This is a genomic window from Pseudomonas sp. Pme6b (assembly GCF_058129925.1).
In genome coordinates this window covers 3,767,501-3,825,171 of record NZ_CM176704.1, presented here as the reverse complement: position 1 = coordinate 3,825,171, position 57,671 = coordinate 3,767,501, and the positions used below count along the sequence as shown (strand labels likewise).

General features: G+C 58.9%; 50 protein-coding genes (1 of these 50 cut by a window edge). 20 read left to right on the top strand and 30 right to left on the bottom strand.

The genetic code is table 11. From position 1 onward, the window contains the following. The first annotated feature begins 323 nt into the window (after positions 1–323). The 6 genes from AC4ANE_RS17275 (at position 324) to AC4ANE_RS17250 (ending at position 8,238) form a co-directional block, all read left to right on the top strand. A complete protein-coding gene (locus AC4ANE_RS17275) occupies positions 324–1,265 on the top strand; it encodes a sugar ABC transporter substrate-binding protein (protein WP_004665734.1) in 942 nt (313 codons plus the stop codon). A gap of 63 nt (positions 1,266–1,328) precedes the next feature. Beyond that, entirely contained in the window at positions 1,329–2,906 is a 1,578-nt protein-coding gene (locus AC4ANE_RS17270; RefSeq protein WP_002554080.1) for a sugar ABC transporter ATP-binding protein, read from the top strand. A gap of 47 nt (positions 2,907–2,953) precedes the next feature. Continuing rightward, entirely contained in the window at positions 2,954–3,979 is a 1,026-nt protein-coding gene (locus tag AC4ANE_RS17265) for an ABC transporter permease (protein WP_002554079.1), read from the top strand. A 305-nt stretch (positions 3,980–4,284) separates the two neighbouring features. After that, positions 4,285–4,689, top strand: a complete 405-nt coding sequence (locus AC4ANE_RS17260; protein WP_002554078.1) for a TraR/DksA family transcriptional regulator — start codon at positions 4,285–4,287, stop codon at positions 4,687–4,689. 176 nt (positions 4,690–4,865) lie between these two features. Beyond that, complete coding sequence (locus AC4ANE_RS17255) at positions 4,866–6,470, top strand: methyl-accepting chemotaxis protein (protein ID WP_010197581.1); 1,605 nt, start codon at positions 4,866–4,868, stop codon at positions 6,468–6,470. Positions 6,471–6,753: 283 nt separating this feature from the next. Then, complete coding sequence (locus AC4ANE_RS17250; RefSeq protein ID WP_002554075.1) at positions 6,754–8,238, top strand: T6SS phospholipase effector Tle1-like catalytic domain-containing protein; 1,485 nt, start codon at positions 6,754–6,756, stop codon at positions 8,236–8,238. 19 nt (positions 8,239–8,257) lie between these two features. Here AC4ANE_RS17250 and AC4ANE_RS17245 read toward each other — a convergent pair whose 3' ends face one another. After that, entirely contained in the window at positions 8,258–8,497 is a 240-nt protein-coding gene (locus AC4ANE_RS17245) for a DUF2789 domain-containing protein (RefSeq protein WP_002554074.1), read from the bottom strand. Between the two features lie 445 nt (positions 8,498–8,942). Here AC4ANE_RS17245 and AC4ANE_RS17240 point away from each other — a divergent pair, with 445 nt between their 5' ends. Further along, positions 8,943–9,410 (top strand): hypothetical protein, encoded by a 468-nt coding sequence (locus tag AC4ANE_RS17240; protein ID WP_002554073.1) that lies wholly within the window; start codon positions 8,943–8,945, stop codon positions 9,408–9,410. Positions 9,411–9,429: 19 nt separating this feature from the next. Here the strand turns inward: AC4ANE_RS17240 and AC4ANE_RS17235 are convergent, their stop codons facing one another. The 7 genes from AC4ANE_RS17235 to AC4ANE_RS17205 all read right to left on the bottom strand — a co-directional run bounded on the left by AC4ANE_RS17235 (position 9,430) and on the right by AC4ANE_RS17205 (position 16,595). Then, complete coding sequence (locus tag AC4ANE_RS17235) at positions 9,430–9,810, bottom strand: Na+/H+ antiporter subunit G (RefSeq protein ID WP_002554072.1); 381 nt, start codon at positions 9,808–9,810, stop codon at positions 9,430–9,432. Then, positions 9,807–10,085, bottom strand: coding sequence for a K+/H+ antiporter subunit F (locus tag AC4ANE_RS17230; protein WP_002554071.1), 279 nt, complete (start codon positions 10,083–10,085; stop codon positions 9,807–9,809). The genes AC4ANE_RS17235 and AC4ANE_RS17230 overlap by 4 nt, the downstream gene beginning before the upstream one ends. Then, positions 10,082–10,570: a Na+/H+ antiporter subunit E gene (locus AC4ANE_RS17225; protein WP_002554070.1), complete on the bottom strand. Its 489-nt coding sequence runs from the start codon at positions 10,568–10,570 to the stop codon at positions 10,082–10,084. Before AC4ANE_RS17225 ends, AC4ANE_RS17230 begins: the two co-directional genes overlap by 4 nt. Further along, positions 10,567–12,252, bottom strand: coding sequence for a monovalent cation/H+ antiporter subunit D (locus AC4ANE_RS17220; RefSeq protein WP_002554069.1), 1,686 nt, complete (start codon positions 12,250–12,252; stop codon positions 10,567–10,569). Before AC4ANE_RS17220 ends, AC4ANE_RS17225 begins: the two co-directional genes overlap by 4 nt. Continuing rightward, the gene (locus AC4ANE_RS17215) at positions 12,249–12,593 is read right to left on the bottom strand and encodes a Na+/H+ antiporter subunit C (RefSeq protein WP_002554068.1); all 345 of its coding nucleotides are present in this window, start codon (positions 12,591–12,593) and stop codon (positions 12,249–12,251) included. Before AC4ANE_RS17215 ends, AC4ANE_RS17220 begins: the two co-directional genes overlap by 4 nt. Beyond that, the gene (locus tag AC4ANE_RS17210) at positions 12,593–15,511 is read right to left on the bottom strand and encodes a monovalent cation/H+ antiporter subunit A (protein ID WP_057442989.1); all 2,919 of its coding nucleotides are present in this window, start codon (positions 15,509–15,511) and stop codon (positions 12,593–12,595) included. The genes AC4ANE_RS17215 and AC4ANE_RS17210 overlap by 1 nt, the downstream gene beginning before the upstream one ends. Before the next feature lie 160 nt (positions 15,512–15,671). Next, positions 15,672–16,595, bottom strand: a complete 924-nt coding sequence (locus AC4ANE_RS17205) for a DMT family transporter (protein WP_002554066.1) — start codon at positions 16,593–16,595, stop codon at positions 15,672–15,674. Between the two features lie 111 nt (positions 16,596–16,706). Between AC4ANE_RS17205 and AC4ANE_RS17200 the strand changes: the two genes are divergently transcribed. Both AC4ANE_RS17200 and AC4ANE_RS17195 read left to right on the top strand, forming a co-directional pair. Next, positions 16,707–17,276, top strand: a complete 570-nt coding sequence (locus AC4ANE_RS17200) for a helix-turn-helix domain-containing protein (RefSeq protein ID WP_002554065.1) — start codon at positions 16,707–16,709, stop codon at positions 17,274–17,276. Positions 17,277–17,318: 42 nt separating this feature from the next. Beyond that, a complete protein-coding gene (locus AC4ANE_RS17195) occupies positions 17,319–18,722 on the top strand; it encodes an FAD/NAD(P)-binding protein (RefSeq protein ID WP_002554064.1) in 1,404 nt (467 codons plus the stop codon). A 152-nt stretch (positions 18,723–18,874) separates the two neighbouring features. Here AC4ANE_RS17195 and AC4ANE_RS17190 read toward each other — a convergent pair whose 3' ends face one another. Both AC4ANE_RS17190 and ssuD read right to left on the bottom strand, forming a co-directional pair. Further along, positions 18,875–19,981, bottom strand: a complete 1,107-nt coding sequence (locus AC4ANE_RS17190; RefSeq protein WP_010203637.1) for a sigma-54 interaction domain-containing protein — start codon at positions 19,979–19,981, stop codon at positions 18,875–18,877. Further along, positions 19,981–21,120 (bottom strand): FMNH2-dependent alkanesulfonate monooxygenase, encoded by a 1,140-nt coding sequence (gene ssuD, locus AC4ANE_RS17185; RefSeq protein WP_460408424.1) that lies wholly within the window; start codon positions 21,118–21,120, stop codon positions 19,981–19,983. Before ssuD ends, AC4ANE_RS17190 begins: the two co-directional genes overlap by 1 nt. Before the next feature lie 389 nt (positions 21,121–21,509). Here ssuD and ku point away from each other — a divergent pair, with 389 nt between their 5' ends. Both ku and ligD read left to right on the top strand, forming a co-directional pair. Then, a complete protein-coding gene (gene ku, locus AC4ANE_RS17180) occupies positions 21,510–22,415 on the top strand; it encodes a non-homologous end joining protein Ku (RefSeq protein ID WP_002554061.1) in 906 nt (301 codons plus the stop codon). 20 nt (positions 22,416–22,435) lie between these two features. Continuing rightward, positions 22,436–25,036, top strand: coding sequence for a DNA ligase D (gene ligD / locus AC4ANE_RS17175; RefSeq protein WP_031594888.1), 2,601 nt, complete (start codon positions 22,436–22,438; stop codon positions 25,034–25,036). A gap of 62 nt (positions 25,037–25,098) precedes the next feature. On the opposite strand, the gene pssA is transcribed toward ligD, so the two are convergent. Next, a complete protein-coding gene (gene pssA, locus AC4ANE_RS17170; protein WP_002554059.1) occupies positions 25,099–26,442 on the bottom strand; it encodes a CDP-diacylglycerol--serine O-phosphatidyltransferase in 1,344 nt (447 codons plus the stop codon). Positions 26,443–26,690: 248 nt separating this feature from the next. On the opposite strand from pssA, the gene AC4ANE_RS17165 reads away from it, so the two are divergent. Then, entirely contained in the window at positions 26,691–28,877 is a 2,187-nt protein-coding gene (locus AC4ANE_RS17165; protein ID WP_002554058.1) for a TonB-dependent receptor, read from the top strand. A 44-nt stretch (positions 28,878–28,921) separates the two neighbouring features. On the opposite strand, the gene AC4ANE_RS17160 is transcribed toward AC4ANE_RS17165, so the two are convergent. Next, positions 28,922–30,079, bottom strand: a complete 1,158-nt coding sequence (locus AC4ANE_RS17160) for a glycerophosphodiester phosphodiesterase (protein WP_002554057.1) — start codon at positions 30,077–30,079, stop codon at positions 28,922–28,924. 258 nt (positions 30,080–30,337) lie between these two features. Here AC4ANE_RS17160 and AC4ANE_RS17155 point away from each other — a divergent pair, with 258 nt between their 5' ends. The 3 genes from AC4ANE_RS17155 to AC4ANE_RS17145 all read left to right on the top strand — a co-directional run bounded on the left by AC4ANE_RS17155 (position 30,338) and on the right by AC4ANE_RS17145 (position 32,437). Continuing rightward, positions 30,338–31,270: a 2-hydroxyacid dehydrogenase gene (locus AC4ANE_RS17155; RefSeq protein WP_002554056.1), complete on the top strand. Its 933-nt coding sequence runs from the start codon at positions 30,338–30,340 to the stop codon at positions 31,268–31,270. Between the two features lie 109 nt (positions 31,271–31,379). Beyond that, positions 31,380–32,114, top strand: coding sequence for a CTP synthase C-terminal region-related (seleno)protein (locus tag AC4ANE_RS17150; protein WP_002554055.1), 735 nt, complete (start codon positions 31,380–31,382; stop codon positions 32,112–32,114). After that, positions 32,111–32,437, top strand: a complete 327-nt coding sequence (locus tag AC4ANE_RS17145) for an antibiotic biosynthesis monooxygenase family protein (protein ID WP_002554054.1) — start codon at positions 32,111–32,113, stop codon at positions 32,435–32,437. The genes AC4ANE_RS17150 and AC4ANE_RS17145 overlap by 4 nt, the downstream gene beginning before the upstream one ends. 3 nt (positions 32,438–32,440) lie before the next feature. On the opposite strand, the gene AC4ANE_RS17140 is transcribed toward AC4ANE_RS17145, so the two are convergent. The 3 genes from AC4ANE_RS17140 to AC4ANE_RS17130 form a co-directional block, all read right to left on the bottom strand. After that, positions 32,441–33,859 carry a short-chain fatty acid transporter gene (locus AC4ANE_RS17140; RefSeq protein ID WP_002554053.1) on the bottom strand — a complete coding sequence of 473 codons (1,419 nt, stop codon included), beginning with the start codon at positions 33,857–33,859 and terminating at the stop codon, positions 32,441–32,443. A gap of 282 nt (positions 33,860–34,141) precedes the next feature. Continuing rightward, positions 34,142–34,798 carry a CoA transferase subunit B gene (locus AC4ANE_RS17135; RefSeq protein WP_002554052.1) on the bottom strand — a complete coding sequence of 219 codons (657 nt, stop codon included), beginning with the start codon at positions 34,796–34,798 and terminating at the stop codon, positions 34,142–34,144. Between the two features lie 41 nt (positions 34,799–34,839). Next, positions 34,840–35,541, bottom strand: a complete 702-nt coding sequence (locus AC4ANE_RS17130) for a CoA transferase subunit A (RefSeq protein ID WP_031594889.1) — start codon at positions 35,539–35,541, stop codon at positions 34,840–34,842. A gap of 129 nt (positions 35,542–35,670) precedes the next feature. Between AC4ANE_RS17130 and AC4ANE_RS17125 the strand changes: the two genes are divergently transcribed. From AC4ANE_RS17125 to AC4ANE_RS17115, 3 genes are all read left to right on the top strand, one after another. Next, a complete protein-coding gene (locus tag AC4ANE_RS17125) occupies positions 35,671–36,561 on the top strand; it encodes a LysR family transcriptional regulator (RefSeq protein WP_002554050.1) in 891 nt (296 codons plus the stop codon). Between the two features lie 89 nt (positions 36,562–36,650). Next, complete coding sequence (locus AC4ANE_RS17120; RefSeq protein ID WP_002554048.1) at positions 36,651–36,932, top strand: hypothetical protein; 282 nt, start codon at positions 36,651–36,653, stop codon at positions 36,930–36,932. A gap of 123 nt (positions 36,933–37,055) precedes the next feature. Further along, positions 37,056–37,664 (top strand): LysE family translocator, encoded by a 609-nt coding sequence (locus AC4ANE_RS17115; protein ID WP_004661013.1) that lies wholly within the window; start codon positions 37,056–37,058, stop codon positions 37,662–37,664. 7 nt (positions 37,665–37,671) lie between these two features. Here AC4ANE_RS17115 and ssuE read toward each other — a convergent pair whose 3' ends face one another. From ssuE to AC4ANE_RS17050, 13 genes are all read right to left on the bottom strand, one after another. Then, positions 37,672–38,253, bottom strand: coding sequence for an NADPH-dependent FMN reductase (gene ssuE / locus AC4ANE_RS17110; protein ID WP_002554046.1), 582 nt, complete (start codon positions 38,251–38,253; stop codon positions 37,672–37,674). Between the two features lie 249 nt (positions 38,254–38,502). Continuing rightward, positions 38,503–39,591 carry a polysaccharide biosynthesis/export family protein gene (locus AC4ANE_RS17105; RefSeq protein WP_002554045.1) on the bottom strand — a complete coding sequence of 363 codons (1,089 nt, stop codon included), beginning with the start codon at positions 39,589–39,591 and terminating at the stop codon, positions 38,503–38,505. An 81-nt stretch (positions 39,592–39,672) separates the two neighbouring features. Then, positions 39,673–41,082 (bottom strand): undecaprenyl-phosphate glucose phosphotransferase, encoded by a 1,410-nt coding sequence (locus tag AC4ANE_RS17100; protein WP_031594891.1) that lies wholly within the window; start codon positions 41,080–41,082, stop codon positions 39,673–39,675. Between the two features lie 13 nt (positions 41,083–41,095). Next, the gene (locus AC4ANE_RS17095) at positions 41,096–42,325 is read right to left on the bottom strand and encodes a glycosyltransferase family 4 protein (RefSeq protein ID WP_002554042.1); all 1,230 of its coding nucleotides are present in this window, start codon (positions 42,323–42,325) and stop codon (positions 41,096–41,098) included. 73 nt (positions 42,326–42,398) lie between these two features. Continuing rightward, positions 42,399–43,514 carry a glycosyltransferase family 4 protein gene (locus AC4ANE_RS17090; protein ID WP_002554041.1) on the bottom strand — a complete coding sequence of 372 codons (1,116 nt, stop codon included), beginning with the start codon at positions 43,512–43,514 and terminating at the stop codon, positions 42,399–42,401. Between the two features lie 83 nt (positions 43,515–43,597). Beyond that, positions 43,598–44,815, bottom strand: coding sequence for a glycosyltransferase family 4 protein (locus AC4ANE_RS17085; protein ID WP_002554040.1), 1,218 nt, complete (start codon positions 44,813–44,815; stop codon positions 43,598–43,600). Next, complete coding sequence (locus tag AC4ANE_RS17080; protein WP_002554039.1) at positions 44,812–45,813, bottom strand: glycosyltransferase; 1,002 nt, start codon at positions 45,811–45,813, stop codon at positions 44,812–44,814. The genes AC4ANE_RS17085 and AC4ANE_RS17080 overlap by 4 nt, the downstream gene beginning before the upstream one ends. Positions 45,814–45,898: 85 nt before the next feature. Continuing rightward, positions 45,899–46,411 (bottom strand): transcription/translation regulatory transformer protein RfaH, encoded by a 513-nt coding sequence (gene rfaH / locus AC4ANE_RS17075; RefSeq protein ID WP_002554038.1) that lies wholly within the window; start codon positions 46,409–46,411, stop codon positions 45,899–45,901. 53 nt (positions 46,412–46,464) lie between these two features. Further along, entirely contained in the window at positions 46,465–48,660 is a 2,196-nt protein-coding gene (locus AC4ANE_RS17070) for a polysaccharide biosynthesis tyrosine autokinase (protein ID WP_460408422.1), read from the bottom strand. After that, positions 48,661–49,113 carry a low molecular weight protein-tyrosine-phosphatase gene (locus AC4ANE_RS17065; protein ID WP_002554036.1) on the bottom strand — a complete coding sequence of 151 codons (453 nt, stop codon included), beginning with the start codon at positions 49,111–49,113 and terminating at the stop codon, positions 48,661–48,663. It lies immediately after the preceding gene. Next, complete coding sequence (locus AC4ANE_RS17060) at positions 49,103–50,038, bottom strand: glycosyltransferase family 2 protein (RefSeq protein WP_002554035.1); 936 nt, start codon at positions 50,036–50,038, stop codon at positions 49,103–49,105. Before AC4ANE_RS17060 ends, AC4ANE_RS17065 begins: the two co-directional genes overlap by 11 nt. Before the next feature lie 3 nt (positions 50,039–50,041). Next, on the bottom strand, positions 50,042–51,574 hold the full coding sequence (locus AC4ANE_RS17055; protein ID WP_002554034.1) for a lipopolysaccharide biosynthesis protein: 1,533 nt from the start codon (positions 51,572–51,574) through the stop codon (positions 50,042–50,044). 5 nt (positions 51,575–51,579) lie between these two features. Continuing rightward, positions 51,580–52,701, bottom strand: coding sequence for a DegT/DnrJ/EryC1/StrS family aminotransferase (locus AC4ANE_RS17050; RefSeq protein ID WP_031594893.1), 1,122 nt, complete (start codon positions 52,699–52,701; stop codon positions 51,580–51,582). A 587-nt stretch (positions 52,702–53,288) separates the two neighbouring features. Here AC4ANE_RS17050 and AC4ANE_RS17045 point away from each other — a divergent pair. Then, positions 53,289–54,482: a cysteine desulfurase family protein gene (locus AC4ANE_RS17045; protein WP_002554033.1), complete on the top strand. Its 1,194-nt coding sequence runs from the start codon at positions 53,289–53,291 to the stop codon at positions 54,480–54,482. 57 nt (positions 54,483–54,539) lie between these two features. Further along, the gene (locus tag AC4ANE_RS17040) at positions 54,540–56,348 is read left to right on the top strand and encodes an aminopeptidase P family protein (RefSeq protein WP_460408420.1); all 1,809 of its coding nucleotides are present in this window, start codon (positions 54,540–54,542) and stop codon (positions 56,346–56,348) included. 25 nt (positions 56,349–56,373) lie between these two features. On the opposite strand, the gene AC4ANE_RS17035 is transcribed toward AC4ANE_RS17040, so the two are convergent. Together AC4ANE_RS17035 and rhtA are read right to left on the bottom strand one after the other, a co-directional pair. Beyond that, positions 56,374–56,688, bottom strand: a complete 315-nt coding sequence (locus tag AC4ANE_RS17035) for a hypothetical protein (protein ID WP_002554031.1) — start codon at positions 56,686–56,688, stop codon at positions 56,374–56,376. 175 nt (positions 56,689–56,863) lie between these two features. Next, positions 56,864–57,671: the 3' portion of a threonine/homoserine exporter RhtA gene (gene rhtA, locus AC4ANE_RS17030; protein ID WP_044423801.1), read on the bottom strand. The gene runs 80 nt beyond the window's last position; the window shows 808 of its 888 coding nt (coding positions 81–888); the start codon falls outside the window, past its right edge — the gene reads right to left on this strand; it ends in the stop codon at positions 56,864–56,866.

The following is a 57,671-nucleotide window of genomic DNA, read 5'->3' as shown; positions in this document are numbered from 1 at the left end:
TCCAATAGAGTCTTTTTCAGGTTACCGACTATCGAATCACTCGGGCTTTGAAGGTATTTCAAGTCACGAGATGCACACCAACAAAAACAAAACAAAAGATAGGTACTGTCGATGAAAACCCCTACCTCTGGCCTCACCGCCAAGCGTTCTGCCACCTCTTCATTCTGGATTCGGACCATGGAGCGATTTCTCACAATCGTTGCCCGTGGCATGTGCGTGCAACACAAGGACGCGCAACTGTTCTGCATTCCTGGAGCGACCGGGATCCGCCTGTCACGCTGATTCGCTGCATCCGAACAACAATAATTTGGAGACAGATCCTCATGAAGACCAAGATTGCTTTGACCTCATTGGCCATGGCGCTGATGTTGGGCAGCGGTGCAGCTTTGGCCGATATCAAGATCGGTGTGGCCATGTCGCAGTTCGATGACACCTGGCTGACCTACCTGCGTGACGACATGAATGCCAAGGCCAAAGCCATGTCCACGACCGAGAAAGTGGACCTGCAGTTCGTCGATGCCCGCGCGGACGTCAACAAACAGCTCGACCAGGTCAAGGACCTGATCAACAAGAAAGTCGACGCCCTGATCGTCAATCCTGTCGACACCGCTGCCACTGCACGGATCACCAAGGACGCGGTCGCCGCCGGCATCCCGCTGGTCTACGTCAACCGCCGCCCTGACGATCCGAAACTGCCAGCAGGCGTCGCCACCGTTACGTCGGATGACATGGAGGCAGGTCGACTTCAGGCGCAATACATCGCCGACAAACTGAAAGGCAAGGGCAGTGTCATGATTCTTCTGGGTGACCTGGCCAACAACTCCACGCAAAACCGCACCAAGGGCATCAAGGAGGTGTTGGCCAAGTACCCGGACATCAAGATAGATCAGGAGCAGACCGGCATCTGGCTACGCCAGAAGGGCATGGACCTGACCAACGACTGGCTTACCCAGGGCCGTAAATTCAACGCGGTGCTGGCCAACAACGATGAAATGGCCATTGGCGCGGCGATGGCGCTGAAGCAGGCAGGCGTGGATGTGGATAAAGGCAGCGTGTTAGTCGCCGGTGTCGACGGTACGCCAGACGGGCTCAGCGCCGTTACCAAGGGCGACCTCGCAGTCTCCGTTTTTCAGGATGCCAAGGGCCAGGCCGACGGGGCGATTGATGCCGCCGTGAAAATGGCGAAAAAGGAAAAGGTCGAGCCCCAGGCGATCATCATCCCTTATCGCCTGATTACGCCTGAAAACGTCGCCACCTTCAAATAACAGCAATCGGCAGGCCAGGGAGGATCGTTCCTCCCGCAGCCTGCCGCTTGAGGAGTTGTGATCATGTTCGGTTCAGCTACTGCCAACCCGCCCGCACAACGCGATCTGCCGTCCAGTGACAGCGATAGCCCGACGCCGGATGCCCAGCCGCCTTATCTGCTTGAAATCAGCCATATCAGCAAGGGCTTCCCCGGTGTCATCGCGCTCAACGACGTCCAACTGCGTGTGCGCCCTGGCAGCGTGCTGGCGCTGATGGGCGAGAACGGTGCCGGAAAGTCAACGCTGATGAAAATCATCGCTGGCATCTACCAGCCGGACTCGGGCGAAATCCGTTTGCGTGGCAAGCCGATTCGCTTCGAGACGCCACTTTCGGCCCTGCAGGCCGGCATTGCGATGATCCATCAGGAGCTGAACCTGATGCCGTTCATGAGCATCGCCGAGAACATCTGGATCGGTCGCGAACAGCTCAACGGTCTGCACATGGTCGATCACCGGGAAATGCACCGCTGCACTGCCGAACTGCTGGAGCGCCTGCGCATCAGGCTCGATCCCGAAGATCTGGTGGGCAACCTGAGTATCGCCGAGCGGCAGATGGTCGAGATCGCCAAAGCTGTGTCATATAACTCGGACGTGCTGATCATGGATGAGCCGACTTCGGCCATCACCGAAACCGAAGTCGCTCACCTGTTTTCGATCATCAACGACCTCCGCGCTCAGGGTAAAGGCATCATCTACATCACCCACAAGATGAACGAAGTCTTCGAGATTGCCGACGAAGTAGCGGTTTTTCGCGACGGCGCCTATATCGGCCTGCAGCGCGCCGAAAGTATGGACGGCGACAGCCTGATCACCATGATGGTGGGGCGTGAGTTGACCCAACTGTTTCCCGAGCGGGAAAAGCCGCCAGGCGAAGTGCTGCTTTCAGTCAGCAACCTGTGCCTGAACGGCATTTTCAAGGACGTGAGTTTCGATTTGCGTGCCGGAGAGATTCTTGGCATTGCCGGATTGATGGGGTCGGGCCGGACCAATGTGGCCGAGACCCTGTTCGGCATAACCCCCAGCGACAGCGGCGAGGTACGCTTTGATGGCGCTTCGGTACACATTGCCGACCCGCATCAGGCCATTGAGCTGGGTTTTGCACTATTGACGGAAGACCGCAAGTTGACTGGGCTGTTTCCATGCCTGTCGGTGATGGAAAACATGGAAATGGCCGTGCTCGCCAACTACGCCGGTAATGGTTTCGTGCAACAGAAGGCACTGCGTGCGCTGTGCGAGGACATGTGCAAAAAACTTCGGGTCAAGACCCCGTCACTGGAGCAGTGCATCGACACCTTGTCGGGCGGTAACCAGCAGAAAGCGTTGCTGGCACGCTGGCTGATGACCAACCCCAGAGTACTGATTCTGGATGAGCCCACCCGCGGCATCGACGTGGGGGCCAAGGCGGAAATCTATCGCCTGATCTCCCTGCTGGCCAGTGAAGGCATGGCCGTCATTATGATCTCTTCAGAGCTGCCGGAAGTCCTCGGTATGAGCGACCGGGTGATGGTCATGCACGAAGGCGAAATGATGGGGATCCTCGATCGAGGCGAAGCGACCCAGGAAAAAGTCATGCATCTGGCCTCCGGCCACAAGGTTCATTGAGTTCGCACTACAGGGCTCGGTAGAAGAAGAACAAAAGGGGAACGAACATGAGCAACGCGATTTCGCAAAACAAACCAGCCTTGGCACCGACCAGGAACAAACGGCGGCTGCCAACCGAGCTGAGTATTTTTCTGGTGCTGATCGGTATCGGTCTGATCTTTGAGCTGTTTGGCTGGATCGTCCGTGATCAGAGCTTTCTGCTCAACTCCCAGCGTCTGGTACTGATGATCCTTCAGGTGTCGATCATCGGCTTGCTGGCCATCGGCGTGACTCAGGTGATCATTACCACAGGCATCGACCTGTCGTCCGGTTCGGTGCTGGCACTGTCAGCGATGATTGCCGCGAGCCTGGCGCAAACCTCGGACTTCTCCCGGGCGGTATTTCCTTCCTTGACCGACCTGCCCGTGTGGATTCCGATCGTGGTCGGGCTCGGAGTCGGGCTGCTGGCGGGTGCCATCAACGGCAGCATCATTGCCATAACCGGTATTCCGCCATTCATTGCCACGCTGGGCATGATGGTCTCCGCGCGTGGCCTGGCGCGCTTCTACACCGAAGGTCAGCCGGTGAGCATGCTCTCTGACTCCTACACGGCTATCGGACAGGGCGCGATGCCGGTGATCATCTTTCTGGTGGTGGCGGTGATCTTCCACATTGCCCTGCGTTATACCAAGTACGGCAAATACACCTACGCCATCGGCGGCAACATGCAGGCTGCGCGTACTTCCGGGATCAACGTCAAGCGCCACCTGGTTATCGTCTATAGCATCGCCGGGCTGCTGGCCGGGCTGGCAGGGGTGGTTGCCTCGGCACGTGCCGCAACCGGGCAGGCCGGAATGGGCATGTCCTATGAACTGGACGCTATCGCTGCCGCAGTCATCGGCGGCACCAGCCTGTCCGGTGGAGTAGGGCGAATCACCGGCACTGTGATCGGTGCGCTGATTCTCGGCGTAATGGCCAGTGGTTTCACCTTTGTCGGCGTAGACGCCTATGTTCAGGACATTATCAAAGGCCTGATCATTGTAGTGGCGGTGGTAATCGATCAATATCGCAACAAGCGCAAGACCAAGCGCTGATATTCAATAATCTGCATCAAAGGGCCTTTTTCAGGCCCTTTTGTGCGTTGAATGTTGCAGGAACCGATTAGCTGTCAGCAGGTCAGAGCCTCATCAAGCAGCATGCTGGCCGGGTCTTTCGCCCGCATTTCAAGGGTTTTACGGCAATTGTTGTACAAAAATCCTTCAATTGTGTTGCCGAGCCCGCTAGCCGGCCTTAGACTGCCGCCCCTCGTAAATTGAGTGCCAGGTGGCGCTTGGAGATTATTGGTTTGCACGGCAACGTCAAGCCGCTCCTCAATGCACGTTTTTTTATAGAGAAATAAATGACAAAGGAAAAGTTGCTGGCCATGCCGGCCGATGACTACATGAACGCCGAGCAGCACGCTTTCTTCGTCGAGCTGTTGCAGGGCATGAAGGTCGAGATCCACGAGCGAATCGAGCAGAGCCGTATTGCGATCGAGAGCCTGGACACGCCTGCCGACCCTGCAGACGCCGCTTCGGTTGAAGAGGAGCGTCACTGGCTGGTCAATGTGATCGACCGCGACCAGCGCATGCTGCCCCAGTTGGAAATGGCACTCTCGCGTATTGCCGACGATACCTTCGGCTGGTGCGATGACAGCGGTGAGCCAATCGGCCTGAAGCGTCTGCTGATCAGCCCGACCACCAAATATTGCATCGAGGCGCAAGAGCGCCACGAGCAGATCGACAAGCATCAGCGCCAGGCCTGATACGCAGGCAGCAGCTGAGTGACCGAACCGGGAGGCAAGCGATTGCCTCCCGGTTTTGTTGTGCCCGGAATTTGTCCAAAACGTATTGCTCGCTACGACCAACGGGGCATGGCATAAGGCCGTTATCTAGCGTTTAATAAACGTAATAATGATAAATACCGACGGGGTGACGCAGCATGGCCGAGAACCTATCCATGGCAGCCGGATTACCACTGGCCGATGCTCGCGGCGCTGCGTCGAAGTGGTGGGTGCCAGCGGTGCAAAGTGTCGTGTTGTGCCTGCTCTTCGCCGCCATGAGCGTTATCGGTTTGTCTCTTTATATCGTCATTCCCGCAGCGCTGCTGGTCGCCTGGCTGCCGCTTTTGTTGCGCAGAAGGCAGCCTGGCTTGCAAGTCGAGGCAAGTGACAGTGATATCGCGCTGCTGACCCGCGACCTGTCGCGCACCACTAGCCACAACGCACTGTCGGCCGCTCAGGTGGCATTTTCTGTCGGGCAACTGGCGGGCAAGGTGCAGTCGCAGTTGGGTGCTGCCGGACAGATAGTCAACAGCGCTGAACAGATGATTGCGACCGAGCAGCAGACTGCCCAGTTGAGTCAACAGGCATTGGTTGCAGCCAGTGAGGCGCGCCAGCGCAGCGAATCGGGAAGCGGCGTTCTGAATGAGTCCATCGAGCGCATGCACCTCTTGAGCAAGCGTGCTGTCGGCAGTCGTGAGTTGATCGAGGCGTTGAGCCAGCGCAGTGAAGAAATCCAGCGTGTGACGCTGGTCATTCAATCCATCGCCAGCCAGACCAACCTGCTGGCGCTCAATGCGGCCATCGAAGCTGCCCGGGCAGGTGAGCACGGGCGCGGTTTTGCGGTGGTCGCTGACGAAGTACGCGGGCTTGCGGGCCGTACTGCCAGTGCTACCGGGGAAGTCGGGCAGATGGTGGCCGATATCCAGCAACGCACCGCACAGGTGGTGGAGCAGATTCGCGAGCTGTCTTCTGATCTCGATGCGGGGGTCGAGCAGGTCGAGCTGACCGGACAGCATCTGGGCAATATCGCCCGGCTTGCGATTGAGGTGGAAAGCCAGGTCAGCGAAATTGCTCAAGGCGCGAGGAGCAACCAGGACCAGTTGGCCAGCCTGTTCGATGCTGTCGAGCACATGCGCAGTGATCTTGCCGTCAGTGATGAACAAACCCGGCAACTGGCCAAAGCCGCAGTACAGATGGAGGGGCAGGCCGAGACCATCAGCCAGCGGCTGGCTCAGGTCGGTCTGGATGACTATCACCAGCGTATCTACGACCTGGCCCGCGAAGGTGCGCGGCTGATCGCGGAAAAATTCGAGGCTGACATTGTGCAGGGGCGCGTCAGCCTGGATGACTTGTTTGATCGCAACTACAAACCCGTCCCCAATACCTCACCCACCCGCTTTACCACGCGTTTTGATCGCTACACCGATCAAGTATTGCCGGCATTGCAAGAACCGTTGCTTTCGCGCCATGAAGGTCTGGTATTCGCCATTGCCTGCACGCAGCAAGGGTATGTGCCGACGCACAACAACGCTTTCAGTCAGCCTTTGACCGGCGATGCGACGGTGGACAATGCGCGTAATCGAAGCAAGCGCAAGTTTGATGATCGTACCGGCATTCGCTGCGGCAGCCATCAACAGCCTGTTCTGCTGCAAACCTACACCCGGGACACCGGCGAACTGATGCACGACCTGTCTGTGCCTATTGTGGTCAACGGGCGACATTGGGGTGGTCTGCGCCTTGGGTACAAACCGCAAAGCCGCTGATTCTTTAAAACAGGCGGCTCAGGTTAGATCAAGTATTAAATAACCTGCCCGGTTGGTTTTTCTGTTTGGTGAAATTGCGGGTTCTGAAACCCGTTTGCACAAACGTGTAGGTGTTTGTTTATAAATAATAAATACCTGACGACAGAAGTTGTAGGAATACTCTGAATACACGCTGCATGACTTGACTGATCACCGTCTTTAAGCAAGCTGTTTAAATCAACGTTATTTACGTTTTGATTTAAGTGCGGCCTTTTCTTGGCCTGCCTCTAAGGATGGAAAAGATATGAACGATAAATGGAGTGCCGAACAAACAGCAGCAATCTCGGATGTGGTAACGCGGCGTGTTACCGCACGGATCGGAATTTTCTTCGACGGCACGGGAAATAATCGCGTCAACAGCCAGATCGGGGCTGACTGTCAGGCATTGATTGAAATGAATGGTGGTCAGCACATTAAAGAGTGTGCGGGTCGTCATGTTCATCCTGGCAGTAGTTATAGTAATGATCTGAGTAATATAGCCAGGCTGGTTGATCTTTATCGGCTGCAACGTGTCGCCGAAAATGACAGTGCAGGCTTGAAGGTGTACTACCCGATCTATGTAAGCGGGGCGGGTACTACCTCCGGCGGGCGTGATTCGGTATGGCCGGGACAGAGTTTCGGCCGTGGCACCACTGGTGTGATATGCAAAGTGGAAAATGCATTCAGAAAGCTTGAAACGGTATTGAAGGCATTTCCACACGACAACCCGGATTGTGTACTGGAAGCGCTTGAACTGGACATATTCGGCTTCAGTCGAGGGGCTGCGTCGGCCAGGCACCTGGCCAACGAAATCCTGAAACAGCGGGCAGGAATGCTTGAGCCGATACTTCAAAGCCGCAAAGTCAGGCTGAGTGAGCATTTCAGCTGGCGCAACGGCAGTGTACAGCTCAAGGTTATCGGCCTGTTCGACACGGTCGCCGCCATCGGCAGTTTCAGGGATATGGGCAATACCCGGGACGCGAGCAACAGGAGGGTCAATCTGCACCTGCCGCCGGGTTGTGCCCAACAGGTGCTGCATCTGGTTGCTCGTGATGAATCACGGCGCAACTTCGCGCTTAACAGCGTCCTGCCGGAATGGCCGAAAGAAATCGTTTTACCCGGTGCCCATTCCGATATCGGCGGTGGTTATCCTCCTCAGATGGAAGAAAGCGTGTTGCTCACGCGTCCGCAAAGCAGCCTGGTCAACCGTGACAGCCCGTGTGAGGCGGCGCCTTGCTGGAAGAACGCCCAGGCCCTGTTAAGTACCATGAGCCGGGATGACTGGATCGACCCGCTGGACAGACAGGCATTTCTGAGGGTTCAGACCTGCGAAAGCAAATGTTACCCGTGCAGAAAAAACCTGAGTGGCATGAAAACGATCGTTGCTGCAGTGGGTATGAACCGCCAGGTCTTTGGTCACTTGTCGAGGGTGTCGTTACAGGTCATGCATGCACTGGCCTGTGATGAGGGGGTACCTTTCGACCCGGTGCCGAACAGCCCTGAATTTCAGCTTCCTCCCGAGCTCGAAGGCATTTCAGCCCGCCTGATCGATTATGCGCGAGGCGGGCCTTACTTACTGGACAGTCATGAAGAGCAGCTATTGCGCTGGCGCTATATCCATCAGTCTGCGCACTGGAACGCAGTGGTGGGCAGAATGGGCACCTTTAGTGACGCTGTTTTTGTGCATGCCCCGCAACCGGGTGGCAGGACATTGCACCCCAATGTCGGCCAGCCCGGTTATCCGCAATAGGAATCAACGCCCGAGTGGTTCACTCGGGCTTTTTGTGAAGGCGCACATTCAGTTCGTCGACCACCATCGCCCATTCGGCATCCTCATGCAGCTGCTCCTTGAGAAAGTCAGCCTGCCGCGGCGTCCAGAAGTCGGCATCAATCAGCTTTACGTCGTCAGGCAGGGGGTGGCTGGCGATGAACGCTTCGATGCTCTCATCGTCCGAATCCAGTGCCAATTGGGCGAACAGGTCGTTGATGGTCGTTGTAGTCTGTTCCATGTCATCTCCTCGCCGGGGGATATCCCCGTCTTCATCAGTTCTTATGGGAGTGGCCGACGCACGCAAGAGTTCGATGCATTTGGCCTTATGAGAAGATGGCCTTTTGTGCTCTGCCTACAAGTGATATGTTTCCAGTATAGCCGAATGCACATCGATCGCCTGGCTGGAACCCGTCCAGCCTTTAAGTCGTGGTCAAGCTGGCCGCCGGTTTCAGGGCTCCAGCGCTTTTGCGACACTGCAGTGTACAAAAGGTATATATCCCGTAGCTGCCATGAGCCGGTAGAATCCGCCACCCGCCTGCACAAGGTTTGCGGTGGCGCTTTCAGCGCTTCCGCGTGCAGCGTGCCGGAAAAAATCCGGTCGCTTGACGCGGTCTATGGATTAACCACTTTCTTGACTGCCCTGACATCAGGCAGCCTCATTTTTATGTTTGAGGGTTTGTACTTTGGCTGTAAGTAATCTGGATACCCATGCCTTGTTCGTGCTCGGCGATCTCCGCGCACAGTTGGTCAAGCAGTTTCAGTCCCGTTTTGTCTACATCACCGAGCAGTCAGCCGAAGGTATTTATATCGCTGAAATCGACACCGAAACCGCTCTGGTCGTCGACGACAAGCCGCGCCTGGAGCTCAAGGTGGGCGATCATTTCCGCGCGTCGGTATTGCCAAGCCGTGAAGGCGGCAAGCTCGAATTGAAATTCCGTGAAATCAAAATGACTGTGTATGGATTGGGCGAATATGCATTCGTCGATATCCCTGAAGGCCACGGAATTGTGTTCAAGGAAGGTCAGGCTGTGGTCATGGTGTTTGCCGCAAAAGAGCAGCTGCAGACCGGTATGAGCAAGGTTCTCAAAGGCGCAGTCGGCAAGGCCGCCAAATGGCGCAAGGGCGAGCTGACCTTCAAGGCCAGCGAGTAACGCTGGCCAGGCTGAAGATTCAGCCGCCTGCCGATTCTCCATTGCCAGTGCCGCTACTGACTTCTGCGGGCACATCGTCACCGGCCATGCGCTTGCGGAACAGCGCCGTACGTGCCAGCAGCAGCGTGGTCACAGGTACGGTGATTGCCAGCAGCACCGGAATCAGCCAGGCGTGAATCACCGGCTCTGCCTTCAGTGCAGAGAAATAGATGATCGACGCCAGCGCAACGCACCAGGCGCCCAGCGTCGACGCGAGGGCTGGCGGGTGCATGCGCTGGAAGAAGTCCTTGAGGCGCAGCAGCCCGAGGGCACCGGTCAAGGCAAACAGACTGCTGGCGATCAGCAGCCCGGCGGTCAGTATCTCAGCCCAGAAGGGCACGGTGTTCGGCAGTCCGGTCATTCGATCACTTCTCCGCGCAGCAGGAATTTGGCCAGAGCGAAGGAGCCGACAAAGCCGAACAGGGCAATCAGCATGGCGGCTTCGAAGTACGTGTCACTGGCGTAACGGATGCCGAGCACCAGCATCATCAGCATGGCAATGATGTACAGGTAGTCCAGCGCCAGCACCCGGTCCTGGGCTGAGGGACCCTTGAGCAGGCGCAGCAGGGTGATCACCATCGCCAGGGCGAAGATCAGCAGGCTGATCAGGATCGCGTTGTCGAGCAATGCACTCATTGAAAGATCTCCATCAACGGTCGCTCATAGGTGGTCTTGAAGTGTTCGATGAATTGCGCTTCATCCTCCAGATCAAAAACATGCATCAGCAGCACACTGCGATCCAGCCCCAGTTCCGACCATACCGTTCCGGGTACGACCGTGGTGACCATCGCCAGCGCGGCGAGGCCATGGGCATCGTGCAGGTCCAGCGGGATACGCACGAAAGCCGAGCGTGGCGGACGACTTTCGAGCCGCCATACGCTCAAACCGACCTGAAGATTGGACACCACCACATCCCACCCGACCAGGCACAGAAACTTCAGGATTGTGCCAGGTTTGCGGATGCGCACCGGCAGCGGGCGCAGTGGTGCCATCAGCAAGGGCGCGAGCAAGCCCAGCACCGCACCCAGTAGCAGGTGGCCGGGGCTGATCGACAGGTTCAGCACCAGCCACAACAGCCACAGTGCCAGAGAAAGCAGAGGAGCCGGAAACAGGCGCTTCATGGCTGCCCCTCCGAACTGATTTCCTGGCTGGTAGGGCCGGGTATCGGACGTGTGGCAAGGACCGACTGCACATACTGCTTGGGCTCATGCAGCGCGGCGGCGGTGTCCTGGGTATAGCGCAACAAGGGCTCGGCCTTGAACGTCAGCGCAACGCAGAGGCCCAGCAGGATAATGATCGGCAAGCATTCATTGCGTCGCAGCAACGGCGAAGGGCGCTCGTGTGGTGTCCAGAAGCGCTGTGTGCCAAGCCTGGAAAAAGCGATCAGCGACGCCAGCCCGGAGAAGATCAGCAGGCCGATCAGCATCCATGCCGGGGTCGAGAGCGCTTCGTCCTGCGCGACGTCCAGCCCCAGCGGGTTCATCAACGCGCTGAGCAGCGTGAGTTTGCCGATGAACCCCGATAGCGGTGGCATGCCGATAATCAGCAACGCGCAGGCGATAAAGCTCAGGCCCAGAAATGCCATGGTCATGGGTATGACCTGACCGACTACGACTTTCTGCTCGTCGTCCAGGTTGGTGCCGGGTGGCGGATGCAGCGACTCAAGGATGCGGGGCAGTTGATCCACGTCGTACTCCAGAGGGATCTCGTTGGCCGAGCGGGAACGCTCGACCAATTCGCCCAGCAGGAACATTGCGCTCAGCGCCAGCGTCGAGCTGACCATGTAGAACAGCGCACCCGAAGTCAGGCTCGGCTGGGCAAAACCGACCGCTGACAGCAGAATGCCCGCTGATACCAGTATGCTCAGGCTGGCGAGGCGCTCCAGGCGCTGGGCAGCGATGATTGCAATAGCAGCGGTGAAAATCGTCGCCATGCCGCCGTAGATCAACCAGTCGCCGCCGAAGAATGCCGAGGCCCCGGCCTGACCGGAAAACAGTAGTGTCCACAGGCGTAGCAGGGTGTAAACGCCCACTTTGGTCATGATCGCAAACATGGCCGCTACCGGCGCGCTGGCTGCCGAATAGGCCGGGACCAGCCAGAAGTTCAGCGGCCACATACCTGCCTTGGCCAGAAATGCCGTGGCCAGAATGGCAGCGCCTGCATGCAGCAGGCCCAGATCGGACTCTGCCACTTGCGGGATCTTGATCGCCAGATCGGCGAAGTTAAGCGTGCCGGTTACGCCGTAGATCAGCGCAGCGCCGATCAGGAACAGCGACGAAGCCAGCAGGTTGATCGAAATGTAATGCAGGCCGGTCGACACCCGCGCCCGGCCGGAGCCATGCAGCATCAAGCCGTATGACGCTGCCAGCAGCACTTCAAAGAATACGAACAGGTTGAACAGGTCGGCGGTCAGGAATGCGCCATATAGCCCCATAAGCTGGATCTGGAACAGTGCGTGGAAACTGGCACCGGCCCGGTCCCAGCGCGCCAGCGCGAACAACAGGGCGCAGACACCGATTATGCCGGTCAGCACCAGCATCAGTGCCGACAGGTGATCTACCACCAGCACGATACCGAACGGCACACCCCAGTTGCCTGGCAGGTAGACACCGATCGAACCACTGCTGCCGCTGTGCTGCACCCAGAGAAACAGCACCACGGAAATGCCCAGCCCGAGGATGCTGGAAAACAGATTGATACGTCCCTTGAGCGGCCGATGCTTTTCGCCCAGCCAGAGCATCAGCCCAGCGGTCAGCAAAGGCAGCAGGATCGGCGCAATGATCAGTTGATTCATCCAGCTCATGCCTTGGGCTCCCGGCCATCTACATGGTCGGTGCCGGTCAGGCCTCTGGAGGCGAGCAATACCACCAGAAACAGCGCGGTCATGGCGAAGCTGATGACAATGGCGGTCAGTACCAGCGCCTGCGGCAATGGATCAGTGTAATTGAGCAGGTCTTGGGGAATGCCGTCCTTGATGATCGGTTCTCTGCCGATGAACAGGCTGCCCATGCTGAAAATGAACAGGTTGACCCCGTAGGACAGCAGGCACAGCCCCATGACCACCTGAAAGGTGCGTGGGCGCAGGATCAGCCAGACGCCCGAGGCGGCCAGCACGCCGATGGCGATTGCAATGACTTCTTCCATCAGAGGATTCCTTGCGGGTTGGCAACGGGCTTGGGCAGTTGCGTCGGACGGTGGCTGCGCACCGACTGGTGAGCCAGTGCGGTGAGGATCAGCAGCGTCGAGCCAACGACCACGGCGTACACGCCGACATCAAAGAACAGCGCACTGGCAATGTGAATATCGCCCAGAACCGGCAAATCGACGTGCGCGGTGTGCGTGGTCATGAACGGATAACCCAGCACCATGGAACCGGCTCCGGTCAGAACCGCGCACAACAGGCCTGTGCCCATCCAGCGTAACGGGCGCAGGCTCATTTGCGCCTCGACCCATTGGGTACCTGCCACCATGTATTGCAGAAGGAACGCCACCGACATCACCAGACCGGCCACAAATCCGCCACCTGGCTGGTTATGACCACGAACGAACAGGTACATCGAGATGATGAAGGCAATCGGCAACAGTAATCGCACCAGCGCTGCCGGAACCATCATGAAACCGAGTGCGGTATCGCTGGCACTGCGCGGGTTAACCAGATCAGTCACCACGTCACGGGCCAGCAGGCGTTGCTGTGTGGGCAGCAGAATGCTTTCCTTCGGCGGGCGGAAGCGTCGCAACAGGGCAAACACTGTCAGCGCTACCGCCGCCAGCACGGTGATTTCGCCAAACGTATCGAAGCCGCGGAAATCCACCAGCATCACGTTGACCACGTTGGTACCACCGCCCTGAGGCAGCGCGCGGCTCAGGTAAAAGGACGAAATAGCGTTGGGTGTCTGACGGGTCAGCATGGCGTAGGACAATATCGCCATACCCAGGCCGACAAGAACCGCCAGCCCGAAGTCGCGTATTCGCCGGGTACGAGCGCGCAGGCGCGCGCTCAATGGGGCGACGTCTTCATTGCGTCGCGGCAGCCAGCGCAGACCGAGCAGGATCAGTACCGTCGTCACTACCTCCACGACCAGTTGAGTCAGCGCCAGATCAGGTGCCGAGAACCAGACGAAGGTGATGCAGGTCATCAGGCCGCAGACGCTGACCATGACCAGTGCCGCCAGACGGTGATACTTGCCTTGCCAGGCTGCACCTATTGCGCAGGCAATTGCGATAAGCCAAAGCGTGACAAACACCCCGGAGCCCGGAATCTTCGGGCGGTCGCCCCAGGTCAGGCCACTGAAATACATCGGGATGAAGCCGCCCAGTACGGCTGCCAGTACCAGCAGAAACAGTTGCGGCTGCAAGCGACGAGTGCTGACCTTGCGCTCGAAACGCCGCGCCCAGTGCATCATCACTACCTGGCTGCGTTCGAAAAAGCGCTTGCCGTTGAGTCTGCCCACCAGCGGCGGGGCAGTAATGCGCTCGTGCTTGAGAGGTTTGCGCAGCAATAGATACAGGATGATACCGCCAGCCATCGCCACCAGGCTCATGACCATCGGCAGGTTCCAGCCGTGCCAGATCGCCAGGCTGTATTCGGGCAATGTTCCGCCGACTACCGGACGCGCAGCGGCGGCGAGCAGGGGAGCGACCGATTGCGCCGGGAAAATCCCCACGATCAGGCACGTCAGCACCAGCAGTTCTACCGGCGCACGCATCCAGCGCGGCGGCTCATGCGGCAAGTGCGGCAGGTCCTTGGCCGCCGGACCGAAAAACACATCGACCGTGAAGCGCAGCGAATAGGCAACACTGAATATCCCGGCGATGGTCGCGATCACTGGCAAGGTAATTTCGACCCAGGCAGTGGCGGAAATGAACACGGTTTCGGCAAAGAACATTTCCTTGGACAGAAACCCGTTGAGCAGCGGCACGCCTGCCATCGATGCACTGGCGACCATCGCCAGTGTTGCGGTGTAGGGGAGCAGCTTCACCAGCCCACTGAGACGCCGGATATCTCGCGTTCCGCTCTCGTGGTCGATAATCCCGGCGGCCATGAACAGCGAGGCCTTGAAGGTAGCGTGGTTGAGAATGTGAAAGACCGCAGCTACCGCAGCCAGCGGGCTGTTGAGGCCCAGCAACAGCGTGATCAGGCCCAGATGACTGATGGTCGAGTAGGCCAGCAGGCCCTTCAGATCATTTTGGAAGATGGCCGCGTAGGCACCCAGAATCAGCGTGCAGGCACCTGCGCCGCTGACGATCCAGAACCATTGTTCAGTGCCGGACAACGCAGGCCACATTCGTGCCATGAGAAACACCCCGGCCTTGACCATGGTCGCCGAGTGCAGATACGCCGACACGGGTGTAGGGGCGGCCATTGCGTGGGGCAGCCAGAAATGGAACGGGAACTGGGCGCTTTTGGTCAGCGCGCCGATCAGAATCAGGGTCAGTAACACCGGGTACAGGGCATGCGCACGAATCGCGTCGCCGGAGGCCAGGACACGGTCCAGGTCGTAACTGCCGGCCACATGGCCGAGGATCATCATGCCGGCCAGCAGCGCCAGCCCCCCCGCGCCGGTGACCATCAGCGCCATGTACGCGCCGCGCCGTGCATCGGCGCGGTGGTGCCAGTAGCCGATCAGCAGGAACGAGAACAGGCTGGTCAGCTCCCAGAAAAACACGATCTGAATCAGATTGCCGGACATCACCAGGCCGAGCATGGCGCCCATGAAAGCCAGGAAAAACGCGAAGAAACGCGGTACCGGATCATCTGGCGACATGTAGTAGCGGGCATAGAGCGAGACCAGCGCACCAATGCCCAGCACCAGCATCGAAAACAGCCAGGCGAAGCCGTCGATACGCAGAACGAAGTTCATCCCCAGGCTCGGCAGCCAGAAGTACTCTTCGCGAATAACGCCGCCGTCGGCGATCTGCGGGAACCACAATGCCATCTGGATAGCGCCGATGAGGGCGACCAGACCGGCCAAAAACGATTCTGCGTTACGCGCGTTGTGCGGCAAAAAGGCCGCCAGACAGCTGCCGATGAAAGGCAGAAGCAGTAGAACTATCAGGGACATAGGCTTCTAATCTGCAGGGGAATGTCAAGCATCATACGTGCCAGACACCCCGATACCAAAGGGACTGTTTCCGAAATTTCCTACAAAAAGTGTCTGCTGTTTTTAAGACAGCAAAAAGTTGTCACGGGACATGTGTTTCACGGCGCACAATAGCCGCCGTTCACTCGGCTTTGCGCATGCCATCTTCTTCAGCAAGGCTCTGTTCACCGGGGGCAGAACGCCGCTTCATTTCGCTGACGATCACCCCGGCCACAATCAGTGCTGCGCCCAGCAGGGCGATACCCGGCAAGCGCTCCCCGGCAAGTCTTCCGACAATCCCGGCCCAGACCGGTTCACCGGCATAAATCACGGTGGCGCGTGTAGGCGAAACACTTTTCTGTGCCCAGTTCATGGCAATCTGGATCGCCGCACTCATGGTCCCAAGTCCCACGGCACTGAGCACCAGCAACCAGGAAAAGTCCGGCAAGTGTTCCTCGGTTGGAACGATCATCAGAAATGCCAGCGCTGAAGCAGTGGCCAGTTGCACCACCGTGACTCGACGCACATCGACCTCACCGGCATAGGCGCTGATCATGATGATCTCGGCGGCAATGGCCACCGTGCTGATCAGCGTCACGATTTCGCCGGAACTGAGTTGCAGGGATGCGCCTTGCGGCCCCGCTACCAGCATCAGCCCGGTGAAAGCCAGGATGATGCCCAGTGTCGGCATCAATCCTGGTCGTCGACCGAGTACCAGCCATTGCAACAAAGGCACGCAGGGCACGTAGAGTGCCGTGATGAACGCGGACTGGCTGCTGGGGATAGTCTGCAGTCCGATCGTCTGCAAACCGTAACCGAGCATGATCGCGGTGCCGATGAAGACGCCCGCCTTGAGTTCGAGGAAGGTAAGACCGCGCAGCACCTTTATTGAAAACAGCGCTACGATAAGCGCTGCGGCGGCAAAGCGCAGGCCGACGAAGAACATCGGCCCGCTGACGGTCATCGCATGCTGGACCAGCAGAAAGGTGCCTCCCCAGAGCATGGTGATCAGAATCAGTACGGCTTCTGCCTTGCTGATGCGGGGTATGCGGCTGATAGACTTCATGTCAGCTCCTGGTTCCTGTTAATTGCCATGCGCGCGGTGAAAGGCGGAACAACCTGACAGTGTCCCTGGGCTGGGCAGTATAATGCGCAACGGTTTGATGTGAGCACCTGCATGCACAAAGAAAACTCCCAGCGCCCTCCGGTGCTGCAGCACGTCAGCCAGAACGTCCGGCGTCTGCGTAACAGTGCGGACCTCAGCCAGACGGCTCTGGCGGAAAAGTCCGGAGTCAGCCGACGCATGCTGGTCGCTATCGAGGCCGGCGAAAAAAACGTCAGCCTGGCGACACTCGACCGCGTGGCCGAAGCCTTGGAAGTGGCGTTCAGCGACCTGATCCAGGCACCTGAAAATCGTGATTACAGCCGCATCAATGAGCTGGCATGGGCCGGTACGATCGTCGGCAGCAAGGCGGTGCTGCTGGCCAGGGCCGTTGCCCGGCGCGAGGTGGAGTTGTGGGAATTCTGCCTGCAGCCTGGGGACGCCTATGTCTCGGAGGCCGATCCCGATGGCTGGAGTGAACAGGTCTACGTCGTCGAAGGGCATCTGACGTTGCGCTTTGCCGACCCTGCGGCCGTGCAGCAGGTCGGGGCGGGCGAGTTCTTCATGTTTCCCAGCAACCAGCCGCACCGCTACTGCAATGACGCCGATGTGCCCCTGCGCTTCGTGCGTAATGTCGTGCTCTGACCTTTCCGATTCTTTATCGCAACTCGACCGAGGCGCTGTTCGATGACCGAAGATTCCCACCAGACGGCTGACATTCTGATCATCGGCGGCGGTCTGAGCGGCACCATGCTGGCGGCGCAACTGTTGCGCAGACCGGGCCAGCGCCGAATCCTGATTATCGAAACCCGCAGCGAACTCGGCCGGGGCGAGGCCTACAGTGCGACGGAGCCGGGCCATACACTCAATGGCAACGCTGCGCGGATGAGCGTCGATCCGGATAATCCGGATGACCTCACCCAGTGGCTGACTGACTATCTGGCCGCCGGGGGCTGGCCTGAAGCTTATGAGCAGAGGGTCCCGGTCGCCGAACTGTTTCCGCCACGCGGTGTGTTCGGGCTTTATGTTCAGCAGCGACTGCGTGAAGCCCTAAGCGCTGCTGAAGCCTTTGGCTCGACCGCCGTGCATGTGCCTGGCGAGGCAGTCGACCTGCAGGTCCATGAAGGTGGGGTCAGTGTCTCGCTGGCTGACGGCCGTAAGTTGCGCGGTAGCCGTGCCGTGCTGGCGACCGGCATGTACGCGGCTTCACGCACCCCGCGACGCGATTCGAACGAGCTGAACACGGCAGCGCTGGACCCTTGGGATGTGGCGGTGATGAAAAAGCTTGATCCGCAGTCAAAGGTGCTGATCATCGGTTCGGGGCTGACCATGGTCGATGCGCTGGTCTCACTGGAAAAGGCCGGGCACCGCGGGCCGATTCAGATCTATTCCCGGCATGGCCTGCTGCCCCATGTGCGGCGCCAGCCACCGGAATGGTCTGATTTCCTGGCGCAGGACCCGAGTATCCGCAGCACTCGCCAACTGGTAAGCAAGGTGCGCGAGCAGTGCGAGCTGGCCATCGAAAGCGGCATTGACTGGCAGGCCCCGCTGGACACCGTGCGCGCCAACGTTGGCAGGCTGTGGAATCAGGCCAGTGACAGGCAGCGCCGCCAGTTTGTCCGTCATGTACGGCCATGGTGGGAGAGTCATCACCATCGCTCGCCGCCACCCAGCGCCGCACTGCTGGCGCAACTGATCAGGCAAGGTCGGCTGAGCATTGACGCCGCTTCGTTGCAGGCTGTTGCGAGCCTGCCGTCAGGCCAGGTGCAGATCAGCGTGCGTCGGCGCGGTGATAGCGAACCGACGCAGATCGTTGGCGATGCCTTGATCAACTCTACCGGCATCGAGTACGACTGGCGACGCGTGGATCGCCCGTTGCCTCGGCAATTGCTGCTGCGAGGTTTGATTCAGCCCGGACCGCTGGCGCTGGGCATTGCTGCCGACGCCGGTGGCGCGGTGCTGGACGCGCAAGGTCGCTGCTCGTCACGCCTGTTCGCCATGGGCCCGCCACTGCGCGGCATGTGGTGGGAAAGCACCGCAGTGACCGACGTGGCGATTCAGGCCAAGGCTCTGGCGATGCGTTTGTCGTGAAGTGCCGCGTGATCAGGAGAGGACGCAGAGCGTCCAGAAAGGCATACCCACGCGGAGCATGGGCACGATAGCGTTCCTGCGGACAGCGCTCATTCCTCACGCTCCAGCGTGGGAATGCCGTTCATGACGCTCCGCGTCATCGGTCTGGATCTTCACACCGACAAATGCAGCATCCGGTCGCCCTGTATATTTTCACCCGGCCTGCGTTTGTTGACCGCCAGCTCACCGATCTTGATCAGACGAGTGCGCGTCACGTTGCGGGTCAGGCCCAGCAGGCTGGCGGTGTGTACCTGGTTGTGATGGCAGTAGCGATACGCGGTCCTGAGCAACGTGTCTTCGACCTTCTCGTGCAAGGCACCTGCCTGTTCTTCAAACAGCTTTTGGAACGCCCGATTGAGCAACTGTTCGGCTGACTCGTCAGCCGGATTCTGTTCGTCCTGACGCTCGATCCTCAGGTTCGACAGGCGCAGGTCGTCACGCTGAATAACTCCGTCGCGGCAGACCAGCAAGGTGTGATGAATAACGTTTTCCAACTCGCGAATATTGCCCGGCCAGCTGTAGGTCTTGAGCTTGTGCTCGGCTTCGGCGCTAATGCGCACCGGGCCATGGCGCAGACGCTGGCTGTAGACCTCTATGAAATGCCGGGCCAGCGGCAGGATATCGCCGGGCCGGTCGCGCAGCGGGCTCAATTCCAGATTGACCACGTCCAGCCGGTAGTAAAGGTCCTCGCGAAAATGCCCGGCATTGATGGCTTTTTCCAGTTGTACGTTGGTGGCTGCGAGCACCCGCACGTCAATCGGCACGCTCTTGCGCGAGCCCAGGCGGACCACTTCACGTTCTTGAAGTACGCGCAGCAGCTTGACCTGGAGAGTCATGGGCAGGTCGCCGATTTCATCGAGAAACAGCGTGCCGCCATTGGCCTCTTCGAACCAGCCGGCCTTCGCGCTGATCGCGCCGGTGAAGGCGCCTTTCTCGTGGCCGAACAACTCGGCCTCGATCAGGTTCTCGGAGAATGCTCCGCAGTTGACCGCCACGAACGGTTTGTCGCGACGGGCACTCAGTTCGTGGACGTGCCGTGCCACCAGTTCCTTGCCAGTGCCGGTTTCACCAATGATCAGTACGCTGGCATCGCTGGGCGCCACCTGGCGTACGTGAGCGAGCAGATCCTTGGATTTGGGGTCCTCGAATACCTGCGCAGTGGCTCTGATCGAGGTCGCCAGCGCAGGCGAGTGCGGTAAGGTCAGCAGTTGCCCTGACATCACTTGGCCTGCGGGGGCAGATCGTTGGCGATCATTTCGCCGAACGGGCCCGTCAAATTGGTGATGCCGCGCCCGGCGAGGCTGGCGTAAGGCTCAGGCAGCAGCGGGAAGACCAGTTCGGCAAAGCGGTACGCTTCTTCCAGGTGCGGGTAGCCCGAGAAAATGAAGCTCTCGATGCCCAGGTCTGCGTATTCCTTGATGCGTGCCGCGACTTCCTGCGGGTTGCCGACCAGTGCCGTGCCAGCACCGCCACGAACCAGACCCACGCCCGCCCACAGGTTAGGCGCGATTTCCAGGTTGTCGCGGCGTCCGTCATGCAGCGCAGCCATACGGCGTTGACCTTCGGAATCAAAGCGCGAGAAAGATTTCTGGGCCGCAGCGATGGTTTCGTCGCTGATGTGTTCGATCAATGTGCTGGCGGCTTTCCAGGCTTCTTCACTGGTTTCGCGCACGATGATGTGCAAGCGAATGCCGAACTTTACGGTACGACCTTTGCGGGCTGCCCGTTCACGCACATCGGCCAGCTTTTGGGCCACAGCTGCCGGAGGTTCGCCCCAGGTCAGGTAAACGTCCACCTGATCGGCCGCAAGGTCATGCGCGGCATCGGAAGAGCCACCAAAGTACAGCGGCGGATAGGGCTTTTGAATCGGTGGATACAGCGCTTTGGCATTCTGCACGCGCAGGTGCTTGCCTTCGAAGTCGACTGCTTCGCCCTGTAATACGCGACGCCAGATCTTCAGGAATTCGTCGGTGACTTCATAGCGTTCGCTGTGATCGAGGAAGCTGCCGTCGCCACGGTTCTCGTCCGGGTCGCCACCAGTCACCACGTTGATCAGCAGTCGGCCGCCGGATAAACGATCCAGCGTGGCCGCCATGCGTGCCGAGACGGTAGGGGAGATGATTCCCGGACGGATCGCCACCAGGTACTTCAGACGCTCGGTCAATGGCACCAGTGCCGAGGCGATGACCCACGAGTCTTCGCAAGAGCGACCGGTCGGAATCAATACCCCGTAATAGCCCAGGTCATCGGCGGCCTGCGCCACCTGTTTCAGGTAATTGAGGGTGACGGGACGTGCGCCCTTTGTCGTGCCCAGATAATGGCCGTCGCCGTGAGTCGGAAGAAACCAGAAAACGTTCATGACAAATCCTTGGGAGTGATCAGCTAAGTGAAAGCTGACGGGACCAACTGTTGATTCGCAGACAGTTCGCCAACAGCGTTCGGGGTGGGGCCATTTATAGAACGTCTGATTTATTCCGCAAAAGAACGTTAAACCATATTTTTAGATCTTAAACGCATATGTGACTTGAAAAATCCTGCTTCTCTTTGCGCGAACCCCTCTACTACAAGGCTTTGACGGCTGTAAGCATCCCGTTAATACAGTTCGCACCAAAAGCCAAAACGTTGACAGTCAGATTGCCAAGATGAAAAACGGGCTGCGCCTGCGCGGATTTTCCGGCACTCGTCAGGCTGTCGAAACTTTTGTTCGACCGGTCCAGTCACTTTTTCAGGATCAACAGGAGTCAGACCATGGCAAGGGCAATCTGGAAGGGCGCAATCAGCTTCGGGCTGGTGCATATACCGGTCGCATTGGTGTCGGCGACAACGTCAACCAGTGTCGACTTCGACTGGCTCGATAAACGCAGCATGGACCCGGTCGGCTACAAGCGGATCAACAAGGTCACCGGCAAGGAAGTCACCAGCGAAAACATCGTCAAGGGCGTGGCGTACGAGAAGGATCGCTATGTGGTGCTCAGCGAGGAGGAAATTCGTTCCGCGCACCCCAAATCGACGCAGACCATCGACATATTCGCCTTTGTCGACAGCCAGCAGATTCCTTTGCAAAACATCGACACGCCTTTTTTTCTGACCCCGGATAAACGCGGCGAAAAAGTCTACGCGCTGCTGCGCGAAACCCTTGTCGACACCAAAAAGGTGGCGCTGGCCAATGTCGTGCTGCATACCCGCGAACACCTGGCGGCGGTCATGCCGCTGGAGTCGGCGCTGGTCATGGTGATCCTGCGCTGGCCTGCCGACGTGCGTGAGCTGGACACACTGGAACTGAGCGACGCAGTGACGGACGTACAGTTGAACAAAAGTGAACGCGACATGGCCAGGCGTCTGGTCAAGGACATGAGCGCCGACTGGCAGCCTGAGCAGTACCGCGACACTTTTCAGGACAAGATCATGCACCTGGTCAAAACCAAGGCAGACGAAGGCGAGATCGAGGATGTCGAGACGGATCCGGCCGAGGAAGAGCGCAAAAGTGCCGATGTCATTGACCTCACCGACTTGCTGCGACGCAGCCTGGCGGGCAAGGGTGGCGCCAGTAAAGGCAAAGCGAGCAAGCCCGCAGCAAAAGAAAAACCTGCTGACAAGGCCGCGGCCAAGCCCAAGCGGCCCGCAGCCCGCAAGAAAACCAGCAAAGCCTCTTGAGCCAGACGGAGACACCGGACATGGCCAAGCCCGCCAGTGAATACACGCGCAAGCGCAATTTCGCCATCACCTCCGAGCCTGCCGAAAGCACGCGCAAAGGCAAGTCTTCGTCCAAGGCCAAGGCGCTGGGTTTCGTGATTCAGAAGCATGACGCACGCAACCTGCACTACGACTTTCGACTGGAGCTGGATGGCACGCTCAAGAGCTGGGCGGTGCCCAAAGGCCCGAGCCTGGACCCCAAGCAAAAACGTCTGGCGGTGCATGTTGAAGACCACCCGCTGGACTATGCCGATTTTGAGGGCAGCATCCCGAAAGGGCAGTACGGCGGCGGTGATGTGATTGTCTGGGACCGTGGCGTCTGGCAGCCGCACGGTGATCCGCAAAAAACCTATGAGGAAGGCAAACTCAAATTTACCCTGGTCGGCGAGAAGCTCAGCGGCGACTGGGCGCTGGTGCGCACGCGGCTCACGGGCAGCGGCAGCAAGGAGCAGTGGCTGCTGATCAAAGAAAAGGACGCCATTGCGCGACCTGCCGCCGAATATGACATCACTCTGGAGCAGCCGCAGAGCGTGATCAGCGGCGCGCACCTAGGGGCAGGGCGTGCAGCGCCAGCGAAGCCAAAAGCCAGCGCCGCAAACGAAAAAGCCAAAGCCGGTGCAGCGAAGCCTGCGCGCAAGCCCGCGCAAAAGAAGTCGAAAACGGTTTTCCCGGAAACCCTTTCGCCGCAACTGGCCACGTTGGTAGATGCACCGCCAGCGGGTGACTGGCTGTATGAGATCAAGTTCGATGGCTATCGCATTCTGACCCGCATTCAGGGCGACGAAGTGCGCCTGTTCACCCGTAACGGCCACGACTGGACCGAACGGCTGCCCGAGCTGGTCAAGGCGCTCAAGGGCCTGAAATTGCAAAACAGTTGGTTCGACGGCGAAGTAGTGGTTCTCGACGAGCAAGGGTTGCCCGACTTTCAGGGGTTGCAGAATGCCTTTGACGCAGGGAACAGCAAAAACATCCTGTATTACCTGTTCGATATGCCGTTCCTGAGTGCGGAGGATCTGCGTGAAGTACCCCTTGAGCAGCGCCGCGACGCCTTGAAGCAAGTGCTCGACGCCCAGCGCAGTCGCTTGCTGCGTTATTCGGATGCGTTTCAGGCCGGGCATCAGGATATTGTGGAAAGCGCTGCGGCAATGGGCCTGGAAGGTGTCATCGGCAAGCGGGCCGGCAGTGTTTATATCGGCAAGCGCAACGCCGACTGGATCAAACTCAAATGCCGGTTGCGTCAGGAACTGGTGATCGTCGGCTACACCGCCCCGCAAGGCAGCCGCTCGGCCTTCGGAGCCTTGTTGCTGGCGGTCAATGAGGGCGATGAAGGACTGGTCTATGCCGGGCGGGTGGGCACCGGCTTCAGTGAGGTGACGCTTGAACAGCTTTATCAACAACTCAAACCGCTGCAGCGCAAGGATTCACCTCTGGCGAAAAAGCTGACCTCGGCTCAGGCCCGTGGCGTGCAGTGGGTAGAGCCGCAACTGGTCTGTGAGGCGGAGTTCGCCCAGTGGACCCGCGAAGGCATTGTGCGACAAGCCGCATTTGTCGGGTTGCGCAGTGACAAGCCTGCCAGTGAGGTGGTGCGCGAAGACGCTCAGCCCGCCAGGGTTGCCAGCCAGACCCGGACGCAATCGACATCGGCAGCGCCGCGTTCAGGCAAGAAAACCGCTGCCGGCAAAGGCAAAGTAGACGTTGCGGGCACCGGCATCAGCCATCCGGATCGGGTGATCGACAGCAAGACCGGCACCAGCAAGGTCGAACTTGCGCAGTTCTACGCGTCTATTGCCGAATGGATTCTGCCGTATCTGAACAAGCGTCCTGTGGCATTGTTGCGTTGCCCGGAAGGCATCGACGGCGAGCAGTTCTTCCAGAAGCACGCCGAGCATCTTGCGATTCCACACATCAAACAGCTGGATCGTGCTCTGGACCCCGGGCATGCCGCGCTGATGGAGATCGATTCATTGCAGGCGCTGGTCGGTGCCGCGCAAATGGGGGCCATCGAGTTGCACACCTGGGGCGCTACGCGTGACAGGATCGAAACGCCGGATCATTTTGTACTGGACCTTGATCCCGACCCGGCGCTGCCCTGGCGCAGCATGATCGAAGCCACGCAAATGGTGCTCGCCGTGCTGGAGGAACTTGGGCTGGAAGCTTTTCTCAAGACCAGCGGCGGCAAGGGCATGCACATCATCGTGCCATTGGCGCGGCAGGCTGACTGGGACACGGTTAAAGCCTTCTCCAAGGCTATCGCCGAATTCGTCAGCCGTCAGTTGCCCGAACGCTTCACCGCGACCATGGGGCCGAAAAACCGGGTAGGGAAAATTTTCATTGATTACCTGCGCAACAGCCGTGGCGGAAGCACCGTGACTGCATATTCGGTGCGCGCCCGGCCAGGTTTGCCGGTCTCGGTGCCGATTGCTGTGGATGAACTGGCAGGCCTGAAATCCTCGGCGCAGTGGGACATCACCAACCTTGCGCAGCGTTTAAAGAAACTCAAGGCCGACCCGTGGGCAGGCTACAGCAACCGCCGCAAAATCACGCAAAAGATGTGGAAGCAGTTGGGGGCGAAACGGCCCTGACACACCCTGTTTCTTTGGTTGTATGGCCGACATGCCAGGCATGTCGGCCTCAGGCTTGAGGGTCAGAGTATCCGGTACAGCAATCGCTCGACCCGCACACGGCTGACGCGCTTGAGGAATTTGCGTACCCCTTCGGGATAATTGGCCAGTGTGTCGAGTTCGTCGTACTGGTTGACGCGTTGGGTGTTGCGCATCAAATGGGCGATTTCCGCCTCGCGCGTTTCGCTCCACTGGCCCTGCGGATCATCGATCAGCAAGGCGTTTTCCAAATCAAGATTGAAGGCGCGAGGGTTCAGGTTGTTGCCTGTCAGCAGCGTATAGCGCTGATCGACCCAGATGCCTTTGAGGTGGAACGTATTATCGCCGTGTTTCCACAGGTGCACGTTGAGGCGGTTCTGCGCGATTGCCTTCTGATGCTTGTGGGCAAAGCGTCGCAGGCTGATTTCATACAGATAGGGCAGGGCCGAGATCACCTTGAACGGCTCGTCCGGGTCGATGAAGAAGTCGTTGGCGGTTTTGTCACCAATGATGATATCGACCTGCACACCGCGCTTGAGCGCCCGATTGATTTCGCGGGTGACCGCCACCGGCAGGTTGAAATACGGCGTGCAGATGGTCAGCTGGATCTTGCTCGAGGCGATCAGGTCGCAGATGGCACGATTCAGATTGTTACGCGGCCCGACGCCCAGCAGCGGAATCACCCGCAGCTCGCCGTTTTCCTTTTCGCCTGCTGAAGTGTCGTACGCAGCGCGTTTCAGGTCCGCACGAAAAGCGCGAATCTCGCTGCGAATGCTGCGCGAGCCAGGTGGCGATTGCAGGTCGAGGCGGTGCACCGCCGGTGAGGGGAGTATTTCGCGCTGCACCAGGTTCTGGAAAGCGTCGGCCAGTGGCGCACTTTCGATCAGGTGGTAACGGTCCAGACGGTATTTGTCGAGCTTGTGCAGGTAGACGTTGTTGATGCTTGCGCCACTGTAGATCACACAATCGTCGATCACGCTGCCCTTGAGGTGCAGCACGCCGAATAGCTCACGGGTTTGCACCGGCACGCCGTAGATCGGCACTTCTTCATCGTATTCAAGGTTCTGCGCCTGATACCAGGTCGAGTTGCCCGGTTGCCGCCCGGCACCGATCAGACCCCGCTGCGCGCGGAACCAGTCAACCAGCACCACGACATCCAGCTCGGGCCGTGCAGCCTTGACCGCGTACAGTGCGTCGAGGATCTCCTGACCAGCTTCATCCTGTTGCAGATACAACGCGATGATATAGATGCGCCGGGTGGCCGAAGCGATCCTTTCCAGCAGACAGCGCCGATAGTCGGCGGCAGAAGGAACAATGGAGATTGCACCGCTTGGCAAGGCAAAACCACGAAGTGCTGCCAGTGTCGAGCGTCGGAAAGTGGATTGCATAGGCCTCTCGATGGGAAAACCAATAGCGTACGAGCTTACACGAGAGTCGCACTCAGGTGGCTGTCCCCTACCTGTTTCAAAGCATTGCTGTGTGAGACGTAGCGATGAGCGTTGGTTATGTGACGCCCTGCACACAAATTAATGATAAGCATTCCCAGTAACATATGGTAGCATTTCGCATCCACTGAGTCGGTCATCTCCAGGAAGGTTTCTTCCGATCTCGCTCATCTCGTCAGCAGGACCTTTTCATGCACATCCCATCGATCCCGATGCGCCTCACGTTGCTCGCATTTTGCTGTTCCATTGGTTCTCCGGCCTGGGCCGCTACTGCTGCCGCCAGTCAGCAGGAAGGCCCGATGGTTCTCGGAGAGACCGATATCAGTGCCGACAAGGCCGACCCGCACGCGCTACCGCCCGTGTACGCAGGAGGGCAAGTGGCTCGCGGCGGGCAGTTGGGTGTTCTGGGCAATGCCGACGTCATGGACGTGCCGTTCACCATGACCAGCTACACCGAACAATTGATCGAGGACCAGCAGGCTGAAGACATCGGCGATGTGCTGCTCAATGATGCATCGGTTCGCCAGTCAAGCGGCTATGCCAACGCCTCAAAGATCTTCGTCATTCGTGGCCTCAAACTGACTACCGATGATATTTCCTACAACGGCCTTTACGGCGTGCTGCCACGCCAGATCATCTCCACCGATGCGCTGGAACGGGTTGAGGTTTTCAAAGGCCCCAATGCCTTCATCAACGGCGTAACACCGACCGGCTCCGGTATTGGCGGCGGCGTAAACCTGCAACCCAAGCGCGCTCAGGACACGCCGACACGGCGTTTTACCACCGACATCAGCAGCGACGGCCGGGTCGGCGAGCACCTGGACCTCGGCCAGCGCTTTGGCGAAGGCAATCGATTCGGCGCACGCCTCAACCTGTCTCAGCGCGAAGGCGAGACCGGCGTTGAAGACGAAGAGCATCGCAGCAAGCTGTTCGCGCTGGGGCTTGATTATCAGGGTGACAACTTCCGTCTTTCCGGCGATTTTGCCTACCAGAAGCAGCGCATCAATCAGAATCGCAACATGGTGTTCGTTGGCAGTGGCCTGACCCGTGTGCCGCATGCACCGGATGCCGACACCAATTACGCGCCGAACTGGACCTGGACCGAAACCGAAGACACCTTCGGCATGAGCCGGGCCGAATACGACCTCAACGATGACTGGACGCTGTACGCCGCAGCCGGTGCCAAGCACACCCGTGAAAACGGTATCTATGGCTCGCCGACTATCAATGACGCCGCAGGCAACATCACGGCGTCACCGTCTTCCATTCCGCATGACGAAGACAACAAGACAGCCATGGCCGGCATCAACGGCAAGCTGCAGACCGGCGCGGTCAGTCACAAGGTCAACTTCGGTCTGTCCGGCATCTGGACCGAGCAGCGCAGTGCCTACCTGTTCGACAGTCCGGCTGGCAGCAACCTGTACAACCCAGTGGAAACAACACGTCCTGCGCTGGACAGCTTCTCGGGTGGCGATCTCAGTGACCCCGGTATCGTCGGCAAGAGCCGTATGCGCAGCGTAGCGTTCTCCGACACGCTGGGCTTTTTCGATGATCGCCTGCTGCTGACCGCAGGCCTGCGTCGCCAGCAACTGCGCGTCCAGGGCTACGACTATGGCAGCGGCCCGCGCAACGCACTGTATGACGAGGCAATCACCACGCCGGTCTACGGGCTGGTGTTCAAGCCTTGGCGCTATGTGTCGTTCTATGCAAACCGCATTGAAGGCCTTGCGCAGGGGCCGACGGCGCCGAGCACCGTGACGATCAACCCTGGCGAGGTGTTCGCGCCGGCGCGTTCAAAACAGATTGAAGCGGGCGTGAAGCTGGATATGGGTACTTTCGGCGCAAGCCTGGGTGTATACCGTATCGAACAACCGACTGATGGCTACCAGATTCAGGATGGCAGCGGAACGCGCTACGTCCGTGATGGCGAGCAGCGCAACCGTGGCGTGGAAATGAACGTGTTCGGCGAGCCCGTCAGCGGCCTGCGTCTGCTGGCCGGTCTTACTCTGATGGACACCGAGGTGAGCGGCACGTCGGGTGGCAGCAACGATGGCAACAGGGCCATTGGTGTGCCGACCTTCCAGTTCAACGCGGGTGCCGATTGGGATGTGCCAGGCGTCACGGGCGCAGCCATCAATGCGCGCATGCTGCGCACCGGCGGGCAATATGTCGACGCTGCCAACAATCTGAGCATTCCGACCTGGAACCGCTTCGATCTGGGCGCGCGCTATACCTTCAACGTTGCGCAAAAGGACGTCACGCTGCGTGCCAACGTCGAAAACCTGATGAACAAGGATTATTGGGCATCGGCCAATGGGGGTTATCTGACTCAAGGCGAGCCACGCACCTTGAAGCTGTCCGGCACCATCGATTTCTGATCAATCGGCGCTGGCCGCATCGCAGGATGCGGCCAGCCAGTCGATCAGTAGCCGTTACGCTTCAGAATCGTCTCGATGCTCTCTTTCGCCGGCCGCCCGTAGAACTTCAACAGTTCGGCAGTGCGGTTGGTGAAGAAACCGTCAACCCCGTCATTGCTGATCCGCTTGAAGTCCTCTGCGTCGTCCACCGTGTAAGGGTGGATCACCATGCCTTTCTCGTGGGTCAGGTTGTTCATCCAGGGTTTGACCAGGTCCATGTAGCTCTGATCGCCACCCTTGGCCAGTTGCGAAGAAGGGCCGGTGCCGATCGCACCATGAGCCTTGGCCCAGTCAATCCACTTCTGGAATTCCTCCGGAGACTTGACCTCCTGCGCTGCGTAGTAGCTGGCCTTGTCCTTGGCCCCCGAGTCTTTGAACGCGACGCCGGATTTAGGCTCTATCGAGCCTTCGCCAATCCACAGCAGCATGACCTTGGGCACTTTCGGCATTTCTTTTTGCAGCAGCTCCAGGCTCTGCTTCTCGAACGTCTGCAATACCACACGCCCTGGCATGTGTGCGACGTTCACATGACCAGCCGCCGCGGCCGGACGCTGAGCCAGCCAGCCACGTTTGGTCAGCACCTTTTTAAGGTCGGCTTCGACACCGGGAAACTTGTTCGGCACCTTGGTCTCTATGTACAGCCCAGGCTTGTTCGCGCCGCCCTCGGCGATGTCGATGACCTCATCCAGCGTCAGGATCTGCAATCCGCTGTAGCTCGCGCGCGCCCGGTCGGGGTAAGCCTTGTTGAACCATGAGCCGGCGTCCAGTTGCTTGAGCTCCGCCAGGGTGAAGGTGCTGACCGGGTCCTTGACCCGTGTCGGGAACACTTCGGCAATGTTGGTCGTACGTTCCAGTACGTCATCGTGCAGTGCTATCAGCACGCCGTCTTTAGTGCGCTGGATGTCCATCTCCAGATAGTCCGCGCCCAGGTCGCGTGCCAGGGTATAGGCCGGAATGGTCTCTTCCGGAGCGTCGAACGAAGCTCCGCGATGGGCGATTACGGCTGGCCAGGGCAGACCGTATTTTTCGCTCAGCACCTTGCCCGGTGCATCCGCCGCCGCTGCCATACCGGATGACAGCATCAGGCCCGACATGACCGCTGCGGCCAGGAGGGTCTTTTTCAACAGGGTTGTGGTCGACAGAGTGGCGGAAAATCCTTGCATGGGCGGTTGGTTCCTTATGGATGGAAGGCGTTCTACTGCACCAGCGAATACCGTTACTGGTCACAGCGCTGCACGCAACGATAGCGCACTATCGCGTTGGCGAGGTTGCTTGTGCCTCAGTCTGTCCGGCAAATGCGTCCACTTTATGAACGCCTGGCGTTATCGCGAAAGGTTTTTTTCCAACGAGCGCCATTGGCTATGCACAAGCGCACCGAGTCGCGTTACTGTCAGCGTTTTGCTGACCGAACGGGAGTGCGCATGACAACGGTATTGGTGCTGGTGGAAAATCTGGACATGTATTTGCCGATTCTGGAAAGCAGCGGTTATCAGTTGATTCGTGCGCCGACGGCCGAACTGCGCGCCGAGGCAATTGCTGCACACGGGAAGAGCATCAGCGCCGTGATGACGCGTGGGCCACTGGGTTTTTTCGCCGAGGAAATGGATGCACTGCCGAACCTGCGCATCATTTGCGTGAGCGGTGCCGGCTACGAGAAGGTTGATTTGCCCGCCGCGCAGGCACGCGGCATCACCGTGACCAATGGTGCAGGCGTCAACGCCGCCACAGTGGCTGACCATACGCTGGCGCTGTTGCTGTCGCTGGTACGCGACATCCCGCAGGCCGATGCGTCGGTACGCCGTAGCGAATGGCGCAAGGTGGTTCGACCGTCGCTGGCAGGCAAGCGCTTGGGAATCGTCGGACTGGGAGCGGTTGGGCTGGCGATTGCCAGGCGTGCAGCCGCGTTCGACATCGCCATCGGCTATCACAATCGCAAACCGCGCACCGACTGCGATTACACCTGGCACGCCACCGCACAGGCGCTGGCTGCGGCGTCGGATTTCCTGATCATTGCCACACCCGGTGGCAGTGGCACGCAGCACTTGATCGATGCCGGTGTGCTTGAAGCGCTGGGCCCTGACGGCTTTCTGGTCAACATTGCGCGTGCCAGTGTGGTGGATACCCATGCGCTGGTCAGTGCACTTCAGAGCGAGCAGATTGCCGGGGCTGCGCTGGATGTGTTCGACGATGAGCCCGCTGTGCCGGACGTACTCAAAACGCTGGGCAATGTTGTGCTTACGCCCCATGTCGCAGGCCTGTCGCCCGAGGCTTCCAGAGACAGTGTGCAAATGGTCAACGATAACCTGCTGGCGTTCTTTTCCGGGCAGCCGGTGCTGACGCCGGTAACTGGCTGAAGAAACGTGCAGCGCTGCACGCCAGGCATTGCTGCAATGCCCATTCTGCTGGTTTTGCTGCCTGTTTATAGTCCGCCCGGGTTATACGAAATCGAACAGGGGGCAGGGCATGGGCACAGTCAATAACGTACGCAACACTTTGCAGATCGGGCTGGTGGGCGATTTCAACGCCGATGTGCCAGCCCATCAGGCCATTCCCCTGGCGTTGGAGATGGCGGCTGAGACCGTTCACGTGCCGGTCAGCTTCGAATGGCTACCGACGCCACAGATCGGCAGCGTTGCACGGCTTGGCGAATTCGACGGTCTGTGGTGTGTACCGGCCAGCCCGTACCTGGACATGCAGGGCGCTTTGACGGCCATTCGTTTCGCACGCGAGCGTCTCGTACCGTTTCTGGGGACGTGCGGCGGCTTTCAGCACGCACTGGTGGAGTACGCCCGCAATCAACTGGGCTGGACAGACGCCGAGCACGGCGAAACTGCGCCGCAGGCGGCAAACTTCATCATCGAACCATTGAGCTGCTCGCTGGTTGAATCCGTGGCGGCGATTCACCTGCAACCCGACACTTTGATTGCCCAAGCCTACGGCACGCTGAATATCGAGGAGCGTTATCACTGCCGCTACGGTCTGCGTCGTGAGCTTGAGCCAGCGCTGTTCGGCGATGCATTGAAAGTCAGCGGCCGCGGCCCTGAAGGCGAAGTGCGCAGTATCGAATTGCAGGGCCACCCGTTCTTCGTCGCCACGCTGTTCCAGCCGGAGCGGGCTGCGTTGCAGGGCAAGGTATCTCCTGTGGTTGCTGCGTTCGTCCGCGCGTGCAGCCAGGCCGCGCAGAGGAATCGATCATGATGGCAGCGCGCTTTCCCACACCCTACTTTGCGGTGGTGTTCACCTCACTGCGTACGTCTGAAGAGGGTCAGGCGTACGCAGACGCGGCGCAGCGGATGGTAGAACTGGCCAGGCAGCAGCCCGGCTTTCTGGGCGTGGAATCGGCTCGCGGCGAACACGGACTGGGCATCACCGTGTCCTACTGGAGCGACGAAACCGCGATTCTGGCCTGGAAACAGCAGGCCGATCACGCCCAGGTCCGCGAACAGGGACGCGCGCGCTGGTATCAGGCGTTCACCACGCGAATCTGCAAGGTCGAGCGTGACTACTCGTTCAATGGCTGACGATCAGGGCATTACCGGTGGCGTATAGACCAGCGTAGTGCCCAATGCCCAGAGCAGAAACAGCACCAGCGGCGTATGGACCAGCAACTGCACGAACGAGAAACCGATCAGGTCACGTGCCTTGAGGCCCAGTACGCCCAGCAGCGGCAGCATGTAGAACGGATTGATCAGGTTGGGCAGCGCTTCGGCTGCATTGTAGATCTGCACCGCCCAACCGAGGTGATACTGCAGGTCGTTGGCGACTTGCATCACGTAAGGCGCTTCAATGATCCACTTGCCGCCGCCCGACGGAATGAAAAAGCCCAGAATGGCCGAATAGACGCCCATTAGAATGGCGTAGGTGTCGTGGGAGGCAATGCTGGTAAAGAATGTCGAGATGTAGTGCGCCAGGGTCTGCGCATCAGCGCCTTTGACTGTGGTCAGTAACGCAGCGATCGAGCCGTAAAGCGGGAATTGAATCAATACGCCGGTGGTGGTGGGCACGGCCCGCGCTACGGCATCCAGAAAGCTGCGTGGTCGCCAGTGCAGCAACGCTCCGAGCATGATGAACAGAAAATTGTAGGTGTTGAGCCCGGAAATTGCGGTGATCGCCGGTTTGCTCGAAAACTCGCTGAACAGCCAGCCGACCCCCAGCAGCACCATCAGGATGATCAACAGCGGGCTGTATTCCAGCCATTCGCCCGGCCGTGTGCGAGGTGCCAGTGGCGGCAGGCTGAATGCCGGGTCGACACCGCAGGCTTTGGCGTCACGGGCGCTGTTCGGGCCAGGGGCGGTGGCATAGGCCACGATCAGCGATATGACTACCAGCGCGGCGAGCATGACCCCGGATTGCCAGAGAAAGATGGTTTCAGTGAAAGGGATCACGCCGGTTATCGCCAGGATCGACGGCGGCAGACTGGCCGGGTTGGCCTGCAACTGTGCCGCCGAAGACGACAGCCCCAGCGCCCAGACTGCGTCCAGCCCCAGATACGCGGCAGCACCGGCTGCGCGATAATCCATGCGCAGGTCGGTACGGCGGGCGAGGGCGCACACCAGCAGGCCGCCGAACACCAGTGACAGCCCCCAGTTGAGCAGCGAAGCCAGCATGGAAATCAGCGCCACCCATGCCACTGCCGAACGACCGTTACGCGGCACCAGGGCCAAGCGGTCGATCAGGCGCACCGCGGGCGGCGAACTGGCCACGACGTAACCGCCGATGACCACGAAGGCCATTTGCATGGTGAACGGAATCAGACTCCAGAACCCGTCACCGAACGCTTTGGCGGCCTCAGCCGGGCGTGCGCCAATGGCCAGTGTTGCCAGTGTGACGATGACCACCGCCAGCGCGGCAAATACCCATGAATCGGGAAACCAGCGTTCAGCCCATGCGGCGCAGCGCAAGGCGAATCGGGCAGAGCGGCTTTCTTCTATGTTGGCGGCCATCGGGGGCACCTCTTTTTGTAATTATTATCGGGGAGTTACTTGAACAGCCGACTATTGCGGACGCAGAGCGTCCAGAACGACAAATCCTGTGAGAGCGCAGAGGCCAGTACAGTCCCTGGATATCGAGTGTTTGAACCAATGTCTTCGTGAGCAAGCTCACTCCCACAACTGTCCGGAATCTGTGGGAGCGGACTTGTCCGCGAACTGCCGGGAACCGGCAGCAAAACGAAATCATAGAATCTCCCACAGAGATGTATCCATCCTGCTCGAAGATGCCCGCGTTCAGAAACTCATCTCGATCACATCATCCGGCACAATCAGCCTGCCCGCGGTTTTTGCCACGATTTCTTCCACGCTGACCCCCGGCGCACGTTCGCGGAGGATGAAGGCACCGTTGTCGATTTCCAGATACGCCAGGTCAGTCAGAACCTTGCGGATGCAGGCCGCGCCGGTCAGTGGCAGGCTGCAGCGGGGCAGCAGTTTGGATTCGCCATCCTTCGAGGCATGGGTCATGGTCACGATGATGTTGTCGGCACCTGCCACCAGGTCCATCGCTCCGCCCATGCCTTTGACCAGCTTGCCGGGGATCATCCACGACGCGATATTGCCCTCGACATCCACCTCGAAAGCGCCGAGCACAGTCAGGTCTACATGACCGCCGCGGATCATGGCGAAGGATTCGGCCGACGAGAAAATCGACGCGCCGATACGCGCCGTAACCGTCTGTTTGCCAGCATTGATCATGTCAGCGTCTATGGTGTCTTCGGTCGGAAATGCGCCCATGCCCAGCAGACCGTTTTCCGACTGCAACATGACGTCGATGTCGTCCGGTACATAGTTGGCCACCAAGGTCGGAATGCCAATGCCCAGGTTTACGTAATAACCGTCCTTGAGTTCACGGGCGACGCGTTGAGCCATTTGTTCGCGAGAAAGTGCCATGGTCTGAAATCTCTTTGTTGTTGTATGGCCGAGCTGCTCTGTCAGGATTTTCTGACGGTGCGCTGTTCAATGCGCTTTTCGAAGGTGCCCTGAATCACCCGGTCGACGTAAATGCCAGGCGTGTGGATCTGAGTAGGCAAGAGTACGCCGGGCTCGACGATTTCCTCGACCTCGACCACCGTGACTCGTCCAGCAGTGGCTACTACCGGGTTGAAGTTCTGCGCGGTGTGACGATAGATAACGTTACCGAAGTGGTCGGCTTTCCAGCCCTTGACCAAGGCGAAGTCGCCGGTGATGGCCTCTTCCAGGATCACATTGCGGCCATTGAACTGCCGGGTTTCCTTGCCTTCAGCCACTGGCGTGCCATAACCGGTCGCGGTGTAGAACGCAGGGATGCCCGCGCCGCCTGCGCGCAGTTTTTCTGCCAGGGTGCCTTGCGGGGTGAGTTCGACTTCCAGCTCGCCGCTGAGCAACTGCTTTTCGAACAAGGCGTTTTCGCCCACGTAGGACGAAATCATTTTCCGGATCTGCCGGTCCTCAAGCAGGATGCCCAGGCCGAAGCCGTCAACGCCACAGTTGTTGGAAACGACGGTAAGGCCCTTGATGCCCATACGCTTGATCTGCGCGATGAGGTTTTCCGGAATGCCGCACAGACCGAAACCACCGCAGAGTACCGTCATGTTGCCGGTCAGCCCGGCAAGGGCTTCTTCGTAGGTCGTTACTCGTTTATCGAGTCCAGCCATGTTGATCCGCCTTTTATAGTTGTTGACCGACAGTCGCACTGTCGGAGGATCGGGTGACTTGCATCTTCTCTCGGGTCGACTGATTTGTTAATTTTGTTTTACTGATCAATTGATAAGAAAAACAAATATATGAACGTCAAGCAGCTTCGGGCTTTTCTGGCAGTTGCGCAGTACCTGAGCTTCGCCCAGGCCGGGGAACGACTGAACATCTCGCAACCGGCGTTGAGCCTGACCGTCAAGAGCCTTGAGGAGGACCTTGGCGGGCAATTGCTGACACGCACTACACGTAACGTCGGCCTGACACCCGAGGGCGAAACCCTGTTGCCGCTGGCGCGCCAGTTGCTGGCTGACTGGGACAACACCGAAGAGCTGTTGCGACAGAGGTTTACCTTGCAAACGGGCCGGGTTTCGGTCGCCGCCATGCCGTCGTTTGCCGGCAATCGATTACCGGCAGCGCTGAAGGTGTTTCGCGGGCGCTACCCACGGGTCAATGTCGCGGTGCATGACGTGATCAATGAACAGGTGCTGGAGATGGTGCGTCACCGCCGTGTCGAGCTGGGCATCGGCTTTGAGCCCGAGTCGAACAACGCGTTGTCGTTCACTCCGTTCTACAGGGATCGTTTCGTAGCCGTGGTCTCGAAGGATTCGCCGCTGGCCGGGCTTGGCGAAGTGTCCTGGGCCGAGCTGTTGGGCGAAGACTTCATTGCCCTGCAAAGGCCTTCGGCTGTGCGTTTGCTACTGGAGCAGGCCATCGAGCCGATGCACGGCAAACTGGCAGTGGCGTTTGAAAGCCATCAGCTGTCCACCATCGGGCGCATGGTTGCCAATGGCTTGGGTGTCAGCGCGGTGCCGTCGCTGTGCATCGGGCAGATGCAGGAACTGGGTGCTTGCTGCATCGCGCTGGTAGGACCGCGTATCGAGCGTCGTATCGGCCTGATGATGCTGGCCGATCACAAGCTTTCCGCTGCGGCTCAGGCGTTGCGCGAGGTATTGATCGAGGATGCTCGCAACAGTCGATAGCGACTATCACGGCGGATGATTTTTGCTGCGTCGGGGGCGGGCGTAACCTTGCGTCATTCCTGAAATGAAGCCTGCCCCGGAGGCCCCAGATGAACCGTATACTTGCCCTTGCGCTTGTCCTCACATTCACCGTTGCATTGCTCTCCGGCTGCTCCACCCACCATGCTGTCGAGCAGCGTCCCTTCAGCGCCGAAGAAAGCCATCAACTGGCGCTTGAAGACCTTAACCGGCGCGGCCTGTCGTTTGATGAATACCAGGCACGCAAGGCGCAATTGATGGCTGATCCGCAGGCACAGCAGGCGCGCGAATTCGATGATAAAGGCGAAGCAAGCGTTGACCTGAATGTGACTGGCCAGCAGCCACAAGGTTAACAGTCCGCTTTAAAAGAGTTTTTTATCAAACTGTACGGTAATAATTACCGGTCAACTGTCCGTGTGTTTCTTGCAGCGCCTTCTATAGGGTAAGTGCCTGACCCACTGATCCGGACAAGCTGTATGGTGCTCTCTTTCGATTTGCTTCTTGCCTTCACACTCTTCGCGTTCGTCACCTCTATTACCCCCGGCCCGAATAACATGATGCTGCTGGCCTCGGGCGTCAATTTCGGTTTCAGCCGTACGTTGCCGCACATGCTGGGTATCAGCATCGGTTTTTTTGTCCTGGTGCTGGCCGTCGGTTTCGGGCTGGGTAGCGTGTTCAAGGCATGGCCGCTTCTCTACACCATCCTGCGCTATGTCGGCGCCGCTTATCTGTTGTACCTGGCGTGGAAAATCGCCACGTCAGGTCCTGCCTCCGATAACGTCGACAGTCAGGGCAAGCCGCTGAGTTTCATGAGTGCAGCGCTGTTTCAATGGGTCAACCCCAAGGCCTGGATCATGGCGATTGGTGCCATTAGCACCTACACGCCGATGCAGGGCTATTTCTACAATGTGGTGGTGATCTCGGCGGTGTTTGCGCTGATCAACCTGCCCAGTGTCGGCATCTGGGCAGGCTTTGGCAGTTTGTTGCGCAATGTTCTGCGTGACCCGCTGGGGTTGCGCATCTTCAACGGCGTGATGGCCGTGCTGTTGGTGGCCTCGTTGTATCCGCTGTTTGTCGAGCATTGATGCCGGGCTATAAAGCCAGTTGCAAATGCCCGCCGGCCTGCTTGTGACGTGCCTGCAAGCGACGTTGCAGGCCGTGATGGAAATGCTCCAGCCCCTCATGCAGGCGCTCGGTGAGGATTTCGTCCAGGGTGCCGCCTTCTTCGTTGTCGTCGTAGCTGATCTGGGTATCGATGGCGAAGATGCCGTGCAGCACTTCCTGCGATTTGAGCGCCGACAGTACCGGTTTGAGGGCGTAATCCACGGCCAGCATGTGCGCGATACTGCCGCCGGTGGCCAGCGGCAGGACTACTTTGCCATGCAGTGCGCGCTCGGGGAGCAAATCGAGCAGGGTTTTCAGTGCGCCTGAAAATGACGCCTTGTAGACCGGCGTACCAATCAGCAGGCCATCTGCTTGCCTAACCGCTTCGATAAATTCCAGCACTTGCGGGCTGTCGAAGCGGGCGAAAAGCAGGTCCTCGGCATTGAAGTCGCGTATGCGCAGCGTGGTGACTTCCACCCCGTGGCTTTGCAACCAGCGGCTGGCATGGGCCAGCACTACGCCGGAACGGGATTTTGGGGAGGGGCTGCCGGAAAGTGAAACAACGAGCATATGGGATTTCCTTGCGATAAGCGTGTGTCTGTAAAGCAGCTTGTGTGCCAGCCTTCGCAAGGTCCGGTGATGGCCCGCAGGCATTGGGCTTGCGCGCTTTTCATACCGATGGTGCGGCGTTGCCATGCTGACGAAAAGCCAGCCAACTGTTGAACGACTGTTGCTCAGGCAACAGTTTCGCGTTGTTCGGCGGGCCAAAAAAATTCCCGCAAAACTGCTTGCAGGAAGATTTTCAAAGCGACGTCAGAGTCAGTTGCGGAACGCTGCTCCGGTCTGCACCACACTGGCCGAACCGAGCAACTGGCTGATGAATCGGCTCCAGCGGGTGATATCGGCTGGGCCGACAAATACCACATCCTGCGCCTTGAGCTCGAACTGCCCCGCCAGCAGGTAGGCGGTGGGCTTCCTGGCATTGAGGTGGTAAACGGTGGAGGTCGCTTCGGCAAAGTTTTCCGCACCGCGTATCACATACACCGCATCGCCATCTGCGCTGTCCGGGCTGAGGCCGCCGGAGTTGCCCAGCGCCTCCAGCAACGTCAGGCGGGTGGTGCCGAAGGAGATCACTTGCGGGTTACGTACTTCGCCCAGCACGTAGATCTTGTTTCGCGAATTGCTGTTCAAGTGGAGGTAATCGCCATCCTTCAGGAAGATTCTGCTCAGTTGCGAGTCTTTGCGGTTCAGCGAGTCGATGTCGATCAAGTAATCGCGGCCATCGCGGCGCAGGGTCAGACCGGCGAGGTTGGCATCGGTCAGGTCGACGCCCGCGACGCTCACGGCCTGCACCAGGCTCAACGGAATGTTGGTAATGGGTTGCGGGCCGGGCACTTTGAAGGAACCGGACAGGAGTATTCGCTGACTGTTGTAGCGCAGCACTTTGACGTCGACCTTGACCTCGGTGTATTGCGGCGCCAGCCCCATGCGCAACTGCTCGCGCACTTCGCTCACCGTTCTGCCGCTCGCGCGGATTCGTCCGACGTAGGGGAAGTAGAGCGTGCCATCGTTCAGCACTTCCCGGGTGTTGGCATCCAGCTGGTCTTGCGAGCCTGGCGCGGTCAGTTCCGGGTGTTCGAACACGGTGACCAGCAAGGTATCGCCAGCGCCAATCACGTATTCCGGAGTCTTGTAGTCAAGCAGCGCCTGCGGCAGTGCCTTGGCATCTGCGGTGGCGCGTTGTTGCTGTTGCTGAAGACTTTTCGGTGTGACCTCGACCAGTTGCGCCCGGGGTTCGTCTGGTTTAACGGTGGTAACGTCGTCCGGGGTCATGTGCTGCCCCGGGGCGAATGCGCAGCCTTGCAGCGCCAGGCTGGTGAGCAGTAAAGCAACTAACCTTGGATTCATTGGGTTTTTCCTTTCATGGCATTGCTCCTTTCTTTCGGCGTACCGACGAATTTCGGCGCGTTCGTTCACTCAGGGGAAGCGTCAGAATGCGTTCTTGTTGACGAAGCCTTTGAACAGCGTCAGCAGAATGATTTTGAGGTCGAGCCAGATCGACCAGTGCTCGATGTATTCCAGGTCGAATTCCACGCGCATGCGCATCTTGTCGAGTGTGTCGGTTTCACCGCGCCAGCCATTGATCTGCGCCCAGCCGGTGATGCCGGGTTTGACCTTGTGGCGCAACATGTAGCCGCTGACCTGTTTGCGGTACTGCTCGTTATGGGCGATGGCGTGAGGGCGCGGGCCGACGATGGACATGTCGCCGTGCAGCACATTGAAGAACTGCGGCAGTTCATCCAGCGAAGTGCGCCGCAAAAATGCCCCCAGCGGCGTTACCCGTGCGTCATTGCGCGTTGCCTGAAGCACCACATCGGCGTTTTCCTGAACGTTCATGCTGCGAAATTTCCAGACCATGATCGAACGGCCGTCCAGTCCGTAGCGGCGCTGGCGAAACAGCACCGGGCCCGCAGAGGTGAGCTTGATGGCCGCAGCGATGGCCAGCAACGGCAGGGCGATCAGCAGCAGAATCAGACTGGACAGGACGATGTCTTCGGCGCGCTTGACCAGGCTCCAGGCACCGTCCATGGGCGAATCGAAAATGCTGATGCTGGCCAGGCCATTGATGCTTTCACTGCGGGCATGCAGCAGGTCGAACATGAACACGTCGGGAATCAGGTACACCGAGGCGGTGGTGTCGCTCAAGCCGGTAATCAGCTCGCGCAATTGCGGCTCGGCGCTGAACGCGAGGGTGATGTACACCTTGTCTATCCGGCTTGCGCGGGCATCTTCGATCAACTGGTCCAGATCACCCAGCACTGGCAGACGGCGTTTTTCGGCCAGCAGATTCATCTGCTGCGGATGCGAGTCGTAGAACCCCAGCAGGTTCAGCCCCATCCACGGCGCAAGGGAGATGGAACGCGCCAGTCGCTCACCGACCTGGCCGGTCCCGACAATTGCCACCCTGCGCGTATTGAAGCCGTGCCGACGCAGCCTGTGCAGGGCCAGGCGGATCAGCAGTCGATAGCCGCACAGCACCGCAAGCGCCAGGGCGAACCAGCTCATCTGGCCGTTATCGGGCAATTGCGTCTGGTTGAGCAGCAGGCTGTTCAGTGACAGCAGGGTGATGAAGGTCATCGCCCAGTAACTGAAAACCTTGGTCAATTCGCGCAGGATGCGCTCGCCACGCCATGAACCATATAGCTGGTGATATTCGCTGACCCAGTGAAATACCAGTACCGCGAGAATGATGTGCGACCAGGCCTCGATGCTGTCGCTGACCTGCAGCCCGGTTTGCCAGTAACCGATCAACACGATGATAATCAGGTCCAGCAGACGATGGGCGAGCGACAGCGCTGACTGATGGGCATGCAGAATGCCGCGGACGGAAGTGCGCATTGGAGGGGCTCGCTCAGACGGTTTTTATGGGGACGACACGGCCTGGCAGTTCGCTGCCCGGGACCGGCGCTGGTTGAGCGACGCGGTGCGGGTGGGGCAGGCGAGCCAGATGCACAAGATGCGAGGTGGCCAGACGGTTCTCGACGAAGGCTTTGATCTCCTGCTCGAAACGCGCCACCGAAAACCGTTCGGCGTTGGCCCGGCAGGCCTGCGGCGAGATGCGTGATTGCGCAGCTTCAAACTCGCCGATGGCGGCGCTCAGCGCTGCCACGGTTTGCTGCCGGTAGAGCACGCCGGTCGGTTGCGGTTGATCCAGGCCGTGCACGGTCTCCATGATGCCGCCCTTGCCGAACGCGATTACCGGCGTGCCGCAGGCTTGGGCTTCAACCGGGCTGATGCCGAAATCCTCCTCGGCGGCGAAGACGAACGCCTTGGCGCTGCGCATATGTTCCAGCAGTACCGCGCCAGGCTGGAAACCCAGCAGCGTTACGTTAGGCGCCTGCCTGGCAATGGCCTGCGCCTTGGCCAGGTCCGGTCCGTCACCGATCATGATCAGGCGTTTGTCCGGCATGGCGGCGAAGGCTTCGACGATCATTGGCATGCGCTTGTAGGGCACCATCCGCGAGGCACACAGGTAGAAGTCCCCACGCGCGCCTTGGGGGGTGAAACCGAGCGTGTCCACTGGCGGATAGATGACGGTGGAGTCACGTCGATACGCCTTCGAGATGCGTGCGCCGATAAAGCCCGAATTGGCAATGAATGCGTCCACACCGGTCGACGTACGTTGGTCCCACAGGCGCATGTAATGCAGGACCAGGCGCGCCAGACTGCCCTTGATTCCCTTGCCCAGCCCTGATTCCTGCAAGTATTGGTGCTGCAAGTCCCAGGCGTAGCGAATTGGCGAATGCACATAGCTGATGTGCAGTTGGTCCGGGCCGCAAAGCACGCCCTTGGCCACTGCGTGGCTGCTGCTGATGATCAGGTCGTAGCCGGAGAGGTCCAGTTGCTCGATGGCCAGCGGCATCAGCGGCAGGTAGCGTGAATAATGTTTGCGCGCGCCGGGAAGTTTCTGGATGAACGTTGTTCTGGCTACCTTGCCGCGTAGCTGCGCGCGGTCCTGATCGCTGAGAAAGTCGATGACTGCAAACAGATCCGCATCGGGCCAGATGTTTATCAGGGAAGCAAGCACGCGCTCGGCACCGGCGTAACTCACCAGCCAGTCGTGGACAATAGCAATTCTCATGGGCGTTCCTTGCTGTAATGGCCCGCGCTACTGCGGATGCGACAGGGCGCATGCTGGCGTTACTGTTGTGGGTTCAGGGTTTGCCTGCGGACGACTCGGGTACGACATGGCGCTTGCTCTGCGACGCAGGAGCAGACTCCAGCAGCGCATCGATACGCTGGGAAAGGCGTTGCGCGGAAAGGTCCCAGGAAAAACGCTGCACGTTATGCAACCCCTGAGCACGCAGCGCATTGCGCAACGGCGCATCCACCAGCACGCGCTGCATTGCTGCGGCCATGTGGCTGACGTCAAGCGGGTCGAAATACAATGCGCTGCCTTGCAGGACTTCCGGGATCGAAGCGGCATTGGCGGCCAGCACCGGGCAACCGCAGGCCTGGGCTTCAAGCGGCGGAATGCCGAACCCCTCGTAAAGCGAAGGAAATACGAACGCGACGGCACCCTGATATTGGCTGATCAGCTCGGCATCGCTGAGTCGCCCCAGAAAACGGATGCGCGGGTCACGGCAGGCGAGGTGTTGCAGATCAGGGTCGGCGAACAGTGCGCTGGCTGCGCCGACGATATGCAGTTGCAGGTCGGTGTGGCCACGCAAACTCAGAAATGCCTGAATCATCCGGTTGAAATTCTTGTGTACGGCGGGTGAGGAAACTGCAAGCAAGTATTTCGGCTGATCGACAGGTGTCGGCCCCGGCGTGAATTCGGCACTGACCGCAGCGGGTACGACCAGCACCTTGTCCTCGGCGTAGCCATAGAACGAGGTTATTTCCCTTCGCGAGAAGTTGCTGCCGGTGATCAGCGTTCTGGCGCGTGACAGCAGAATCGGGGTGATGGTCCGATAGGCCAGGCGGAATAGCCGGGTGTAGCTTTGCGGATAGCGCACATAGGTGATGTCGTGGTGAGTCGCTATCTGGTTGCCATAGAACATTGGCCCTGTGTTGCTGACTGAAATCAGCAGCGGGCTGCCCTGACGTTTCAGGTGAAGCGGCAGGTCGATCTGCTCCCACATATGCCCGGTGGAATGACCGATGCACTGGGCCTCCAGTGCGCTGGCACAGTCATGCAGCCTGATGGTGCGCGGAGCGACGAATACCAGATCGTCGCGCAGCCGCTTCAGGGCTCTGCACATCTGCTCTGCGTAACGCTGTACACCACTGACATCCTGGGTGAGGAACCGTGAATTGATGACAATCATCTCGAGCATCCTGCTGATGAGGGTGATCTGGCTGGTGCCAGGTTCTGTCCTTGAACGGGCTTGATGGGGCAGATTGCGCCCCGTTACTGTGTGACGTATGTACGGCGGTCCTGCAGGGTCTGGGCAAAGATGCTTTCGTACTGGTCCAGCATCAGGTCCAGGCTCATTAACGACGCGACACTGTTGCGTGCCTGGCTGCCGAGGCGTGCCAGCAGTTCCGGTTGCTGGTGCAGCTTGAGCATTGCCAACCCCAACGAGTCCGGGTCATCGGGATTGCACAGCAGACCGTTTAGAGGTTCCTGGATGATTTCCGTCAACCCGCCCATGCGGCTGGCGATGACGGGCAGGGCGTGTGCGCAGGCCTCGACGGCCACCATGCCGAACGGCTCATTCCACAGGGAGGGGACGATTGCCACGTCGATCTGGCGGTAGAAGTCTTCGGGCTTCTGGACGCCGACAAAGCTGATGTCCGGTGATGTGGCCATGGCCCTGAAGTGCTTTTCATCAGATGCCTGCCCACGCCCGGCAATCTGCAGGGTGGCTTTGAACGGCAGATGCTGAAATTGATCAATCAACCATCCCAGCCCCTTGTTTGTGGACAGCGTGCCCAGGTAACCGAAGCGCAACGGTGCATCATCGGCGGGTGCCTTGGGCTGCCCCGAAATCGGTGGAGTGAACGGGCTGGCGTTATGCACTACGTAACCCCGCGCGCCTTTGAAATAGCCCTGCGCCTGCAAGGTGTCGAGCATGAAGCGGCTGACACCCACGACCGTGTCGACCTGTTCTGACAGCTGTGCATGATTGCTGCGCAACTGCGAGCACATCGTGCATTGGCGCTGACAGCTATGACCCTTCTTGAACATGGTGCTGGCCGGGCAGAGCAAGTAAAAGTCATGCAGGACCTGCACGATCGGGCGATTGGCCCCGGTTATTTCGTCCCACGCCGACACCGACCAGCCGGTGAGGTTATGGCACACCACCAGCTCCGGCTGCTCCAGTTCCACCACTCGCCTCACGTACTCGCGCATGCCGGCGTTGTAGCGATCGCGCCAGTGCCAGGCAAGCCGCGCCAGACGGCCCGGACGCTGGGCGATGAAGTGCCAGTACCGGTTGAGCAGGCCGGCGCGATAGACCTTGACCCGATTGACCTCTGCCAGCTGCAGGCCGGGCCGATCAGTGGTGGCCAGCACGGCGACGCTGTGTCCACGTTGCTGCAAGCCCTCGACAGTACGTTGCAGAATGATCTCTGCGCCGCCGCCGATATCGGGCGCATAAAGACTGCTGATAAACAGTATCTTCATAGCGGGTAGGCCTTGTTCAGGCCCAGCACGCTGGCTTCCCCGTCGTGAATGGCGTCGTTGAGCAGGTTCAGGCGCGCATCGGCGTCATAGCGCCAGGCATATAGGCTCAACAGGCAGAGAAATACCTGGCGATTGACTTGATAGAGCAGTGGGGAGGACGCCCAGATATGCCTGTCGAACCACGCCTGGTTACGCGCGGCGTAATAAGCGCGCAGGTCCGATCCGCCCGACAAGTAGCTTTCATAGACGTTGCGGGTGCGCGCCTTGATGTTCCATGAGTCCTCGAGATCCTCCAGCAGCGCTTCGGGGACCAGAAATACCTTCCCGCCACCGTCGGTAATGCGCCAGGTGTATTCGGTGTCATCGCTGTACAGCTTGAGCGCGTCCAGTGGCAGTCCGATCTTCTTGTACAGGCTGCGATGGGCCAGTAACCCCCCGTAGGTGGCGAAAGGGAGCTGCACCCGTTCCGGCATGGGCACGCTGGCACCGGGCTTTCCGAAGGGCAGGCGTCGCCAGATCTTGTATGGCAACTGGGCGATGTGAAAGCCGAAGAAGCTTGAGCGCCGCTGAATTGCGTAACGCAGCGGTACACCCGCGGCGATGTCCGCTTGATGCGTGGGGCGAAAGCCGAGCACTGCGCAATTGTCCTGGCCGTCGACCGTTTCCCGTTCTTGCAAAGACCGGTGCAGCACCTCAATGGCATGGGTGGTCGGCGCGTTATCGTCGTCCATCAGCCAGATGTAATCGTCGCCGTTTTCCAGCGCGGCCTTGATGCCTGTCGAATAGCCGTTGGCCGAGCCGGTGTTGTCAGGCAGCCAGATCACCTGAACCCGCTCGGGCCACTCATCGCACAGCGCCTGCAATGGTGCGATAGAAGCGTTGCTGACAATGATCACACGACCAATTAGCGGGCTCTCCAGTGAGCGGCTGATCAATATGTGCAGATAGCTGAAACGGTCACCATAGGTGAGCGTCACCAGGGTGATCTGGTGGGGCATGGTGTGGTTCCGGGGCTGGTTAAGCAGGCTGAGACGCATGTTTCAGGCACACGCCTTGGGCAGTTTCCTACAGGTGCGGCAGGCCTTACGCGCGGGCTTCGACCCTTGACAGGCTGCTGATGGGCAACACCATTTTTTGCTGGCGTTGCAGCATGTTGAGCAGAATCACCGCACGCTCGGTACCGTCTCCGCTCAGAAAGATGGCTTCCACATCACTCCAACTGCCCGTCGTGATCATTACCGGATCACCTTGAATAAATCGTGCTTTGGGCGCAGGTGTGGAGAGTCGCTGGCGGATCTGCTCGATCAGATGATCGCGGACCGGCACCGGGTGCCCGCCGAACGTCACAATGCGCGAGACGCCGCGTGTGGAGCGAATCGGGTACCAGTTGTCCTGTACCTGATCCATCTGAATGAACAGGTAACCGGGAAACAAAGGCTCGTCGGCCTGAACCCTGGCAGCGGTTTTTTTCACATCGACCTGCAGCGGTCGGTAGCACTGGAAATGCTGGCGTCGCAAATGCTCTTCGGCGCGGGCTTCCTGACGCGGTTTGGTCTGGATCAGATACCAGCGAGCTTCCTGGGCGGAGAGGGCCATGATTAATTCCTTTTAAATGAAACAGCTCAGTGAACGGCAGGCGTCAATACGGGTTATCGGGGCGCAGGGTGGTAGTTGTAGCCATAGGCCGCGTAGTCGTAATCGGACGTCGTGGCCTTGCGCACCACCGCGTTGAAAATGGCACCCTTGATCAGAATTCCGTTCTGGCCCAGGCGGCGCTTGCAGGCTTCGATTTCCTGGGCGGTGGTCATGCCGAAACGAGCAACCAGCAGACAGGTACCTGCCTGGCGACCCACCAGCGTCGCGTCGGTCACAGCGAGGATGGGTGGCGTGTCAATCAGGATCAGGTCATACAGCGGCGACAATTCGGCCAGCATCCTGTTGAAGTTGTCATGCATCAGCAGTTCCGAGGGGTTGGGTGCCGCGAAACCACAGGACATAAAATCCAGATGCCGGACCCGCGTCTGATGGATGACTTCGGTGCACCGCAAGCGGGCGGCCAGCGTGTCGGACAGACCGTGTTTGGGCTGCAGGCCAAAGAGCCGATGCAGGTAGCCTTTGCGCATATCGGCATCGATCAGCAGAACCCGCCTGCCGGTCTGGGCAATGATGGTTGCCAGATTGCTCGATACAAACGATTTGCCGGCGCCTGGTGTCGGGCTGGATATCATCAGTACGTTGTTACGCGCCTCCAGCATGGCGAAGTGCAAGCTGGTACGCAGGCTGCGCAGCGATTCGATGGCCAGCTCGCCGGGTGCGGCAATGCTCAGCAGTCTTGAATCCTTGCTGTCCTGATCGCGCTTTTCCAGGCGTTCCTGCTGACGCGAATGGGGCAGTGATGCGTAGACCGGCATACCCAGACTTTCGATGACTTCGGCGCTCTCGATGCCCCGATAGAACGCCTGGCGCACGAATACGATGGTCATCGCGACCAGTGCGCCGATCAGCACAATCAGCGTTTTCATCGGTTTGACGGGTTTCTCGACATTGGTGTCGGCGTTGTCGATGACCCGCACATTACCAATGCTGCCAGCACGCAGAATGTCCTGCTCCTGACTCTTGTTGAGCATCAATGTGTAGGTCTGGCTGATGACCTGCATATCGCGGGTCAGACGCAGCAACTCCTGCTGGGTCATGGGCAGCGCATCGATCTTCTTCAACAGGCCTTGTTTCTGTTGTTCCAGCTGGTTCATCTGGCTCATCAGGCTGCGATAGGTCGGGTGCTCACGGGTGTACAACCGTTCCAGCTCTACACGCCTGAGTTTCAGTTCGGAAAGCATCGAGTCGAGGCTGACCACCTGATCAAGCACGCCTTTGGTTTCGATGCTCAGGTCCACCGACCTGGCGCTGGTCTGGAAGGTGTTCAGCGCAGTCTCCGCGTCCTCCAGCTGTTTGCGCACGGCAGGCAACTGCGAGCGTAGAAACTGCAGCCGCTGCGCGGCCTCGGCCGAACTGCGCTCCACGTTCTGGCGTACATAAAGATGGCTGACTCCGTCGAGAATCCGGTTGGCCCGCTGTGCGTCCTGGTCCTCAATGGACAGGTAGATGATGCCCGAGTCCCGGCCTGCTTCGGCGATTTTCAACCGGTTCTGATAAACCAGCGCGGTGCTGAGCGTGCGCTGTCTGGAGACACTGAAATCGGTACCGGGACGCGCCCGCAGCGCAGCGACCTGAATCTTCACCCCGTTGCCTTCGACAATGCGGTTGATGGTGCCGCCAAGCAGCAGATTGTGCTCGTTGTCGTAGAGCGAGAACTGGCCAGGCTTACCTGCGGTGAGGGTGAGTTTTTCGCCAAGCAGGTGCTCCGGCACCTCCAGTTGGAATACCTCGATATTCTCGCCACCCCACGCGTATTGCGTCAGGCCGAATAACGGCTTAGCCAATTCACCGTCGCGCACTGGCTTGAAGGTACGGTATAGGTAAGGGCCGATTACCGGAAAGAAATCAGGTGTCTGCAGCGTATTGAGCTTCAGATCGTCGACGACCTTGCCCAACAATGCGCGCGACTTGATCAGCTCGATCTCGGTGGTCGCCTGCGACACTGACAATGGCTTGGCGCTGACCTCCGGGGTGCCCTCGATGCCGATTTTTCGGGGCTCTATCTGGATCATGGCGGTGGCCTGATACACCGGAGTGGCCAGAATGGCATAGCCCAGACCGATCAGAAAAAACAGGCTGACGGTCCACAGGATCAGCGCTTTGTGATCGAACAGCATGCGCAGGACCGCTGCCAGATCAATCCGGGAGTCCTGGTGGAAATCCAGCGAAGGACGGTTCATGACGGTCATTTATCCTGTTGCTCCTGACTGAAAATGAGGAAGCCAGTCGTCAATGCAGCGTGAGAGCTGCGTGTAGGTCTGTTCAAAGGCTGATGCGGGACGTCGGTAAGGGTCGGCGATGTCGAGCGGGTGTTGCCATTTACCGATCAGAAAGGCTTTGCCGCGTACTTCGGGTGCGAGTTTGAGGACGTCGGCAAAATGTGCCTGCTCCATCAGCAGAATCAGGTCGGCCTGGCGTAGCAGATCACGGCTCATCTGCCGAGCTGCATGGCGCTGCGGCTGTACCCGGTGCGTTTGCAGAACCTGCCGAGCCGCCGGGTCGATGGACGAACCTGACAGCGCGGCGATGCCTGCTGACTGAACGCGCACCTGCGTGGCCTCCAGGCGTTGATGCAGTATCGCGACGGCCATCGGGCTGCGGCAGATGTTGCCGACGCACAACACCAGTACGTTACTGAACATGTGCTTTGCCACTGGTCTGGAACAGGCGTCTGCTCAGGTTGACGACAACATTGCCGGCCACTTTCCACAACGTCTGCAGTTTGTGGCGGGGGGCGAGCGCGGCCAGCGAGAGGCACACCGTCTGCATCAGGAAGTGTTCGTACAGGGGCTGATTGCCCAGACGATTGTAATAGTTGGCCAGGCTTGAACAGGTCTGCAGGTTCATATGCAATTTGCGTTTGTCGCTGCGCATGGAAAACACGCCGCCGGGGTGCAGCCGATAGGCAGCCGGCTTGATCTGCGCCATGAACTTGCCTTTGCCGTAGGCCCCCAGCAATGACCACCAGCACATATCGTTCAACGGTGCACCGCACATGCTCAATTCGGGCGGTATTGTGCTGAACACATTGCGAAAGCAGACGGTCAGGGTCGACAGGCGTCTGGCCTGTTGCAGCTCCAGCGCCGTAGCGTCGCTGCGCAGCAGGCCTTGCAGTTGCACGCCATACTGGCCGTATTCGTCGAAGGCGAACGCGTCGTGATAGGTGATGACGTAATCGGCATGGCTCTCGAGAAAGTCCACTTGCAACTGTAGCTTTCGCGGATCAGTCCAGTAATCGTCGGCTTCGCAGTAGGCGATGTAACGGCCGCGGGCTTCGGCGAACAGGCCCGGAACGCAAGGTGCGCCCTGACTGTACTGGTTGACCTGTTGATAGAAGGGCCGAATGATCGTCGGATACCGCTCGGCGTAGTGCGCAATGATGCGTGCAGTGCTGTCCGTGGATGCATCGTCGTTGATCAGGATTTCGAACCTGAAATCGGTCTGCTGTGACAGAAACCCGTCCAGTGCCTGAGCAATGAAGGCCTCCTGGTTGTAGGCGGGGCATATGATGCTCAGCAACGGCGGTGCCATGCAGGCCTCGTCGGTATTTTTTGCAGTGTCGTCCATGGCTCAGGTACTCGGTTTGCTGAACAAAACATAGATTTTTGACGCTAGCGGCCCATGGCTTGCCGCCACCAGTGCCAGAGTGACAAGGCCGCTGGCGGCGAGCGCCAGCAGCAGGCTGCCACGGCTTTCATCGGCAATCAGATGGAACACAGGCGCGCTGATCGCCAGGCCCGCAGCGGTCATCGCACTGATCCGCAGAATGTCGCTCAACCATTGGCGATGAAGGCCCGGTGCCAGGTGCCGATGGACGATGACGGGCCATATGGCGAAGGACGTCGCACGCAGAAAAAACCACGCCAGCGCTGCGCCGTAAACGCCTTGATAATGGATAGCCACGAACATTACAGGCACGCTGATCAGTGTCGAAATCACGCTGTACCACAGGTGCAAGTGCATTTGGCCATAGGCGTATTGCAGGTAGAACTGGAAAGCACTGGCAGCCATGATTCCGCTGCCCAGCGCGTACCAGCCCAGCACCGGTCCACTCCAGCGCGCAGCTGTGTGATCACCCGTCCAGGCGATAATCAGCGGCTCGGCATACAGGGCAATTACGCCTGCCAGAGGGAACAGAAAGGTACAGGCAAGGCGATTGGCTGCCAGAAACAACGTGTGCATGTCGTCGCGCCTACCTTCGGCCACCAACACAGTCAGGCGCGGCAAGAGCGTCTGAACCAGCGGGTTGCTCAGCATCACGATGCCCGTGGCGATCAACGCAACCAGTGAGAAGTAGCCGTACTGGTCCAGTGGCAGCAGATTCGACAGCAGCACCTTGTCCACCTGAGTCAGCACAATCCACAGCACTGCGCTTAACGACAGACTGGCGGCGAAGGGCAGCAGCGGCTTGATCAGTTGCCAGTCCAGGCCGGTCAGCCAACGCGGCGCAGGCATCAGCCTGCGGGCTTTGCTGGCAAAAAGCAGGGCTTCGAGCAGCCCGACCACGAGCTGAAATACAAAAAAGTCTTGTGGGTCTCGGGAGAACTGACTGACCAGCAGCAAGCCGCCGAAGTAGCGCAGCGTTGCAATCGACACATTGGCAGCGTTCAGCCAGGCATGCTGCTCAAGGCCCTGAATGGCGCTTTTATAGAGTGTCGAATACAGGCGCAAGGCGATGACGATGCCCATCAAGGTGATGCAATGCGCCAGAGTGTCGGGTTGCAGCGTATTGGCGTTCAACCATTGTGCTGCGATCCAGGGACTGGCGACATGGACAAGCAGGCCGCAGAGCATCGTGATCGGTAGAAATATCAGTTCGAATGAGCGCAGTAGACGGCCCAGGCTTTTCTCGCTCACGGGAGTGCCTTGCTGATGTGCCACTGCGCGCACCAGGCTGGGAGACAGTCCCGCGTCCAGCAGTTGCAGCCAGGCTTGCAGCAGGGTGAAGAAACCGATCAAGCCGTAGGCCTCGGCACCCAGATGGCCCAGATAAAACGGCATGATCAGAATCCCGACCAACATTACATAGGCCTGTCCGCTGTAGTTCAGGACGGTGTTGCGAATGATCGAACGGCTGCGAATGACCGGGCTTGTGTCACGCATGATAGTCAGCAGACCCTGGCAGCGGAGCAAGCCGGGTAGTCCATATCTGTCACAGCACAGGTTTCGATCAGCGTGCGTATGACCAGGTCCTGCTCGCTTTTCAGCAGGCCGGGATAGATCGGCAGGCACAGCACTCGTTCGCTCAATGCTCTGGACACAGGCTGGCCGGGCTGTGGCTGCAGGTATTCAAGGGTGTCCAGTGAGGGGTAAAAATAGCGGCGAGGGTTGATCTTGCGCAGGTTGAGCGCGGTGCGCACCGTCAACAGCTGTTGCTCGTTACGCAGCGCCACCGGGTAATAGCTGTTATTGAGTTCGCTGTCGGCCTGGGGGTTTTGCAGATCCAGGTAGCTTTCCAGCGCTGACGTATAGCGGTGAGCGATTTGCGCGCGCTCTTCAAGGATGTTGCCTATGTTGTCGAGAATGCACAGCCCCATGGCTGCGGAGAATTCATTGAGCTTGGCATTGATGCCGATGCCGTCGATTCGGTCTACTGCCGATATGCCAAAGTTGCACATCAGGTGGGCGCTTCTGGCCAGTTCGTCGTCGTTGGTGATGATCGCGCCGCCTTCGATCGTGTGAAACAGTTTGGTGGCGTGAAAGCTCAGGGTGCTGATATCGCCATGGTTGAGCACCGACTGGCCTGCATGGCGCACGGCAAATGCATGTGCGCCGTCATAGATCACCTTGAGCTTATGTTCACGGGCAATTTGCTGAATGGCTTCTACGTCGCAAGGATTGCCAAACACGTGGGTGCCCACGATTGCTGTGGTGTCTTCGACGATGCTGCGTTTGATGTGTTGCGGCGAGATATTCCAGGTGTCCGGATCGATATCGGCAAAGACCGGGCGAATACCTTCCCATTGCAGCGAGCTGCTGGTGGCGACGAAACTGAATGGCGTTGTAACAGCGCTGCCGCTCAACCCCAGAGCCCGATAGGCAACCTGCAGGGCCAGGGTGCCATTGTTGGTCAGAATAATGTGTTTGACGCCCAGATAGTCCTTGAGCCGGTCCGTCAGTTCCTTGGCCAGCGGGCCGTGATTGGTCAGCCAGCCACGGGCGTAGATACCTTCGACGTAGCGTTTGAACTGGTCGATATCACCCAGATACGTCTTGGTCACATTAATCATCGAAGCCTCCATGTTTCTCTGAATCGGGGTGTTGCCGAGTGCGTGACCGGACATCTTTTTTTGCGTGCAGGCGCTGCATTGCTTCAGGCAACGCTACCGCCACACCGAACGCGTTCAGCACTTTAAAAATAGATTGGGGAGTCAACAGACATCCGCCGGCGCCTGATGAGCACCGTGGAAATAACTGACAGCGTGGGACGGAACCGCGGTCGACTTCGGCTTGATTATCCCGACGCCATGCTCTGCGGCATGTGCGTGACAACGGAATGCGCCTGACGGTCCTATATATCGGTCGCGGCAGGGTATCTGTCAAATTATTTCGTCAGATTTCTGTTATATTTTTGATAAATGGTAGAGCAGATTTTATAACTATATGATTCATAAGTGTGTCAAAAAAATATCATCTTGCAGGTGTATTTAAATGACACGCTGAACGTGCTTTGCAAGACGTCAATAAAGTCGCTGGATTTTACAATCTGCGCCTCTTTATATTTCCAATTGATCTATTTAAATATCAATTAATAATTTTTTGTTCTATTCGGTTTGGTGCATGATCGTGTTCATGGACTGCAGGCAGGAGAACGAACATGAAAGAGCCAGTGCTGTATTTTGATTACGCCGCCACTACGCCTGTGGACGAGCGTGTTATCAGGGTCATGGTCGATTGTCTGGGTGTGTCAGGCAATTTTGGCAACCCTGCATCCAGCGCTCATTCATTCGGACAAAAGGCCCGCGTTGCGGTAGAAATTGCCCGTGAGCAGGTTGCCCGTCTGGTAGGTGCTCAGGCCTCGCAGATCATCTGGACCTCCGGTGCCACCGAATCCAGCAATCTGGCGCTCAAGGGCGTGGCTCAAGAACGCGCGAAGAGGCAGGCAGCATTCGCCGGAGGCAGATCCGGTCATATCATCACCAGTCAGATCGAACACAAGGCAACCCTTGATACTGCGCGGCAACTTGAGGAAGAGGGCGTCGAGGTTACCTGGCTGGCACCGGACAGCGATGGCCTGATCAGCGCCGACGCGGTCAGTGCCGCTTTGCGCGATGATACGTTTCTGGTCTCGCTGATGCTGGTCAACAACGAACTGGGTACAGTCAACGACATCGCGGAAATCGGCAGGCGGGTAAGGGCTCACGGCGCATTGCTGCATGTCGACGCTGCGCAGGGCGCTGGCAAGTTGCCGATTGACTTGAGTCAGCTCGCGGTAGACCTGATGTCGCTTTCTGCACACAAAATCTACGGGCCCAAAGGGATTGGCGCGCTGTATGTCGGCCCGCGCGCGCAGCAACGGGTTCTCGCCCAGATTCACGGAGGCGGGCATGAATGTGGTCTGCGCTCCGGCACCCTGGCGACGCATCAGATTGCCGGGATGGGTGCGGCCTTTGCCCTGGCGGCCGAAGTGCTTGAAGAAGAAGTTGTTGAAATACAGCGGCTCAATAGTCTTCTCTGTGAGCGACTGGCCGATATTCCGGGGGTGTGTATCAACGGCAGTCCCACCCAGCGGATTGCCCACACCCTCAGTTTTACGTTTACCCACAACGATCTCGACATAGCAGCGCTGGGCGACAGACTTGCCTTCTCTTCCACCTCGGCCTGTAACTCGGCGAAGAACCTGCCTTCACACGTCCTGCTGGCTCTGGGACTGAGTCCGCAGGCTGCCGGCCAGACCATACGTCTGAGCCTGGGGCGCTTCACTCGTGATCAGGATATCGAGCGTGCGGTCGAGTCGATTCATGCCTGTCTGATTCAGCCAGCGTTCTGGGCGGTTGCTCAGTCTCGATGAGTGCTCCATTATCTGAACCGGTGAAAGCAGTCAATTTCCGGGTCAGCAGGAGAGTCAATGAGCACGCAATCCAATGCCAGTTCAGAAGTGGCAGAACGTTTGGCGCAAACCCGCGCCTTGATGAGCAGGGAGCGCATCGATGCCTATCTGGTGCCGTCAGCGGATCCGCACCTCTCCGAATACCTGCCCGGCTATTGGCAGGGGCGCCAGTGGCTGTCGGGTTTTCACGGCTCGGTCGGTACACTGATCATTACCCAGGACTTTGCAGGCATATGGGCTGACAGTCGCTATTGGGAGCAGGCAACCAAGGAACTGGCAGGTAGCGGTATCGAACTGGTAAAACTGTTGCCCGGCCAGCAGGGTCCGCTTGAATGGCTGGCAGACGAAGCCAAAGCCGAAAGTGTGGTTGCCGTTGACGGGGCGGTCCTGGCCGTTGCCTCTTCGCGCACTCTTGCAAGCAGGCTTTACGCGCGCGGTGCCCGCCTGCGTACGGATATCGATCTGCTCACCGAGCTGTGGCAGGACCGTCCCGCCTTGCCGTCTCACCCAATCTACGAACACTTGCCTCCTCAGGCATCTCTGGACCGTGGTGAAAAACTGGCTCGTGTTCGCCAGATCGTTGCCGAGCGAAACGCTGACTGGCACTTCATCGCAACACTGGATGACATAGCCTGGCTGTTCAATCTGCGTGGCGCTGACGTCTCCTACAATCCGGTTTTCATAGCCTTCGCCCTGATAGGCCCGTATAGCGTCACGCTATTCGTGGACTCACGGAAAGTGCCGGACTTGGTGCGTTCGCGTCTGGAGCGCGACGGTATCAATCTCATGGAGTACACGCAGATTGGCGCAGCCTTGCGCGAGCTGCCGAAAGACGCACGACTGCTGGTTGACCCGGCGCGTGTTACCTGCGGCTTGCTCGATTATCTGGACAGTGAAGTCACGCTGGTCGAAGGGCTTAATCCGAGTACGCTGCTGAAGTCGCAAAAAACCGAGACCGATGCCGGTCATATCCGTCAGGCAATGGAGCAGGATGGTGCGGCACTCTGTGAGTTCTTCGCCTGGCTGGACAGCGCGCTGGGACGTGAGCCCATCAGCGAAGTGACGATTGATGAAAAGCTTACTCAGGCACGGGAGCGACGTCCGGGATATGTTTCACCCAGCTTTGCAACCATTGCAGGGTTCAATGCCAACGGCGCGATGCCGCATTACCGAGCGACTGAAGCTGAGCACGCGCAGATAGAAGGTGATGGCTTGCTGTTGATCGACTCGGGCGGTCAATACCTTGGTGGCACCACCGATATCACGCGCATGGTTGCGATCGGAACGCCGAGTGCCGAGCAGAAGCAGGACTGTACGCGGGTTCTCAAAGGCGTTATTGCGTTATCGCGCACGCATTTTCCCAAAGGCATTCTTTCGCCGTTGCTGGATGCCATTGCCCGAGCGCCAATCTGGAGTGAAGGCGTCAACTACGGTCATGGCACCGGGCATGGTGTCGGGTATTTTCTGAACGTCCACGAAGGGCCACAAGTTATTGCCTATCAGGCACCTGCAACGCCGCAGACAGCAATGCTCCCAGGCATGATCACGTCTATTGAACCTGGTACTTACCGGCCCGGGCGCTGGGGTGTGCGCATCGAAAACCTGGTGATTAATCAGGAAGCGGGCACTACCGATTTCGGCGAGTTCCTGCGTTTTGAAACCCTGACGCTTTGCCCGATCGATACGCATTGCATCGAGGTCTCGATGTTGAACGAGGAAGAGCGCACCTGGTTGAACGATTACCACGCTCACGTTCTTGCGCGATTGAGCCCTCTACTGCAGGGTACAGCGCTGTTGTGGTTGCAGGCACGCACGGTCGCTGTCTGATATCTCGAAGCGCGTTACCGCAGGCTCAGTCCTGCGGTAACGGATCCGTCAGTGGCGTGCTTTTTCTACAGACAATGATCATGCTGCGGCTGGTATAACCAGCGGGGTTGAGGCCGAACGGATAGTCTTCCGGCTCTTCTGTGGCATCGCCCGATTTTGCGATGACCTTGAACGTCCTTGACGCACAGGCGTTGGTCGCAAGCTCATAGCATTTGGCCCAGGAAGACGTCAGGCCGGAGCAGTTGATGTGAATGCCGCGCTTGCTTTGCTTGACGGGTTTGGATGTAGCTGCACAACCTGCCACAGCCAACATGGCCAATACGATAAAAATGTATTTCATTCCTTTCCTTAGCGGGCCATTGCTGATCGCGATCCATCCGGTTGACTGGATCATGAGTCGGTAAAACTGTGACGCAAAACTCTCGAACATGAGTAGGTCAGGCGTAAACATGGCGCATGCGCTCAACAAATGCTAGTGCCATGTCGCTTCTTGACCTTGTGACTGCTTGGTCAGTTCAGTCGGCAGGGACCAATTGAGGTTTTGTGTTTGCAGAACCAAGGGTGGCGCCGATGGACGCGAAGATGATTGCGCCAATTGCAAGCCATTGGGTCAGTGAAAGGCTCTCGTGAAGAAACACCAGACCTGACAGCGCTGCGAAGACAGGCTCCAGGCTTGCCAGTGTGCCGAATGTGCGTGCCGACATTCGCGTCAGCGCGATCATTTCCAGGCTGTAGGGCAGGGCGGTCGACAGAATGGCGACACCCAGCGCTGCCGGTACCAATGAAATGTCAGATAATGCAGAGCCTGCGTGTATCACGCCGACAGGTCCGATGAAGAGTGCGGCAATCATTACGCCAAGCGCGGCGGTCTGTACGCCGTTGTCTGCACCTGCTTTATGCCCGAACACTATATAAGCGGCCCAGCACACTCCGGCCCCCAGGGCATACGCAGCGCCGAGCAGATCAATCGCTTCGTTCGAGGTCCCGAGGGGGATCAATAGCAATAAGCCGATGACTGCCAGCGAAACCCATAGAAAATCGATGGGCTTGCGCGAAGACAGCAGAGCTACAGCCAGTGGACCGGTGAACTCCAGCGCGACCGCGATTCCCAAAGGCACAGTCTGCAACGACATATAGAAAAGGAGGTTCATGCTGCCCAGCGCAATGCCGTAGATCACCACAGTGCGTAGCGATTTTGCGGTCAGATTCGCTCGCCATGGGCGCAGGATGGCGATAAGGATAAGGCTCGCAAATACCAGCCTCAAGGTCGTGGTGCCTTGCGCGCCCACTACGGGGAAAAGACTCTTTGCCAGTGACGCGCCG

Coding starts and splice junctions, on each gene's coding strand:
- AC4ANE_RS17275 (WP_004665734.1), top strand. CDS start 324: ATGAAGACCAAGATTGCTTTGACCTCATTGGCCATGGCGCTGATGTTG.
- AC4ANE_RS17270 (WP_002554080.1), top strand. CDS start 1,329: ATGTTCGGTTCAGCTACTGCCAACCCGCCCGCACAACGCGATCTGCCG.
- AC4ANE_RS17265 (WP_002554079.1), top strand. CDS start 2,954: ATGAGCAACGCGATTTCGCAAAACAAACCAGCCTTGGCACCGACCAGG.
- AC4ANE_RS17260 (WP_002554078.1), top strand. CDS start 4,285: ATGACAAAGGAAAAGTTGCTGGCCATGCCGGCCGATGACTACATGAAC.
- AC4ANE_RS17255 (WP_010197581.1), top strand. CDS start 4,866: ATGGCCGAGAACCTATCCATGGCAGCCGGATTACCACTGGCCGATGCT.
- AC4ANE_RS17250 (WP_002554075.1), top strand. CDS start 6,754: ATGAACGATAAATGGAGTGCCGAACAAACAGCAGCAATCTCGGATGTG.
- AC4ANE_RS17245 (WP_002554074.1), bottom strand. CDS start 8,497: ATGGAACAGACTACAACGACCATCAACGACCTGTTCGCCCAATTGGCA.
- AC4ANE_RS17235 (WP_002554072.1), bottom strand. CDS start 9,810: ATGACCGGACTGCCGAACACCGTGCCCTTCTGGGCTGAGATACTGACC.
- AC4ANE_RS17230 (WP_002554071.1), bottom strand. CDS start 10,085: ATGAGTGCATTGCTCGACAACGCGATCCTGATCAGCCTGCTGATCTTC.
- AC4ANE_RS17225 (WP_002554070.1), bottom strand. CDS start 10,570: ATGAAGCGCCTGTTTCCGGCTCCTCTGCTTTCTCTGGCACTGTGGCTG.
- AC4ANE_RS17220 (WP_002554069.1), bottom strand. CDS start 12,252: ATGAGCTGGATGAATCAACTGATCATTGCGCCGATCCTGCTGCCTTTG.
- AC4ANE_RS17215 (WP_002554068.1), bottom strand. CDS start 12,593: ATGGAAGAAGTCATTGCAATCGCCATCGGCGTGCTGGCCGCCTCGGGC.
- AC4ANE_RS17210 (WP_057442989.1), bottom strand. CDS start 15,511: ATGTCCCTGATAGTTCTACTGCTTCTGCCTTTCATCGGCAGCTGTCTG.
- AC4ANE_RS17205 (WP_002554066.1), bottom strand. CDS start 16,595: ATGAAGTCTATCAGCCGCATACCCCGCATCAGCAAGGCAGAAGCCGTA.
- AC4ANE_RS17200 (WP_002554065.1), top strand. CDS start 16,707: ATGCACAAAGAAAACTCCCAGCGCCCTCCGGTGCTGCAGCACGTCAGC.
- AC4ANE_RS17195 (WP_002554064.1), top strand. CDS start 17,319: ATGACCGAAGATTCCCACCAGACGGCTGACATTCTGATCATCGGCGGC.
- AC4ANE_RS17190 (WP_010203637.1), bottom strand. CDS start 19,981: ATGTCAGGGCAACTGCTGACCTTACCGCACTCGCCTGCGCTGGCGACC.
- ssuD (WP_460408424.1), bottom strand. CDS start 21,120: ATGAACGTTTTCTGGTTTCTTCCGACTCACGGCGACGGCCATTATCTG.
- ku (WP_002554061.1), top strand. CDS start 21,510: ATGGCAAGGGCAATCTGGAAGGGCGCAATCAGCTTCGGGCTGGTGCAT.
- ligD (WP_031594888.1), top strand. CDS start 22,436: ATGGCCAAGCCCGCCAGTGAATACACGCGCAAGCGCAATTTCGCCATC.
- pssA (WP_002554059.1), bottom strand. CDS start 26,442: ATGCAATCCACTTTCCGACGCTCGACACTGGCAGCACTTCGTGGTTTT.
- AC4ANE_RS17165 (WP_002554058.1), top strand. CDS start 26,691: ATGCACATCCCATCGATCCCGATGCGCCTCACGTTGCTCGCATTTTGC.
- AC4ANE_RS17160 (WP_002554057.1), bottom strand. CDS start 30,079: ATGCAAGGATTTTCCGCCACTCTGTCGACCACAACCCTGTTGAAAAAG.
- AC4ANE_RS17155 (WP_002554056.1), top strand. CDS start 30,338: ATGACAACGGTATTGGTGCTGGTGGAAAATCTGGACATGTATTTGCCG.
- AC4ANE_RS17150 (WP_002554055.1), top strand. CDS start 31,380: ATGGGCACAGTCAATAACGTACGCAACACTTTGCAGATCGGGCTGGTG.
- AC4ANE_RS17145 (WP_002554054.1), top strand. CDS start 32,111: ATGATGGCAGCGCGCTTTCCCACACCCTACTTTGCGGTGGTGTTCACC.
- AC4ANE_RS17140 (WP_002554053.1), bottom strand. CDS start 33,859: ATGGCCGCCAACATAGAAGAAAGCCGCTCTGCCCGATTCGCCTTGCGC.
- AC4ANE_RS17135 (WP_002554052.1), bottom strand. CDS start 34,798: ATGGCACTTTCTCGCGAACAAATGGCTCAACGCGTCGCCCGTGAACTC.
- AC4ANE_RS17130 (WP_031594889.1), bottom strand. CDS start 35,541: ATGGCTGGACTCGATAAACGAGTAACGACCTACGAAGAAGCCCTTGCC.
- AC4ANE_RS17125 (WP_002554050.1), top strand. CDS start 35,671: ATGAACGTCAAGCAGCTTCGGGCTTTTCTGGCAGTTGCGCAGTACCTG.
- AC4ANE_RS17120 (WP_002554048.1), top strand. CDS start 36,651: ATGAACCGTATACTTGCCCTTGCGCTTGTCCTCACATTCACCGTTGCA.
- AC4ANE_RS17115 (WP_004661013.1), top strand. CDS start 37,056: ATGGTGCTCTCTTTCGATTTGCTTCTTGCCTTCACACTCTTCGCGTTC.
- ssuE (WP_002554046.1), bottom strand. CDS start 38,253: ATGCTCGTTGTTTCACTTTCCGGCAGCCCCTCCCCAAAATCCCGTTCC.
- AC4ANE_RS17105 (WP_002554045.1), bottom strand. CDS start 39,591: ATGAATCCAAGGTTAGTTGCTTTACTGCTCACCAGCCTGGCGCTGCAA.
- AC4ANE_RS17100 (WP_031594891.1), bottom strand. CDS start 41,082: ATGCGCACTTCCGTCCGCGGCATTCTGCATGCCCATCAGTCAGCGCTG.
- AC4ANE_RS17095 (WP_002554042.1), bottom strand. CDS start 42,325: ATGAGAATTGCTATTGTCCACGACTGGCTGGTGAGTTACGCCGGTGCC.
- AC4ANE_RS17090 (WP_002554041.1), bottom strand. CDS start 43,514: ATGATTGTCATCAATTCACGGTTCCTCACCCAGGATGTCAGTGGTGTA.
- AC4ANE_RS17085 (WP_002554040.1), bottom strand. CDS start 44,815: ATGAAGATACTGTTTATCAGCAGTCTTTATGCGCCCGATATCGGCGGC.
- AC4ANE_RS17080 (WP_002554039.1), bottom strand. CDS start 45,813: ATGCCCCACCAGATCACCCTGGTGACGCTCACCTATGGTGACCGTTTC.
- rfaH (WP_002554038.1), bottom strand. CDS start 46,411: ATGGCCCTCTCCGCCCAGGAAGCTCGCTGGTATCTGATCCAGACCAAA.
- AC4ANE_RS17070 (WP_460408422.1), bottom strand. CDS start 48,660: ATGACCGTCATGAACCGTCCTTCGCTGGATTTCCACCAGGACTCCCGG.
- AC4ANE_RS17065 (WP_002554036.1), bottom strand. CDS start 49,113: ATGTTCAGTAACGTACTGGTGTTGTGCGTCGGCAACATCTGCCGCAGC.
- AC4ANE_RS17060 (WP_002554035.1), bottom strand. CDS start 50,038: ATGGACGACACTGCAAAAAATACCGACGAGGCCTGCATGGCACCGCCG.
- AC4ANE_RS17055 (WP_002554034.1), bottom strand. CDS start 51,574: ATGCGTGACACAAGCCCGGTCATTCGCAGCCGTTCGATCATTCGCAAC.
- AC4ANE_RS17050 (WP_031594893.1), bottom strand. CDS start 52,701: ATGATTAATGTGACCAAGACGTATCTGGGTGATATCGACCAGTTCAAA.
- AC4ANE_RS17045 (WP_002554033.1), top strand. CDS start 53,289: ATGAAAGAGCCAGTGCTGTATTTTGATTACGCCGCCACTACGCCTGTG.
- AC4ANE_RS17040 (WP_460408420.1), top strand. CDS start 54,540: ATGAGCACGCAATCCAATGCCAGTTCAGAAGTGGCAGAACGTTTGGCG.
- AC4ANE_RS17035 (WP_002554031.1), bottom strand. CDS start 56,688: ATGAAATACATTTTTATCGTATTGGCCATGTTGGCTGTGGCAGGTTGT.